Origin of the sequence: Enterococcus sp. DIV0970a, assembly GCF_051711265.1 — a bacterium.
Lineage (GTDB): Bacteria > Bacillota > Bacilli > Lactobacillales > Enterococcaceae > Enterococcus_D > Enterococcus_D casseliflavus.
The window spans coordinates 807,399-865,069 of sequence record NZ_JBIOMF010000001.1 but is presented as its reverse complement, the minus strand read 5'-3'; the positions used below and the strand labels follow the sequence as shown (position 1 = coordinate 865,069).

Here is a 57,671-nt window from a genome sequence, read left to right as displayed (position 1 = left end):
CTCATAGATGGAAGCTTGCCCAAAGGCATTGGTACCGATTGTCAATTCTCCAGTACTACTGCCTTTGTCGTTTTGCGGGATCAAACCGTTCAAACATTTTCCTAATGTACTTTTGCCAGAACCGCTGGCACCGACGATCAGGACTTTTTCTCCTTCATAGATCGTTAGATCGATGTTTTTCAAGGTCGGTTCCGCTTGTGCATCATATTGGAAAGAAAAATTCGTAAATTGAATGATTTTTTGTTTCATTTTTAGCCTTCACACATTTCTTTGGTTAGGATTCCTTACTCAAGCTGCCTTTTTTGGTTTTGGTTTGGGCATAGGCTTTTAGCAGGATCACTCCGATTATCCCAGTTACGACTGCATTGGTCAATCCCGCAATGACTCCTTGCGTAAAGACTTTGTTCGCTGGTTCGCCATAGATCAAAATATCCCCGATCGGGGCAATGATCACCCAGACGACCAAATTTGCGATCGTTTCACCGATCAAGAAGGTCCGAATTTCTTTAGCGCCAAAGGTTCCTTGCTGGATTGGAATCCAACGAGTCAAAAGTCCAAAGAACACCCCTAAGATCCCAGAGGCGGCGATCCAAGACCACCATGGACCATAAGTCGTTAAATCTCCTAGAGCATGACCGATAAAACCTGCTAAACCAGCCACGATCGGACCGTAGACAACGCCTAATAGCGCCAAGAAAGGATAGGCTGTGGCGATATCTGTATTTGGGAAACCCGTCGGAATCGTGACGAAACGTTTTAAGACGAAAAAGACCGCAGCACCGATACCGATTGCAACAATGTGTTTTACTGTAAATTTTGATTGATTCATTTTTCATTTCTCCTTTTTTTAAGGGTAATTTTCCAATTCGTGCCAGTCCCTATTTTATAGGTTTCAGCAAATGAAGCCAAGTTGAGCCCTAAACCGATATTCAGCAAGGAATTGACATATAAGACGGGTTCTTGTTCTGCCACTTGCGCAAAGGAGCGTCCGAAACGCACTTCTTCTTGATAACGCAGGGTATCTTGGTAGTAGATACTGACGAGCAGCGACTCATTGTATTGGACCTGCCATTGCTTAAAGAACGTGTGGGGAATATTCGTCCACAACGAACCAAAGCGGATATCGAGAATATCGATCGTCCCTGTGATCGTTTCAGCTGTTTGGCTTGGCTTTTCAATGGCAAAAACTTGGATCGCTTCTTTAGGTTCAGGTGTTCCTAGCTCTTCAAAGCTGATGGCGCCGCTGGCGAGCCGAGCGGCATTATACATATAAACATCCCGACCATGAAACGTATGGCTTTCGGCTGATCCTGCCAAGCGCTCAGTTGCCTCATTGATCACCCGAAGTTCAGCGATTCCGATATAAGTCGCTAAATAGGTCAGGGTGCCGTTATCTGGTGTCAAAACCAACTGCCCGGTCGCCAGCTTGGCAACCACACTTCGTCGATCAGACCCTACGCCAGGATCGACCACTGAAACAAAGACGGTTCCTGCTGGCCAATAGGTGACGCTTTGTAGCAGGCGATAGCTGGCGTCATGAATGTTGTATGGCTCGATCTCATGAGTCAAATCCGCAATGACCAGCTCTGGTGCCACTTGATAGGCTACCCCGTACATCGCATTGACCGCTCCATCTTGCAAACCAAAATCGGTTTGAACCACTAATTTGTGCATTTTCTCTCCTCCCAACAACCTTTCTCCTTTTCAACAAAACCTTCGCATGAAACAGCTGACCCTACAGACACAAAAAAAGCCCTTAGCCAAAGCTAAGGGCATCACCTGCGGTACCACCTTAATCTGTAAAACCTTCACAGGCCTCACCTCATTCAGTACCCGAAAACACTCGGAGACTGTCGCTTGTTAACGGGGCAACCGTATTTTCCTAATTAGTCAGAAAATCCGCTCCAAAGTCATTTTCAAATCATTTGTTGTCGTTCCTTCTCACCTGCTGGAACTCTCTGCTAGACAACGCCCGTGATTCTACTTTCTTTTTCATCGCGTTTGCATTTTGTTTCATTAAAATTATCAAAGCTTGTGCCTTTTGTCAATTCTCTTTTAAGAAAAAATTCAAACAGAAGCCATAATTTGTCAAAAGATTCACGCAATTTCTAAATTTCACTCGAAAATTCTTCATATTTTCTCGGTATGATACCTGTATACCAACAAACAACCCTAACACTTTTTCATTTTTACTCCTTCCCGCCAGTCCCCGCTGGCGGGCTCCTTTTTGCCTTCTGACCGTTTTAGATGGTTTCACTTTTTCTTGGCGATTTCTTCTCAGAATTCTGTTTGATTCGTCAACTTTTTTTCACATTTTCCCGCTATTATAAATACATACCAACAAACAACCCTAACACTTTTTCATTTTTACTCCTTCCCGCCAGTCCCCGCTGGCGGGCTCCTTTTTGCCTTCTGACTGTTCTAGATGGTTTCACTTTTTCTTGGCGATTTCTTCTCGGAATTCTGTTTGATTCGTCAACTTTTTTTCACATTTTCCCGCTATTATAAATGCATACCAACGAACAACCCTAACACTTTTTCATTTTTACTCCTTCCCGCCAGTCCCCGCTGGCGGGCTCCTTTTTGTGAGATTGGACTTGATTTTCTTCCTAGAAAGGATTATCTTTATCTTATGCGGAAGTGGCGGAATGGCAGACGCGCACGCTTCAGGCGCGTGTGAGTTTATCTCGTGTGGGTTCAACTCCCATCTTCCGCATTTAGCAGTTCAGCTTTCTGAACTGCTTTTTTTGTTGCAAAACGCGCATGTTCATCGAATAAACATGCGCGTTTCATTCAACTATTTTTCCCCTTATTCACTAACATAGGCGGTGCGGAAAAAGAAATGCGCACCATAAGCTGGGAATTGGATGTCTTTAACATTTGATTTGATCAAATAATTTGAAGCACTTTGGTAAAGAGGGACTTGCGCAGCATCTTGTTCCAACAAAATTTCTTCTGCCGCTTTGTAATCTTCAAAATATTGATCGGGGTCATTGGCATGAACGGTGCGCGCATCTTCCGTCAACGCCGTATATTCTTCATTGACATAGCCGCCGTAATTAAAGGAAGCGCCGTTTTTGTATAAGATAAAGAACATATCCATGTCACTGCTTCCAGCGATCCAGCCAGAAACGGAAAGCTCATAATCACTATTTGCTCTTGATTGATTTAAGCTGGCACGTGGCTGTTTGTTGATGGAGATCGACAAGCCTGGCAAGTTTTCTTGCAGTTGGCTTTGCAAGTACTCCCCGATTTTTTGACCATTGTCATCATCTGTCACTAATAAACGCAGCGTCGTACTTTCACCAATTTCCGCTTGGGCTTTTTCCCACTCTTCCTTGGCAGCCTCTAAATCATACAGATTATAATCACCGCTATATGCTCGAAAATCTTCGCCAGTATTTGGATTCGCAGCTAAGCCAGTAGGGATCAATCCATTTAAAACTTTCGCTCCATCGTTCAACACATTATCCACGAGACTTTCTTTGTCGATCGCCAACGCGATTGCTTTACGCACATGAACATTTGCTAAGGCATCGTTGGCGGTTTTATTGAAGTCTAAGAAAAAGTTCGCCACATCGTTTTGCGTAACTAGTTCTTCATTGTCCCCGTATTGTTGGACGTAGATCCCGCTGATTTTTTGCAAATCAAGGTCGCCGCTTTCAAACAATTGGATCCCCGTATTTTCTTCTTTGATGGTGGAGCCTTTGATTTCCTCCAATTGAACGACATCAGCATCGTAGTATTGGTCGTTTTTCACTAGCGTCCACTCGTCTCCTGTCTGTTGCCAATCGGTTAAAGCAAAGGGACCAGAATACAACAAATCTTCACTTGTCCGGGCATAGGTCTCGCCTTTTTCTTCAACAAAGGCTTGATTTTGCGGTGCCAACCAGCCGATGGAAATCAAGGATAAAAACGAAGGCTGCGGCTGCTCCAACTGTACGATAAAGGTCGCGTCATCTGGGGTTTCCAGACCAATCGTTTCTACGTCTGCATTGCCTTCACGAATGTCTTTACTATTGACTACATTATCCAACAAATAGGCGTTTGGTCCCATCGTTGCTGGATCAACTAACTTTTTCCACGCATAAGCAAAGTCAGCCGAAGTGATCGCTTCGCCATTGCTCCACTTCGCATCATCTCGCAAAGTAAAGGTATAGGTTTTGCCATCTTCACTGATTTCGACTCCTTCTGCCAAGCCTGGAACTGGTTCACTGTTTTCATCGAAACGGTAGAGCCCTTCGAATAAATGTTGTACGATGGTAAACGTTGCTTTATCCGTCGTTTGGGTCGTATCGAGAGTCGTCAGCTCAGCTGGTAGACTCACCGCAATCGCTTGATTCGGCGCACCGTTAGTTTCAGCCTCTGATCCCTCGGTATTTCCTGTTGTCGTGCAGCCAGAAAGGGTCAACCCAATCACTCCTGCTGCAACCAATAAACGCTTCTTCCAGATCATTTTCATTCTTCCTCCTATGTGATTGCGCAACCAACGCAAGTGTTTTTCATGACAGCAAAAAACGCATTCAACGATAAAAAGAAAAAACCTCATCCCTTTGCTTATCAACTTTGACAAACAAAGGGACGAGATTTTCGTGTTACCACCCTTTTTCGCACCATTCTCACAAATGGCACCTCAACAGTACGCTAAGATACTTGGCACGGTAACGGCTGCTTTCCGTCTGATTTGCGTGAACAAATCAGATCACTCAGAGCTCATCTTCACTTTTTTTCTGCTGCCCTTTCTCACCATCCGGGTTCTCTTCTAACAGATTCCAAAGCTACTCTTCTCTTCATCGTCTTTCTTTTTATCTAAAAAACAGGTAAATGACGTTTTTTTGTCTATTTCATGATTGTTTTAAAGTATACTATTGGTGTTTTTGGAAGTCAACAAGAATTGCGAATATTCAGTTTTTTATGATTTTTCTATCAGAGCTTGTTTTGCGTCTTGCTTGCCTTTCGTCACGTTCTTCTCTAGGATAAGAACTAGATAAGCCTTCTCATTTGTAAAAAGGAGTGTGCCAAAATGAAATTAGCAGAAGCGTTACTTTTAAGACGAGATTTGAACAATCGTCTGTTTCAATTGCGCAACGAAATCTCTAGCAGTGTGTTAGTCCAAGAAGGCGATACCTTGGATCGTAGTATCACAGAATTGTTCAAGGAATACGATGAGATCAATCAACAGTATTCAGAATTAGTCGTAGCCATCAATCGGAAAAATGCGACTGCCTCTTTAGCAGATAGTGCGTTATTGCTGATGGAAGCACTAGAACAGCGAGAACAGCTGCGCCGCAAGCATGCACTGCTTACGCAAGCACTGGATGAAACCAAAGCAGCTCCCCGAATGGGTCGCAACGAAATTCGACTGGTGCGCACGATCGATACAAAAACGCTAACGGAGCAATTGAATACGACCGCCAAACAGCTGCGAGAATTAGATGGAAAGATCCAACAAACCAACTGGCTAGTCGATCTTTAACAAACATGGGTGGGTGTCAAAGGCGAGCACAAAGCAGGTACAGGCTAATATGTACACTATGGAACGTCTGGCAGAGACGTAAACGTAACAACCACTGCTTACGAATCACAATCGTAACAATCACATTGTATTTTTTAGCGACCACGTGCTGATTTGACTGGATGGGAAAAACCCTCTTCTTTTTTTGAGAAGAGGGTTGTTTTTATCGTATCCAGCCGTACGTGGAGCCGGCTCTTTTACTGAGGAACCTGCTGCTTGTTACTCACAGCGGAAGGACGCGCCAGAAACGCTTGCCCTTTCTCACTGCTCCAAAACGCCTTCATCAATGCCGTCAATCCCTCTTTGGTTTGATTGGCACCAAAGAAAGGACTGCCGGGTTCTAACATGATGCCATTAGCTAAAGCACCGATAGGAAAGGGATCAAAGCCGAAGGCAGCAACGATTTCTCCTATCTGATCGAGGGCGGTTTGGTCATCACCAGCAATGGCGATGGCTTTTTTGGCAGTTCCTTGAGCAGCCGTTCTCGTCAGCAAGGATTCCTCTTGGATATCGTGGTACCCCATATGATTGAATCCTTTGACTACTTTACTTTGGGAAAAATAGCGTTGCACACGTTCCGAAGAAGTCTGCTCGATGGATGAGTATTCTGTTTCTTTGCCATCGACTTCCCACCAATAATTCATGGCATCGATCACTAGCTTGCCAGCCAAAGCTTCTGCTGGCAGCTGTTGGTACTTACTCAATGGGATTGCCAAAAGGATCGTTTGGGCTTCTGTCATCACCTCAACGGCATTTTTTGCGATCGCTCCCGGAGCCAACACAGAAACGGACAAGGCGATTTTTTCTGCTGGCTTCGTACTGGCGATCAAGACCCGATAGCCCGCCTGGGCACCAAGATTTGCGAGTGCTAAGCCTAACTTGCCTGCGCCTAAAATACCGATGGTTTTAGGCATTGCTATCACCTGCTGCCAACAATTCTTTCACCCGTGGAATCACTTTGGTTCCATACAATTCAATCGTTTTGAAACGGTCTTTTTGCAGCTGTCCGCCAGTACCGTAAACCAGATCAAAGCGTTCTACACCGACTTGCGGCATCATACGGGCGATTTTTTGCGCCACGGTTTCTGGACTGCCTACATAGTAAGATCCATGTTCGACTTCAAAGTCAAAGCGCTCTTTGCTCATGGCTGGCCAGCCGCGATCAAGACCGATTTTGTCCATGCTCTTTTTGATGTAGTTCCAGCCGATTTCATAGGCTTCTTCGTCGGTGTCGGCGATCACACCATGGGAGTGCATGCCGATTGGCAAAATCGGTTGCCCCAATTGCTGCGCTGCCTTTTTATACAGATCAACATAGGGCGCAAAACGAGCAGGCTCGCCACCGATGATCGCTAACATAACGGGAAACCCATAACGGACGGCACGAATGATCGATTCAGGGGTTCCACCGACACCTACATAGGTATCTAATTGGTGTCCCTCGATTTTTGGAAAAACGTCGGCATTTTTTAAGGATTGCGTGAACTTGCCTTCCCAAGTTAATGGTTTGCCTTTTCTCAGTTCACTAAACATCGCTGTTTTTTCTTCAAATAGTTCTTCATAATCTTGCAAGTCATAGCCGAATAGAGGGAATGATTCAGTAAAAGATCCTCGTCCCAGCATGATTTGTGCACGACCGTTCGACAACGCGTCAACGGTCGCAAACCGTTCGTAGACCCGCACGGGATCATCCGAACTCAAGACAGTTACACCGGTACCTAATTTGATGGTATTGGTAACCATCGCTAAAGCCGCTAGTACCGTATCAGGACTTGAGATCGAATATTCTTCCCGATGGTGCTCCCCTAAGGCAATGACATCGATGCCGACTTCATCGGCTAATTTCCCTTCTGCCACGATATTGCGCAACGATTCGCTATAACTGATCCGTTCTTTCGTTGTATCATCAAAGGCTAGATCGCCAAACGTATCTAACCCAAATTCAAGATTTCTGTGATTGATGGTCATTTTCTTTTCCTCATTTCTCATTACTGATTCTCTGTTCTCACTATAACAAGGAACAAAAAAAGTTGCGAACAATATGCTTACTTTTTGTAAGTTGCCAATTTTAAAGCAAAAAAACACTTTCCCGAACAAAAATTCAGGAAAGTGTTTGGTCTTTAAAGATAGATCCCTTTACTATGGAGATTCACTAAGCATTCTTCCAAGTATGCTTCATCATGTTCTGGATAGATCGGCGTAGTCAAAGGAACAGCTTGAACGGAGGGTTCCAGCGGCAGATTTTTGCCACGATACGCTGGATCGTACCATTCAGGTGCTGGCCGATAGCCTCGATAGGTCATTTCATCCAGCACTAACTGATGGTATTGAAACAATTTATAGGGCGGATGGGTAAAAACGTAATCGACGGTTGCGTGCTTCTTACCCCAGCCTAGCCCCCGTAAGGCTGCTGCTTCACGATGCTGGCCTAACAGCTGCTGCCGAGGCAAAGCAGGTATCAGCGCTTCATGCCATAAGCGCATCGGTTCAGCCTCCTTTATTCTGCGTCCTGGCTGATGAAATTGTCTTGATTTTCAATAACGATCTTGCCGACTGCATGGTGTGTCTCACTCAATGCGTGGGCATCGTAAATTCCTTGTGCCGTCAATGGGAAGGTTGCACCGATGACACTGTTGACTTTTTCTGCTTCGATCAGCTCTGTCAATTCTGCCAATTGTTTGCCGTTGGTTCGTAACCAAATTGCTTTGGCGAAGATGTCTTTTTCTTTTGCCAAGTCTTCGTCTTCAATACTCAAAATTGAGATCAGACGGCCCTTAGGTTTTAAGACAGTGAAACTTTTCTTCTGGGTGTCGCCCCCCATCGTATCAAAGACCAAATCGATGTCTTGCAAGACTTCTTCAAAATCTGTCGTATGGTAATCGATGATCTCATCGGCACCAAGTTTTTGCAATAACTCATGGTTACGAGGACTAGCCGTCGTGATGACGTAAGCGCCAGCTGCTTTTGCTAGTTGGATCGCATAGGTACCAACTCCGCCTGCTCCGGCATGGATCAAGACTTTTTCCCCTTCTTTTAAACGACCGTGTTCAAACAACGCTTGGTAAGCAGTCAAACCAGCTAATGGCACTGCAGCTGCTTCTGCGTAGTTTTGGTTTTCTGGTTTGATCGCTGCTAACTCAGCATCCACGATGGCGTAATCAGCATACGTCCCAAAACGAGTCGTTTCAGGGCGGGCATAGATCGCATCACCAACTTTGAATTCTGTCACGTCAGCACCTATTTCTACGATATCCCCTGCGACATCCCAGCCTAAAATAATTGGGAAGTCCCACGGAAACATTTGTTTTAAATAGCCTTCTCTTAATTTCCAATCGATCGGGTTGATGGATGTTGCGGCAACTTTGACTAATAATTGATTTGGTTTTAATTCTGGTAATTGGACCGTTGCTTCTTTTAATTGGTCTTTTCCACCATAGGCTTCAATAACGACAGCACGTGTTTCCATTGATGCTTCACTCCTTACATTCATTCTTCATCAAAGAGAGGTTCCTGTTTTTCCATCCCTTGATTTCTCACTTCCCTAGCTTAGGCAAAAGGAGGGAATTTGACAAATGATATGTTTGGAAACTGCCCCAGCCACCTGGCCGTTCCTCCTTCAAAGCCTTGAAAGAAACGGGTTTATTTTTTCTTCATTTTTTTATTGCCTTTTCTTTAAAAATCAATTACGCTACTCAAGAAATACGAAATTGTAGAGAAAGAAGGAATTGATGAATTGAAAAGGTTGTGGGTATTTTTTGGCGGTGTGATCGGCATCACCGCGTTGCTGTTTTTAGGTGCTTCGGTGTTAACGAAAGAATCGGGGGCAGCAACGTCGTCCGACAAAAATACAGTGATTATTTACAATTGGGGCGAATATATTGACCCCGAATTGATCAAAACATTCGAAACTGAGACTGGTTACTCAGTGATTTATAATACATTTGACTCCAACGAAGCGATGGAAACGAAAATCAAACAAGGCGGCTCGCGCTATGATTTGGTTTTCCCTAGCGAATCGATCATTCCGAAAATGATCGAAGAAGGACTGTTAGTGCCTTTAGACCATCAGAAATTGACGGGAACGGAAGATCTGTCGCCTTTTTTGATGGATCAAGCCTTTGATCCTGACAATACCTACTCGATCCCCTATTTTTGGGGCACGATCGGAATCATGGCAAATACTGAAGAAGTTGATGTTTCTTCGATCCATGGCTGGAGTGATTTATGGGACCCTGCATTTAAAAATGATGTATTGATGGTGGATGGTGCTCGCGAAACCTTAGGAATCGCGTTACAGACGCTCGGTCTTTCCCAAAATGAAAAAGACCCGACCAAGGTCACCAAAGCCTTGAAGAAGCTGGAAAGTATCCGTCCCAATGTCAAAGCAGTTTTGACCGACGAGATCAAAACCTTGATGATCAACAACGATGCCCCTTTAGGAATCGGATATTCGGGCGATGCCGCTTATGTGATGGCGGAAAATCCTGCCGTCACCTATATCGTTCCCAATGACGGCGGTGCGATTTGGACAGACAATTTTGCGATCCCGAAAACCGTTGGCAATCTTGAGGGAGCCTACGCCTTCATCAATTTTATGCTGCGACCAGAAAATGCCGCACAAAATGCCGAATACGTGGGCTACGCCACGCCGAGTGAAACGGCCAAAGCCATGCTGCCAGTAGAACTGACTGCTGACAAGGCTTTCTACCCTGAGCCAAGTGCGATGGAACAAATGGAACATTATGAATACTTAGGAAAAGAAGCGGTTGAGCTTTATAACGACCTTTTCCTTGAATGGAAGTTGGGATTATAATTGTCACTATTACTAAAATCTGAACACATCTTTGATACCAAAACGAAAACGACTTTTGCGGGCTTTCTCCTGATAGAAGACCAGAAAATCACGGCTGTAGGTCCTCTTTCAGCGCTGCCAACACTTGCTGAAGACACCCAGGTCATTGATCTCAAAGAACAAATGATCATTCCAGGCTTTATTGATGCTCATGTTCATTTTTATCTTTCCGCATTACTCCATCAAGGGGCACTGACCCATCTTACGGGAGTGACAGAAGAAGCCGTTGCCCAGCAAGTGCCCGCCTTGCCCATCACTCATGGATGGAAAATCGGCATCGGCTGGTTCAGCAGTGATTTCGGTCAGCAAGTCTACCCGACGAAAGATTCGATCGACAACTATTGTGCCGACACGCCTGTCATGCTGATTTCAGGTGATGCCCACAGTATTTGGTTGAATAGCCAAGGGATCGCTGCTTTAGGGATCACACCTGAGAACTTACCAGCAGGGATCAGCGGCGAGGCACTGCTTGACGAAAACAGCGGACAATTAAGCGGCTGCTTTTTAGAAGCGATCGCCATTCATTATTTAGCAAAGGTCTTACAGTCTTTCCAAGCACAAAGCCCTGCTGCCTTTCTGACCTATATGAAGCAGCTCAATCAATACGGCATTACGACGATCGGTGATGTTGCCTTGACAGGAGAAAGCTGGGACGATTTGGTCTACCCCACTCTTTATCGGCAAACAGAAGCAGAAGCGACCTTGCGCGCTGTCTTTTATCCAGCCATGCGAGAAGACATCACGCAACTGAAAAAAACTTACCGTACTTATCGCTCCGAAAAAGTACAAATGGGCGGCGTCAAACAATTTTTTGATGGTGTGACGAGTACGCACACGGCTTTTTTAAAAGAGGAATATGAAACACCGTATTTTGCTGGTGATGTCGGGATGCCGTTGATCGATGTTCAACGGATGCGCCGCTTTATTTTACAAGCCAACCAGCAAGACTGGCCGATGCGCATCCATACCATCGGTGATGAAGCGATTCGACAAGCACTCCTCTTTTATCAAGAAAGTGCTGCTGCTCACCCGCTTTCTAAAGGCAAAGCCAATACTTTGGAACACTTGGAAGTGATGGATGCCGCTGATCTGCCACTAGTTCGCCAAGAACAACTGGTACTCTCCGTACAGCCTAGCCATTTATTAGTCGGTTATGAGACCCTCGATGAAGAAGTAGGCCCTCAGCGTGCCAGTCAAATGTTTCCTTTTCAGTCCTTTCTAGAGCAAGGCGCAACCTTGGCTTTTGGGACTGATACGCCAGTCGTGATCGACGTGACTCCTTTAGACTCGCTGTATTATGCGGTTGCTCGGCAGGAAAAAAACGGCCAGCCAGCAGGCGGATTGATGCCACAAGAAAAAATCTCCATCGCCGATGCCCTCTATGCCCACACCGCAGGCGCCGCCAAAGCCTTGAGTCGGCAAGATATCGGTCGATTAGAAGTTGGCTGTTTAGCCGATCTTTGTATTTTGTCCCAAAATATCTTGCCTTTGACTGCCGAAGAATTGCTTCAAACGACTGTTGAAGCGACCGTATTTGATGGGCAATTTGTTTATCGGGGCAACTGATGAAACACTAGATCTTGTGAAAGTACAAGGTCTGGTGTTTTTCTTTGATAAAAAAATACAGAAACAGGTGCTTAGTTTGGACCACTCTCCCTTTTCGTACTTGCCCCTATCCCTTACGATGGATTCCCTGCTTGGCAGCTATGCTTTATCATAGGTTTTCTTTCGGCCATTTTGATTCGCGTGGATTGGTCTATTCGATTGGCGCAGCAAAAGAATAATTAAAGCGGTTGCCAGTTTCTTTATTTGATGGAAATTCAGAAACATGCCTCTTTTTCCTTGGAGTTTTTTTCCTTTTAACAGCAAACATTGGTCTATTCCATCACCCCTTACTTTCTCCTTCAATCGTTTTTTAAACCTTTGAATAAATTCTTAATAAAATAACTAACAAAAAATAAACTTTTACTATATCCCTTGAATGTAAGCGATAAATTTGTTATTATTACCAAGGATAAGGAGGTGTTTATCTATTGTATGCGATTAAAATCTTTCATGGTTATCTAACCGCCGAAGGAAAAAGAACACGGGACAAAACAATTGCATTAACCTATACTTGCAGAGAAGATGCTGAACGTTTCGCAAATAAAATCGGCGGGAGAGTTAAAAAAATTGGCTAACCAACTAGAATAAAAAAGGCTGTCAACCTCAGTAGGTGACTGCCTTTTTTTGTTATCTGATTTCCAGCAAATCAAGCAATACTCCTGACTTTTTACATATGTTTAAGCTCCTTTTCTTGTTGAATCGAGAAGTGAAGCAAGTTAGTTGGTTTTGACGCCTTGAGTCTTTATACTGAAACAAAGGCACCAGCCAATCCAAAAAAAGGAGTGACCCGTCCATGTGCGGCCGATACTTATTTGACCCAACAACTGGCGAATTGTCAGAATATTATCAAGAAGCCGCGGCGAAAGCCCGCAAGCGCCAACAGACTGTCGCTGTCAATGATGTTTTCCCTTCCAATCATGTCGTAACCATCGGTGCAAATCAACAACAACAAGTTGTAGCTGGTGTGACAAGATGGGGCTTTACCGGCTTTAAAAAAGGGCATTTGATGATCAATGCCCGTTCTGAGACCGTTGAAGAAAAACCGACTTTTCGCAAACCTTTCCAAGAGCATCGCTGTGTCTTTCCGATGTCTGGTTTCTATGAATGGAATCATGAAAAGGAAAAGTTTCTCTTTTCGCAAGATCACGTGATTTATGCCGCTGGTTTTTATCGCATCCTTCAAAAAGAGGATCAGATCGAAACCGAATCAATCATTCTAACGACTGCCGCGAACGACTCTGTTGAACCAGTCCATGATCGAATGCCTCTGTTCTTAGAAAAAGAAGCGATTGCTTCTTGGATCAATGACTTGGCTTTTGCTCGCCAACAACTCAAAGCAGAAATGCCCAAGCTGAAAACCCAATTGCTCTCTTCTTAACTGCTTGCTACTTCTTTTTCAGCAGAACAAAAACCGCCAAGTCAGCTTTGATTTGGCGGTTTTTCCTACTTTTGCTTTTTCTTAATAAACGGTGAAGGTTTTGCCAGTCATGATCCCAAAGACTGCTTTTTGATACGCTGCAAAAACGGGTGCGTCACCAACGGGAATAAAGCCTTTGAAAGAATCGGCGAAGGTTTCCCAAGAGCCCACAAGTGCATTGGGACTGACTGCATTGATTCGTACCCCATGACCGATCTCAAAAGCTGCCGATGCCACGAAGGCTTCTAAACCGCCGTTGACCAGTGCTGAAGGCGTGCCCATTGGGATAAATTCGTCTTTGATAATTCCAGAAGTCAGTGTGATACTGCCGCCTTCATTGAGAAAATGCTGGCCAATCAACGCAAGGTTGACTTGTCCTTGCAGCTTCGAAGCCACCGACTGTTGAATATCTGCTGGCGTCAATTCCTCAAAGGGTTTAAACACTGTGCTTCCCGCAGCGGAAACAATGGCATCCACTTTCCCAGTAGCTGCAAATAGCTGGCTGACACTGTCTGCATCCGCAATTTCGACTTGATGATCGCCGCTGCTACGGCTAGCCGTGATCAGCTCCACCTCTGGTAGCTGCTGAAAGCCTTCAACTAAAAGCTGCCCAAGTGTGCCGGTATGTCCAATCAAAAGTAATTTCATTTCCTCGCCTCTTTTTTTGTTTTGTGCTTCGATTCTAACCCAACCAAGCGATTTCGACCATTCATCTGCTTTTCCTGCCTTATTGATCTATTCTTACCCTTCCCCATTTGTTCCCCTACTACCTGCGTAGTGATTGGAATCACCTATCACGAAAGCAATTGACAACTTTCTCATCTTGTTCTAAGATACTACTAATTTCATACACATGCAGTGAGAAGAAGAGTACGATCCCCCCTTTCTTTCAAGAGAGCTCGGAACTGGTGGAAACGAGTAAGGAAGACGATCCGAAGATGACCTTTGAGCATTCGTGTACGAACAATCCCCGACGGAGAAAGCCCGATAGCGCAATGCAGTTTATTTGATGAACTGACTGAGGTTTTTTGTTTCAACAAAAAACAAATGAAGGTGGTACCGCGAAATGATCGTCCTTCCCAAAGAATTGTCTTTGGGAAGGTTTTTTTTATAAAAAAGGAGGAAGAGGTATGAAACGAAGGATTCGATTAGGTATGGGCATTGGTCTGTTGTCCTTGGTCTTATTTACGGGCTGTGGCAACCAAGAAGAAGTGACCGGAAATGCCGAAGAACAGCAGACAGAAATCAGAGTTGGTACGACACCAGGACCTTACAGCGAGCTGTTTCTTCAGGGAATCAAACCGATTTTAGAAGAAGCTGGCTATACCGTGACCGATATTGGCTTTACTGGGGTGTTGGAAGCAGACATTGCACTGAACGATGGCGAAATCGACTTAAACGTGGATCAGCATACCGCCTATTTAGAGAACTTTATAGAAGGAAAAGAACTGACTACTATTGATTGGTGAACCCTTTTTCCGTCTGAATCTTTGTAAAGGAGGTCAAAAATTGAATATTCAACAAATGCGGATCGTGCAAGCGATCGCTGACCATGGAAGTTTTCGTGAAGCAGCCAAACGGCTGTATCTCTCACAGCCAAGTCTTTCCCAAGCCGTGAAAGAGTTGGAAGCAGAATTGGAGGTCCAGCTTTTCGAGCGTACGAATCAAGGTGCCCGCTTGACTGCCGAAGGCTCGGAATTTCTAGACCATGCCCAGCCGATCTTGAGTCAAGTGGCGCAGCTGCAAACGCGTTATTCCAGCAAGCAAGCAGCGAGTCAAACCTTCGCCATCGCAAGCCAGCACTATGATTTCACGGCTGGAATTTTCAGTGAACTGCTACAGGAATTTCCCAACTGCCGCCAGTTTCGCCTATTAGAAACCACGACCTTAAAGGTGATCACGGACGTGCAGCAATATCGAAGTGAATTTGGGGTTCTTTATTTGAATGAGCAAAACCAAGCAGGATTGGAACGACTGTTACAAGGCGCCCAATTGTCCTTCGAAGCGTTGGGACGGTTTCGCCCCCATGTCTTTTTACGAGCGACTCATCCCTTGACAGAAAAAAAGCAGCTTTCCTTAAAGGATCTTGCGCCTTATCCGCAAGTACGCTTTTTGCAAGAAGATGAACGCTATTCGTTCTTTTCCGAGGATTTGATCGACTTTGCTCAAAGCCCTCAAGTGGTGCATGTCAGCGATCGAGGCACAATGGTCCAGCTATTACAGCAGACGGATCTTTATGGAACCGGCTCGGGGATCGTTGCCCAACCAGAACGCCAAGGCTTGGCTTTTCTTCCTTTGATCGACGCGTCCGAGGGTGAGATCATCCTCATTAAAAAGAACGATCGCCCATTATCAGTGATCGGCGAGCGTTTCTTAACAAAATTACGACAACACCTTGCCGCTTTTCCTACTGATATATAAGCGAAGGCCTCCTCTTCCTACTCCCCATAGATGATTGGCTGCACCTTCGCATTATATAAAAAATCCTTGAGCCACTTCCCATGCAGGAGGCTCAAGGATTTTCTTTTACGGTTACTGTTGTCGGCAATCACCGCTGATTACAGCTGCTCTGCCTGCATTTGATACATTTGCTGATAGATTCCTTGCCCTTGGACAAGACTCGCATGGGTTCCCCGTTCCACGATCTTCCCTTGGTCTAGGACCAAGATTTGATCGGCTTGTTTGATCGTTGACAAACGGTGAGCGATCATGAAGGTCGTCCGTCCTTTTTGCAAGACGGTCATCGCCTTTTGAATGATGGACTCTGTTTCAGTGTCCACATGGCTCGTCGCTTCATCCAGAATCAAGATTTTTGGATCAAACACCAGCGCACGGGCGAAACTGATCAGCTGGCGTTCTCCACTAGAAAACTCATTGCCTTTTTCAACGACTGGATGATGGATGCCTTTTTCGTAGCGGCTCAAAAGGTAGTCAGCGCCGACTTGCTTCAAGGCATCGATAATCATCGCTTCGGTGATCGTTGGATCGTTCATCCCGATGTTGCTGGCGATCGTTCCAGTAAATAGATAGGGATCTTGCATGACGATCGCCATTGAATCTCTTAAACTATGACGATCATAATCAGCGATCACTTGTCCATCCACAACGATTTTTCCCTGCTGCGGATCATAAAAACGGAACAACAGGTTCAAAATACTCGATTTTCCAGAACCAGTATGACCAACTAAAGCAATGGTCTCTCCTGCGGCAACGTCAAAGTTGATATCGTGCAAGATCGCTTGCTCAGGGTCGTAGCCAAAGGTCACTTGTTGGAAAGAAACATCGCCATTCGTAACAGTCAGCTGCTCACTTTGTTGTTTTTCAACCGGCTGATCAGCAAACTCAAAGACCCGCTGTCCAGCAGCTAATGATTGCTGCACATTGGTGATGGTTTGGACAAGCCCTTCGATGGGATCATACAGGCGGTTGATGTAATCAATAAAGGCATACAGCAAGCCTGCTGAGATCGCCAAGCGACCATCAAGGAAAAAGGCGGCCAAGGTCGTGATCAAAATCAAGATCGTTGAATTTCGCAACAAGTTGCCTAATCCCCAAGCGATACTTGAATCGAGCAAGAGGTATTTACGTCCAGTTTTGAACCATTTCTCTACTGTTTCATTAAATTCTTTCTGCAACTGATTTTCTCGTTGGAAGGCTTGGATGATCGCCATTCCTTGGACAAATTCATTCAACTGCCCACTGATTTGTGAGATGTATTCCCGCATTGCTAAATTGTAACGGGAGGCATATTTGGTATAAAAATGCTGCCAGATTCCTAAAATCGGGATCAAAATCAGCATCGCTGCTCCTAAGGTGCGGTTCAAAAGAAACAATGCAATAAACGCCCCAATGATTTGGATGATGTTGCTTAACAAATTACTGATCACGATCACGTAGAAATTCGACCGCAAGACTTCAGTGTCATTCGTGATTCGTGCGACGACTTTACCTGCTGGGATCTGGTCAAAGTAAGAAACCGGTAATTTGTGCATATGGTCAAAAAGCTGATCCCGCATTTTTTTGACGATACTGTTGGACATTTTTCGCAATTGCAGCAAGCTGATATAACGAAAGAGGGAACCAATCAAATTGACCAGCAAATACCCAGCGAGTAATTGGATCAAAAGCATCGTGTCTAAATTGCTACTGTTAACCGCCGGTGTCATCACTCGGTCGATCAGCTGCTTGGCAATCAGTGGGGAAGTCAGTTCGAGCGCTGCAGCCAGCAACAGCAAGATCGCACCCACGATAAATTGTTTTTTATAATAGCTCAAATACGTGAGCAAACGTTTAATCGTTGAGAACACTCGTATCGTCCTCCTTTAACTGTTGATGATAATACTGCTCTTGGTACCAGCCTGGCGTTTCGATCAACTCCTGATGGGTACCACGTTGTGTGATCCGACCGTCTTCTAAGACGATGATTTGATCCGCTTCGGTGATGGCGGACAATCGATGGGTCACGATGATGGAGGTCGGTGCCTGCTTCATCGTTTTCAAATTCGTGATGATGGCTTGTTCCGTTTTGGCATCAACTGCCGAAAGGGCATCATCCAGTAAGAGGACTTCACTGTTTCGTAAAAACGCCCGTGCTAAGGACAAGCGTTGTTTTTGTCCACCAGAAAGGGAAACTCCTTTCTCACCGACGACCGTTTCGAGCCCTTCTGGCATACGCTTGATGTCTTCGCTAAAGCAAGCAGCTTCCAGTGCTTCCCACAATACTTCTTCGGAAGCGTCTGGTTGCCCGAATAACAAGTTCTCGCGAATCGTTCGTGAAAACAAGGTATGTTCTTGCGGTACTTCTGCAAAGTGGTTGCGCACTGCTGTTGTTTGATAGGCCGTCAACGGCTGCTCGTTGATCAAGGGGACTTGATCAGAGTATGGATAGCGGTGACCGAATTGTCTTAGCAGCGTCGTTTTTCCGCTGCCGGTCTTCCCAACGATCCCTAAGACTTCTCCACGAGTGATCGTCAAATCCAGTCCTTCTAACACATAACGAGCTGCTTGCGGGTATTGGAAATGGTATGCTTCAAAACGGATCGTATTGATGGCTTGCAGGTCGGCTTCGCCTGGCGTTTCTAATTCATCCCCCGTCTGCAGCACTTCATTGATCCGACGCCAGGATGCGGCACCTTGCTGCATCACATTCACAAGATCTCCTGCTGAGATCATCGGCCAAACGACCATAGTCAAGTACACTTGGAAAGAGACCATCGCACCGATGGTGATCGTTTGGTTGGCAACAAGAAACGCCCCCACACCAAAGCTCATCACGAAACTGATCGCTAAGATGATGGTAATCAGCGGCCCAAAACGGGAATCGATCTCAGAAACGATATTGTTTTTCGCTCGTGTTTCCAGTGTTTTCTTTTGAAACTGTTCCGTGGTGGCTCCTTCTAGTCCATAAGCTCGGACGACCCGAATGCCATCAATGATCTCCAGCACTTCACTGTTCATCTCAGAAACAGAATTCTGCGCTTCCGTAAACGCCTTATCGACTTGCGAGCCCCATTTGAAAATGTAATAGGCTAAAAGCGGCATTGGAATCAAGGCAATCAAGGTCAGTAGCCAAGAAACCGTCCCAGCCATCATCGCTACGATAAAACTTAGATACAAACTAGTATTTAAGAAAACCATCAGTCCATACCCAATGGTCATCCCCATCACTTGGACATCGTCACTGGAACGAGTCATTAAATCACCTGTTCGGAAACGATGGTAAAACGGCGCCCCCATTTTGAGAAAGTGGCTCATCAATTGTTCCCGTAATTGTTTTTGCAGATCGTAGGAACCAATAAATAAATTAAACGTCCAAACAAATTCCGCCAAATATCCTAACAAGATAGCTCCCGCGAAGAGGCTCACATATTGGATCAGTACGGAGTAATCAAAATTATCTTGAATCAACGCATCGATGAACAAGCGCAGAATATAGATCGGTGCGACATACATCGCACTAGCGATCACCATAAAGACGAATACAAAGGTATAGCGCACCTTATGTTCTTTAAAATACGTTGTTAATTGTTTTAATACATACTTCATGTTTTATCCCTCACATTCTAAAAAAGTACACAAAAAAGCTCTGTCCCTTCGGAAAAAGGACAGAGCATAAACGTCGTTATTATAGACATTATCTGTACACTAATGGTTACCGAATGAGGGATTCACTTTATTCAATTTGGTTGTTTTTTTATCAAATACTTTTTGCATCGTAATCCCTCCTTCTCTTTTTATTTTTGCTGACTACACCTAACACTTTACAGATAAGTTTCTGAGAATGCAACAATTTTTATTAATTTTTTTTCAAAAAGATTGACTTTTCTAAAAAGGCGTTTCTCAATTTCTCGTTTTTTACAACTATTTTTTGAAAACGAATTCTCGGTTTATCCTAAGCGTTGCAAGGAATTTGGCAAAATAAAAAAACAGATGCCCCTCACTTCAACAAGCGTTGTTTGGTCAGCACACTTGGTTGAAAAAAAGTTCCTCTGTTTTCTTACTTCCTGTTTATTCTGAGACAGATGCTAGGCGATAGGATACTGTTCGTCCAAAAGGAAACACTTGCACTCCTTGCAAACGATCTGTTTTCAAATACGCTACCGCTCCTTGATATAACGGCAAGACGGCTGTATCTTCAACGATCAATTGTTTCTCGAGTTCTTTCAATAAGTCCCAACGGGCAACTGGATCGTTTGCTAAAGTCGTCCGTGCTTCTTGTAACCCTTGGTCATACCTTTCACTAGCATACCCAGAGGTATTCAAGCCACCTGTCGAATCATAAAATTCTAAGAAGTTGATCGGGTCCGCGTAATCTGGTGTCCAAGTCCCGAAGACGAGATCAAATTCACCTTGGGATTGCAAGTCCAAGCGGTTTTGTAAAGGAATCGACTTGGCATCGATGGTTAATCCAGGCAAATTGGTTTCTAACTGTCCTTGGACAAATTCGATGGTTTTCTTGGCTGCTGCTGTATCTGCTGACAACAGTTCCAAAGTGATCTCGTCTTGTCCCAACTCTTCTTTGGCTTGTGCCCAAAGCGCTTGTGCGGCTGTTAGATCATACGGCAGTAAATCGCCATTTTCTTCACGAAAATCTTGGTCTGTTTCAGGATCTTTGGCAAAGTTGCTTGGCACAAAGCCGTTTAATGCAGTGGACCCATCACCTAAGATATTTTCAGCAAATGCCTCTTTGTCAATAGCTTGTAAAATCGCCTGACGTACCTTGACATTGCCTGTGACTTCTCGTTTTTGGTTGGCACTTAAATACCCCACCAGCGCCTTTGGCACATAGTTGGCTTGAGCTGAGTTTTGGTATTGCTGTGCGTACGTATCCGTTAAGGTGGTGTAGTCCAGTTCTCCTGTTTCAAAAAGGCTGACACCAGTTGCCGTTTCCTTCACTACTTGCACGTCGATCTTGGTCAATTGGACATTCTCAGCATCCCAATAATCAGGATTTTTCGTTAACGTCCATGATTCATTGGTTCCGTTCCACCCTTCGATCAAGAATGGGCCGTTGCCAACAAAATTTTCCGCTGATAACCCATAATCGGCACCTTTTTCTTCAGCAAACGCTTGGTTTTTTGGCATAAAAGGTGTCCCGACCAGAATCTGATCCAAATACGAGATTGGACTTGCCAATGTCAGCTCTAACGTCTGCTGGTCCAATGCTTTGGCACCTAACTCACTGACCTCAGCATCTCCTTGACGTACTTGACTGCCATTTTTCAACACATCCATTTGATTGCTGCTGCTAGAACCGTTCTCTGGATTGGCAACATATTGAAAGGCGTAGACAAAATCATCCGCTGTAACAGGATCGCCATTGCTCCATGTTGCATCACGAATGGTGAAGGTATAAACCAGTCCATCTTCTGATACCGTAGGCTCTTCAGCGGCCATCGCAAGCTCAGGATCCCCCTCTTGATCCAGACGGTATAACCCTTCTGCCACTTGTCCGATCATATCGGAACTGTTGACATCCGTGTATTGCCCGCTATCAAGGGTCGATAAGGCGCCCGCGGTTGACACTTGAATCTCTTGCGCAACAGCGCCTTGCTCCTCTTGCTGTCCAGAATCCGTCGTGGGACTCGTGGTACTGCAGGCACTTAAAACCAATACTGTGAAAGCAGTGATACCAATCATTTTCTTTTTCATTTTTCTCCTCCTTGCGTGACCCTCTTTCTTACAACACATCAACGACATACTTGAAAACCGCTTGTTCTTGTAAAAGCGCATCATAGGCAAAGTCTGGATGCCATTGAACCGCCAACAAGCGCTGATCCACGTGTTCAATGCCTTCAATGATGCCATCAGGACTCCAAGCTGTCTTTTGCAATGGACGAGCCAATCGATCCACCGCTTGATGATGAAAGGAATTGACCTTTGTTTTTTGACCGTATACACGAGCCAACATGCTTTTTTCAGCCGTCGCGATGGCATGGGTCGGCACTTCTTTCGGAATCGGCGCCTGCATATGAATGATCTCACTGAAGGTACTGATGTCTTGCTGCAGCGTGCCCCCAAAGGCCACGTTGACCAGCTGCATCCCCCGACAAACCGCAAAAATTGGTTTCTTTTGCAGCAGCGCTTCATCGATCAGCGCCAGTTCAAACTCATCCCGTGCCAAAAAGCCGCTTCCAGTTGCCTGATGGGCCTCCTGCCCATAAAACTTGGGTGAAACATCTTGTCCACCAGCTAACACCAGTTTATCGATCTGTGAAACATAGTCCTTGGCTATAGCTGGTTCACTGATTGGCAAGAGCAATGGCAGTCCGCCCGCTTGCTGGATCGCTCGCACATACCCTAATGGTGTGTAGGCGATCGGCAAATGATGCAGCACATCGCCAGCATCTTGCACTTCATTCGCAGCGATCCCTATAATTGGTTTGCCCATCGACATCCCTCCCTGATTAACGAATTTTTCAGAAAAAAGCGGCATCTAGCAGTTGAACAAGGCAAGCGCCACTTTTTCCCTCAAGATATGTTTCAACTATTCTAAACCAATCGGCACTTTTTGTGAAACACTATTTTCACTTTCGCGATCATTTATTACAATCACCATTCTATTCAACCGCCTCTTTGATTCGCAATAAAGAACACCGCTAGTCAGATATAGTTGAATTTTGCCAATGCTTTCTCTACGTAAAAAAACATGCGAGAAGCCGTGGCTTTCCGCATGTTTCGTCATTAAAATAATCGATTGTCTTTTAAAAACTCCAGCATCTGTGTTTTTAGGGGATCTTTTTCATTGCGGATCGACTTTGTTTGCGTCGTTTCATCAAGTGTCGATGGTCGCTTTTTAGGAAAAGGCGTCGCTGGTTCTTCTGCTAACTCTAAAATTTGAAAGGTATCCACCACCACTTCTGCCGCACAAAATCTTTGCCCTTCTGCTGTTTCATACGGACAGCCTTGCAAGTGTCCGTTGATTTTGATACTTGCTCCTTTTTGAGTATACCGTAAAAAGGTCTCTGCCTGTTTCCCATGAACGACACAAGCAAACCATTCATGATGCACTTCTTCACTGTTTTGCCATTGAGATACAATGACAAGATCAAAACGTACGCCCTGATCGTCCGCCGCATCAAACGCTTCTTTACTAGGCATCGCTGCGATTTTCCCAGTAAGAACCACTTTATTCATTGCCACGCTGCATCCTCGCTTTTCTCTCATTTCTTGAGTGATCTAAACTTATGCGACCTATTCTACCATATTCCAAAAAACAAGCAATCAAAGGGCGAATGGCTTAAGAAATGCTTTGAAAAAAATGAACCAACTCAAAGAATTCGTCTGCTCCTGTCAAAAAGCTGCGATTTTTTGACGGAAAAATTCTCTTTGCTCCACACAGCAAAAAAACAGTTGGTTCAATACCCCTATGAACCAACCGTCTTCTGCAAATCTTTATTTAGCAAAGGAATCTTGACTACCATAGCGATCAAAATGGAGGGTTTCGCTTTCGAGATAATCGATGATCGCTTTGGGGATCAGGACCCCTTCTTGCTGAGCTTTTTCAAAGTGTATTTGGCTGATCTCTCCAGGATAGTAGACTTGTGATTGCCCTTTTACTGGCGAGATTGCATGCAGCTCAGTCACCATCTGATCGACGCTTTGCTTGAAGGTTTCGGTGTCCGTAAAACGAGACGGATCGATCACAAGAAGAAATTGTCCTAAGCGACGTTTTTCCGTCAAATCCGCATACATGGAGGTGACCTGTTTACCAAAAGCCAAGCCCAACATCGAGCCAGCTAAAATATCCACCATCATCATCAAGCCATATCCTTTGGCACCAGCGATTGGCAATAATCCTTGGACTGCATAGGGGTCGGTGGTAGGCAAGCCTTGCTCGTCTACGGCCCAAGTATCGGGGATCTGCTGCTTCTTCGAGCGAGCGTCCAAAATTTTGCCCCACGCTTGAACCGTTGTCGCCATATCAAAAACCACCGGCGGATGATTGGCTCGTGGTGCTGCAAACGCGATTGGATTGGTGCCAAAATAGTTTTCGGTCCCACCAAAAGGCACCGCCATCGGATCCGATTGACACATGGCGATCGCCACTAAGTCGGCTTCAGCAGCCTGTTTGACGTAATACGCCATCGTCCCGCTATGGCTGGTCTGCTCGATTCCTACTGCAGCGATCCCTGCTTCTTTCGCCAGATGAATGGCGATCGCAATCGCTTCGTTGCACACATAATGCCCCATGCCGTTATCTCCGTGAAAAATTCCAGTAGCGGCGCCTGTTTTTTCAAAAGACATGTTTGGTTCTAGCGTGATGCCGCCTTTTACTAAGCGCTCGGCATAGTAGTCCATCCGCACGGCACCATGAGAATGGATCCCGCACGCATCCGCAAAGGTCAAATGCGCCGCTGTTTCACTGGCAGCGGCTTCTGGCAAACCAGCAGCCAAGAGTTTCTTTTTCATCAATGCTTCTAATTCCAGCAGAGATCGTCTGCTCATTTCTTCCATCTTTTCTCCTCCTTAGAAAAAGAGAAGCACGCTTGGCAACGGCTTCTCTTATTGATTAAACACGCGATGATCGAGTTCATCAGCAGACTTAGCGATCAAAAGCGCTGAATAGACGTCTGAGTTCACGTTCAAGATCGTCCGCAGCATACCAACAAACCATTCGACACCAGCAAATAGCGCAATGCTTTCGATTGGTAAACCGAGCTGGGGAACAATGATTGCCAAGGAAACTAACCCCGCTCCGGGAACAACTGCATTGGCTAAAGAAACGAAAGTCGCAGTTACAGCTACCGTCACCATTTGGATCCCGTCAAAGTTGATTTGATACATTTGGGCGATCGTCATGACTGTAATCGCCATATGCATCGCTGACCCATTGCTGTTCAAAGACATCCCTAACGGCAATACCAAATTGGTGATGCGGCTACTGAGTCCTAATTTATTCTGGGATTCTTCCATAGCGATCGGCAGCGTGATGGCAGAGGAGGTTGTCGCCAATGCCATGACCGACATATTTTTCATATTTTTGATCAATCGTAACGGATTGATCCGACAATACACGGTCAACAAGACTAGCCACAGCCCAAGGAACGTGACGGTGGCTAGACCGTAGACGAGCAAATAGCTGCCTAATGGCAAAATGATCTGCAAGCCCAGGGAGCTGATCGTTGAAGCGATCAAAGCAAAAATACCGATTGGTGCCACGATCATCACGTAACGAATGATGGCAATGACGACCTCATTCAGATCCACGATCAGCCCATAAAGAGCTGACTCAGGTTTCTTTTGCACAAAGCGATTGAGGGCAACACCAAAAAATAACCCAAAAACGATGATTTGAATAATTGACCCTTTACTCAACGCATCGAAAATATTCGTGGGAATAAAGTTGATCACTGTCTCTGATATAGAAATTTCTTGTGCTTGCAGAGGTTCGCCGGCAGCTTGTGAAAAGTCGATCCCTTTGCCTGGAGCAAAGAAGAGCGCCATCAGCACGCCCCATGCAGCAGCGAATAAGGAGGAAATCCCAAAGACAGCGATCGTTTTTCCACCCAAACGAGTGAGTTCTTTCGGGGCAATCCCCCCAACTGCTTGAATGATTTGGCCAACGATCAATAATGGGATCGCCATTTGCATCAGACGCAAGAAAAGATCGCCCAAAATTTTTAGGAACGAAGCGGCTTGCCCAAAGAACAAACCGCAAAGAATCCCTAGAAGAACGGCAATAACGATCTGCGTCACCATCGGTAGTTTTTTTGCTTTCACTTTGATCCCCTCTTTATTTTCGAAGTATGGTTCCTGTATGCTGATCCAGTTCAGCTAACTTTTCGATTGAGGTAATAATCGCGGTTCTGGCTGCATCTTCTTCGACAAAATCAATCGCAGCTTCTATTTTTGGCAACATACTACCCGCTGCAAAATGGCCTTCCTCGATGTAGCCCTTGGCTTGTGCCACACTGATTTCCCCTAAGGCTTGCTGATTCGGCTGGTTGTAATTGATGTAGATATTGTCGACACCAGTCAAAATGATCAGGCGATCGGCCTGCACGTCTTTTGCTAAGACACTAGCGGTAAAGTCCTTGTCGTTGACGGCTTCCACGCCAGTAAACCCATTGTCGTTGCGAACGACAGGTACGCCACCACCACCGGCGCAAATCGTGATCACACCAGCATCGACCAATGTTTTGATGGCTTCTTTTTCAACGATTTCTTGCGGTTTCGGGGATGGAACCACTTTCCGGTAACCACGCCCAGCATCTTCTTGATATACCCCGCCATTGGCTGCCATCGCAGCATTGGCTTCCTCTTCACTATAAAAAGGTCCGACTGGTTTGGAAGGTTTCTCAAAGGATGGATCTGCTGGATCGACACGAACTTGGGTGACTAATGAGATCACCGAAGGATGTGCTTGACGTGTGGCAAACTCATTGATCAAGGCATTTTGCAGCCAATAACCGATACTTCCTTGGGTCATCGCCACGCAGCTGTCTAATTTCAATTGGGGATTTTTTTCACTTTCCCCTGCTTTTTGCTGCAACAGTAAGTTGCCGACTTGTGGTCCATTGCCGTGACAAACAATGACTTTTTCCCCTTTTTCGACAAAATCGGCAATATAACGTGCTGCTTGCGCAACAACTGCTTTTTGTCCTTCATCACTAGGGTCTTTATCTAAAATAGCATTGCCGCCTAACGCGATCACATTCAAACTCATTTTATGCTCTCCTTCTGATTTTCCTTTGCTAATACGGCAAAAACACCTAATCCGATCAGCAGTAATAGACAAGACAGGTAAAACCCGACCTGCATCGATCCTAAAGAATCGGCTAAAAAGCCAGTAACATAAGGTGCTAAGATCGACCCCGACATCCCGATAAAATTATAGGCACTCAAGGTCGTTCCTAAGGCGCCTTTTGGTGCGTTTTTCGTCACAAAGGTCACGACGATTGGATCAAGCGCCAGCTTGCCAGTCAATCCATACAAAATCAAAACAGTGATCAATAAGGTACGATCCGTTACAAAGGCAATGGCAAATACGGAAAGGGTCGCCAATGGGACCAATAAATAGACTAATTTTTTCGTTGCGCCTGTTTTATCATTCAATCGAGCAAAAATCAACGCACCTGGAATTGATGCCCATGGGACTAAGGAAGCAATAAAGCCGACACTCGCCCCTTCAAAGCCACGCTCGGCAATCAAGAATTGCGGCAGCCAAGTAATGATCACAAAGTTTGCATAAATGCTGGTAAAGCATAGAACAAAGGCTGCCACGAGATTGCGGTTTGAAAAAATCTGCTTCAAGGAAATCTTTTCTTTCGGCCCTTCTTCTTTTATTTCTTGTCCTTCATCTTCTGGACGAATCACTTTTTCTTTCAAAACAAAATAGAACAAGACACCGACGATCAAGGTCGGAATTGCCATTAGGAAGAAGGGTTGGCTCCAATGGCCCCCGTTATCCAAGACTAATTTACTAGAAAGCAAGTACCCACCAGACGTTCCAAACGCCATCCCACTGTTGATAATGGCATTTCCGACGGTTCGTTTGTTGTCGGGAATCGCTTCGGTAGACAATGCGTATTGCGGACCGTAATAGGCACCTTGACCAATCCCTGCAATGGCACGAATCACTAAAAACAAAACAAAGCTTGTGGCTAGCCCACTGAAGTACGTAGTCACCGCCAATAAAACAAAGCCTAGAGCGATCACTAATTTGCGACCGATTTTGTCGCCGATGATCCCAAAAGGAATTTGCGCAACGGCATAAGTCAAAAAGAAAATACTATTGGCAAGTCCTAGTTGTGTGTTACTTAAATTGAATTCTTCACCGATCACACCCATGATTGGATTGAAGATCGTCCGTGTGGCGTACATTAAAATCCAGCCGACAAAGAAAATAGCAACGACTTTTTTCCAGTAAGAATTGCTTACTTTGACCGCATCTTTCTGGTTACTGATTTCCATGATTTCTCCCCTTTTCTATTCTTTTTCCTCAAGTGACAATGACTCCAACGCTAACAACAACCCAAAGCTAAGATCTTTGCCTGACGAATGACCGATGGACATCAGCTGCTGCACGTCGTTTTCCAGCACCTGTGGGTTTTTGCTTTTTACGTCTTGGAATAATTGCAGCATTACCGAATTGACATACCCTTGACTGGCACTTTGAATATATGCAAGGCTGACATCCGTCGTAGACAGCGGTTTTGCCAATGCTTGCGCTAACGTTTCGGCTTCTGGCTGCTGCAAGGCATAGAGCATCGCTTGATAGGCAACGAGAAGATCATCGCCGCTAGGTGTCAATCCTTTGCCGCGACCAATCAGGTGGTCAATGATTGGTTCCCAATCTGAGACAGACTGCCGCAATTCCGCAAACACTGCTTGGGTTTTCTCATCTTCTGGCAACCCAATCTTGGTTTCTAGTTCTTGTTGAAGCAGTATTTCTTTCAAAAGCTGCAATTCCGCAGAGGTGAAGGATAACTCCTTCACCTGCAGCGAAACCAATTCTTTCTCCTCTAATGAAAGAGAAAATGTTCCTTTTGTGCTGTAAAAGGTCAGACCATGCTCTCGGACTTGCACGCGATTGCCGACTTCGATCAAAGGTAGGACTTGTTCAAACAATGCATCGGGTAAAAAGACGCCGAAGCCAGTTAAATAGTTGCGATAGTTGTTGATATTGACCAGCTGCTGCCCGATCATCACATTGAATGAACGATCAAACACGCTATGCACCCGACCGGTACGACCGAATCGTTGCAGTGGGTCTAGATAATCACTGATTTTGATTTTCTCAGTCAACTTCGATCCCCAGATCCTTCGCATAAGCCGTCAAGGCATTTTCAAAACAGCCTAACGGTGCACGCACCGTGCCTGCGCCGACTTGACCGACACCTGCTTCTTTATGGGCAATCCCAGTATTAATGATTGGGGTGATGCCTGTTTCAACGACTTTACGGATGTCGATCCCCAAACAAGTCCCTTGGAAGTCCCATGTTGGGATCGAGAAGGTCGGATTATGACCGAAACAGATTTTTGCCATTTCGTTGGAAGTTTCCAGCGCATCTTCAAAGCCACCAGCGCCGACAAAGCGTGTTACCCCTGGTGCGGCTACCATCGCCATTGCTCCGACACCGACGGTTTCAGTAATGGCACTGTCCCCAATATCAGGATTGCCATCTGCTTCGGTAAACCCAGTAAAGTACAAACCTTTCGGCGTATTGACTGGTGCAGTATGCCATTGGTCTTCTGTTTGGGCGACACGAACCCCAAAGTTAACACCGTTTCTCGTCATGGTGGTCACGATCGTTCCTTTGGCATCGACACGGGCACCGTCAACGATGGCTTTCCCGGTTGCCATCATGATATTCAAGAAGAACTGATCGGTATCTGCTAAGAACTTGATCACTTCATATTTTTGCTTTTCATCGATCTCTGTTTGGATGATCAACGGCGCGATCTCTTTCAAAAAGTTCAATGATGCTGCAATATTTCGTTGATGGAATTCATCCCCCATTGTGATCGACCGGGCAATCAATACATTCAAGTTGATGCCTTCTTCTGTTAATTGTAATGCCTTGGCAATGGTTGGTCCTAAGACGTCTTTGATCCAATCCAAACGATCGATGACTTCTTGTGAATAGGCACCAAATCGTAAGACTTTACCGATCCCTTCGTTCAAAATACAGTAGGCTTTGTTGCCGACAAGGCGGTTTTCAACCACAAAGACAGGCATATTCCCAGAAGTGATTCCCCCCATTGGTCCAACTGCCTGGACATGGTGACATGGCATAAAGCGGACTTCCCCACTTTCGAGTAAGCGTCGGGCTTCGTCTTCATCCTTCGCCCAGCGTTCAAACAAGGCAGCGCCGATACAAGACCCTTGCATCGGTCCCGTCATTTCCGACCATTGGATCGGCGGTCCTGCATGCAGCAAGGTTTTCTGGCTTTCGTTTAATTCAGCAATCACTGATTTAGCTGGAACGACATCAATCAAGAATGGTTGGGCATTTTTGATTTTATCCGTCACTGCTTGGTTTTCAGCTGTGATTTTTTCGTCAAATTCTTCTAACGCGTCTAAAATACGGATCATTTTCTTGTTGCCGTTGGCACGAGGACGCCAGTTAAATTGTTCTGTTTTCCCGCCATATTGCAGGATCGATTCATTGAAGCTTTGCAAGCCAACATTGATGATCCGTGGTTTGGTGGTCAACAGCTCCATCACTTTCTCGCTAACTGTCGGCACCTCAACTTTGCTACCAGTATAATCATTGACCGCTTTGTCTGCTTCAGAAAGAGTCGCCCCTTTTAAGGCGAGGGCTAATTGCACTGCTTGAGCATTGCTTGGTGCCACATAGACGCCAGTTGCTTTCAAACGGTTGACTGCTTCTTGATAGTTTTGCGGATCTTTTTCAGTTCCGCAGACGGTAGCAACAAAGTATAGCGCGCGATCAGCTGCTTGGGCTGTTTGCTGTGCAGCTTCGATGGCTGGTAACAGTGCACCTACCATATCTGCATGTGCGCCGTAACCTAACACCACATCAAATAAAATGACCCCGGTTTGCTCATCTTGCGCATAGTCTTCGATTTTTTTGATGCGCACTTCAGGATCGATCATTGGGTGCGGTTTGCCTTGGGTATAGATATCATCACCAAGGTCGATCACATCATAGCCGTGGGAATGCAAGATATAGCCTTCTTGTTTTACAAGGCCTTCTAGATTCAAGGCTTCGGAGATCAGCATTCCTGCTTCGGCAGCTAATGTACCGCCAGAATAAAGACCTTTGACCACTTTGTCTTCAGCGAGTTTGGGCACATCTGGGGTTGCCACGCGTTCAAAATAGTTCGCTTTGACGGGTTCTTCATTGGCAAGATCAACAGCGATGCGCGCTGTTTCTTCCAGAGTATGTGCCAAATAGACTTTTCCTTCATGGGCTTCTGGTTTTTCTCCTAAGAAAATCGCTACCACTGGTTTGCTGATACTTTGCAGCAATTGAACGACTTCATCCCGCACTTCTTTTGCAGGTGGTTTCGAGATCACGCAAATCACATCTGTCGGTTCATGATTTTCTAAAGCAACGATGGCATCTTTGACAGTGATCGCCCCAACTTTTTCGCTTAAGTCACGTCCGCCGGTCCCGATGGCATGAACGACACCACCGCCTAATCGGTCAATGATCGTCGTCACTTCTTGAATCCCCGTACCAGAGGCACCAACGACGCCGATATTTCCTGGTGCCACGACATTCGTGAAGGCAATCGGAATGCTGGAAATAATACCGGTCCCACAGTCAGGCCCCATCATCAATAAACCTTTTTCATGAGCCAGCTTTTTCAAACGAACTTCATCTTCGATAGCAACATTGTCCGTAAACGAGAAAACATGCAAGTCATTTTTCAAGGCTTTTTCCATCTCGGCTGCGCCATATTCCCCAGGAATACTAAATAATGCAACATTGGCATCCGGCATTGCGCTCAAGGCTTCTTGCCATGAAGCCGCCGCTGGCGTTTCTTTGCCTTGATCTTTTGCTGAAAGATCAGCTAAAAATGAATCGATCGCTGGCATTACTTGATCCATGATCTGTTCGTTTTGGCTATCGACTACGATCATCATATCGTTGGGTGAAGCCCCTTCAGCCTCTTCAGAAAGCAAGCCAGTGTTATTTAATATGTCTTTGTTTGCATCCGTCCCCATCATGATTTGACTCATTTCGACATCGCCTAGATCATTGATCGTATTCGTCAGCAGCATTAAGTTAATGGAATCTTGGTAGTTATTCTTTAAGATTACTGTGTGCAGCATTTGTTCTCCTCCTTTTCTTATACTCTCATTCTAACGAGCCTTGTTTGCGTTTTCATTGGATAAAGTTCTAAAAAAATGCTATACTTTTTATCCAAAAGAGAAAAAAGGAGCATTTTATGAAATTAAAAGAATTGGTTGAACTGCCGCTTTTTGAAAAAAGTAAAGTACTGACTGGCTCCATTGGTTTAACAAATTCCGTTGGTTCCGTCATGGTGCTGGAAGCGATGGACATTGAGAAGTGGAGCAAAGCCCATCAATTGATTTTGACTTCTTTTTATGCCTTCAAAGACCAATCCCCTGAGGAACTGCGTGTTTTTTTTGAAAAAATGCAGCAAATCGGTGTCAGCGGTTTAGTGATCAAAGTGGATCGCTTGATCCCTATGATCCCAGATTGGGTGATTGAGCTTAGCTTTGCTTATCAGATCCCTTTGATCAAAGTGCAGCAAGAAGTCAGCTATGAAGCCATCATGCTAGCGGTTTACGAACCATTGCTGAATCACCAAACCCAGCTGCTGCGTACCTATTACGAAGTTCGCCAGCGCTTCATGAAAGTTGAGCGCAACCACTCTTCTTTCGATCAGATCATGCAGGAGTTCTATCAATTGATCGAAAAGCCTTGTTCGTTGCGCATCCCCCATTTAGATGTGCATGTGTCCGTCGGTCAATCCTTTAAGAATTTCGTGGTGACCAAACAAGAACCCATGAAAACCATCGAGTTTACCAAGAACCACTACGAATATTTGGAATTATTTTCTCATGAGAACAATCAATATGTGACTGCCATAAAAGTAGAGATCATCAATCCTTACAATGATCTGTGTACCTTGATCGTTTATCAGAAAGATTCGCAGATCCCTGAGGCAAAAGTCATGATCATTGAAAATGTGATCGACGTCATTTATGAACGCCTCCAAATGGAGTATTTGTTGAAGAAAGAACGCTACAATCGCATGAACAATCTTGCCGATGCAATCTTACAAAACACTCCTAGTAATTTGGCTGAGCTGGATCTTTTGTTAGAAGAAGCGCAACTGGATCGCTACGATTTCTACCAAGGCATTGCCTTTGCTTCCAACAGCTTCAAAGATAAGGAGCGTAAGTCCGTCGTTTTGCACAAGCTACGGGCGTTGAAAACACCCCACGTCTTTTTTGAACACCACAATTATTTGGTGATCCTCTATAATTTCCAATCGATCGCCCATCAGGTGACGAAACAGATGCTGCAGACACATTTTGATGATGCCCTGTTAGCCGATGAACATGGCTGCTTGGTGGTCAGCGAAGTCTTGCGCAAGGAACAGATCAAAGAGATCCTGCCAGAGTGTTTGGATGCGATCCGCTTCAATCGGCAGTTTTATTTGGCGCCGATCATTGCCTATAGCGACTTAGGTATCTTTAGTTCCTTTATCAAGGAGAACCAACTGGAAAAGCTGCAGCAAAGCATTCCCCCGAAGCTGTATCAACTCTCGGAAGAAAATGAAGAGCTGTTCAAAACGCTGTATACCTTTTTTATCACGAATCGCAATTACAAAAATACGGCTGAAACCTTGTTTCTTCATGCCAAAACGATTCGTTATCGGCTAAGCAAAATCGAACAGCTACTAGAGATCGATCTGACAAGTCCGATCCAATTAGTCAATTACGAGATCGGCACCTATTTATTAGAGCTTCAGAAAAGGAGTCAAGCAAAATGAAAAAAGAATGGCAATTGACCACCGGTGCTTCGGTGTCCCTTTATCCTGCTTCGGAGAAATACGTGATTTACTTTCACGGCGGCGGTTTTGTTTATGGGACCCGTCAAGACATTCCCGCATCACTGATCGCACTATTTCAAGAGCAGCAATACAGCGTCCTCACAGTCGATTATTTACTGGCGCCCAATTCCTCGTTAGCGGAGATTTTGGCGCTGAACTGGCAAAATTTTCAAGAATTGCAAGCAACTGTGCTTAAAGATAACCCGTTTTGTTTGTGCGGACGCTCAGCTGGCGGTTATTTGATGCTGGCGCTGACCCAGCAATTACTGAAGGAACAACAGAGATTGCCTGAAAAACTGGTCAATTTTTATGGGTATACCGATCTTTCTTTTATTGAAAACAAACGAGTCTTGCAGCAGCCGCTCTTAAGCAAAGAGCAAGTCCCTTCTTTGGATCAAACCGAGATCGTTTGGGATGATCCGCAGTTTCAGCGCTATTTGCCTTATGTTTATTGGGTTCAACAGCAAGAACTCACCACGATCTATGGTCTAACAGCTGAAGCTCTTTCTGACTATGCCATTGATCCTGAGCTGCTTGCTCAATTTCCTCCAATTTTCAGCAGTGCCAGCAGTACCGATGAGGAAGTTCCTTTTCGTTACAGCAAAGGCTTGAAGAAAGTGCCTAAAAGCAAATTTGTCCCTGTCTATGATTTGCCCCACGACTTTTTGAAAAACGTCGAGGAGCCGCAAGTCCAAATGGTGTTTCAGCAGCTCGCCCGTTGGCTCAAACAATAATTTGATACAAGTAAAGTGAAAATAATGTTTTTTTATTTCGACGAGTACACAGAAAAACTCTGATTGCCTTCGCTTCCTCCTTATCTCAAAAAACGTGCGGTTTAATGAAACTCTTTTAATAAAAAAGGCTTGATACAGGCTCAATTCAAGAGAGAATGCTATACTAAAGGGGAGTATGTTATAGGAAAGAAGGATGAGGTTTTATGCATTTTGTCGGGATTTTGTGTTTGATCCTAATCACGACGACCCTCTTCTCGCATCTGGCGAGGCGGATGGGCGTTCCTGCTGTTATCGGGCAGTTGTTAGCAGGGGTTTTATTAGGAGGCGCAGGACTCAATTGGGTCCATCCAGATATTCTGGTTCATGATTTTTCAGAGATTGGTGTTATTTTGCTGATGTTTTTAGCGGGACTGGAAAGTGATATTTCTTTATTGAAACGCTATTTTCGTCCTGGGATGCTCGTTGCCCTTTTGGGGATCGTGTTCCCAATGCTCTTCGGGTATGCCACGGGGGTCGGTTTTCAAAGCAGTCCCACAGAAGCGTTCTTTTTCGGGATCGTATTAGCTGCCACCTCAGTCAGTATTTCTGTCGAAGTATTGAAAGAGTTGAATGTGGTGAATACGAAAGAAGGGTCGACGATTCTTGGTGCTTCCGTCGTGGATGATATTTTGGTCGTGTTGGTTTTGAGTCTTAGCCTTTCCTTTTTAGGCGGCGAAAGCAGCCAAGCAACACCACTGCCGGTCACCTTATTGGTAGAATTGATTTATTTTGTGTTGATTTTTCTATTAGTGAAATGGATCGCTCCGTTCTTATTGGCACTTGCAGAAAAGCTATTTGCAAATTCCGCGGTGATCATCATGTCACTGATCATCTGCTTAGGAATGGCGTATCTTGCTGACCTCGTTGGGTTAAGCTCTGTCATTGGTGCCTTCTTCGCAGGGATCGCTGTCAGTCAAACGAAGGTTCGTGAGGAAGTGGAACACAGTGTCGAAGCATTAGGTTACGCCGTCTTCATTCCGGTGTTCTTTGTCAGCGTTGGCTTAGAAGTTGATTTTTCCCGCTTAAATGAGCAATTATTCTTTATTCTTGCCTTTACCGTGGTCGCGATCTTGACCAAACTGGTCGGCGGCTATGTCGGGGCGAAAATCGCGAAATTCTCGAACAACAGTGCTTGGATGGTGGGAGCTGGAATGATTTCCCGAGGTGAAATGGCATTGATCATTTTGCAGATTGGTCAACAAAACCAATTGATTTCGTCCGCATTGTATTCCCCTTTGGTGATCGTTGTCTTGTTGAGTACCTTGATCTCTCCCCTGATCTTAAAATACTTTACGAAAAAGATTTATTAAGCGATGTAGCAACAGCTAGGCGATACCGATGATTGCGAAAAAAACAGCACGGGTTTTGTAGTGACCGCTCAACGGCCGATTGTTGATCGAACGTTGGGCGGTCGCTTCCTTTCCCGCGCTGTTTTTCTTTATACAGGTATAAAAGCGACAATGCTGCTAGTTACTGGAAACCAATGTTAATTTTCCATGATCGATTTGATACACATCATCCGCGACGGCATCGATAAACGCTTGATCGTGAGATGTGAACAAAACCATGCCTCGATAGCTGCGAATCAATTGTTCCAAGACGGTGATTGTCGGCAGATCAATAAAGTTCGTCGGTTCATCAAGAATCAAAACATTGGCAGGTTGAGTAAAGATGCGTGCGAGCTCGACCCGTGTCGCTTCTCCGCCGCTTAGCACATTGACTGGCTTCATCACGTCAATCTGGCTAAATCCCAGATTGTGTAAAATACTGCGGACCAGTGGTTCCTGATAGTCTGTTTGAGCCATCAATTCCGTCAAAAGCGGTGTGGTGCTGTTTTTTCGATAGCCCATTTGCTCGTAGACCGCAAAGACGATTTTCGGTGATACATAGATTCCCTCTCCGCCTGCGATGATTTCTTTTAGTAAAGTCGACTTTCCCGAACCGTTCGGACCCACGATAGCGATTTTCTTCCCGGCAGCAAACTGGAAACTGCTGCTGTCTAGCAAACGTTTCGCCCCTCTTTGAATGGTTACTTGCTCCCCACGAATCGGTCGTTTATTATGCAGCTCCACTGCAGGGACTACTGGAAAACGAATCACCTGCTGCCGGGCGACGCCCTTCACTTCTTCCAACTGATCCAAGCGGCTTTCCATGGCTTTGACTGTTTTTTGCAATGACTTTTGCACCGTGTCTTTTTGTTTTGATGACGACAAACGGTCTGGTCGGATGTTCTGCTGTCGCTTTTTTTCAGAAATACGACTGCTCTTGATCGCTTGTTCTTTTTTCTTTTGGATTGCTTGGGTCAACTGCTGTTTTTGTTGCTGATACTGCGCAGCCTCCCAGGCAATACGCTGTGCCGCTTGCTCTTTTTGCTGTCGGTAACTGTCATAATTGCCAGCATACTCGGTGACTTTTCCTTGATCGACTTCCCAGATTTTCGTTGCCAGCTGATTCAATAGATACCGATCATGACTGACCACGATCAGGGTGCCATAATAATACTGCAATTCCTCAATCAAGACTTGAATTCCTTGCTGGTCCAAATGGGTCGTTGGCTCATCGAGCAATAGTCCTAACTGATAGGAAGATAACGTTTGTGCCAACCGGTATTTGGTCTCCTCCCCGCCGCTTAGTGTCGCCAATTCATTTGTTGGGATCGAAAAACGACCGAACAGCGCCCAGTCAAGGGCCTCCGTCTTTTCAGTCACCTCAGCGATTTGCGGAAAATAGTGAAACGAATTTTCTTTTTGAATCGTTCCTGAATCAGGATCGATGACTCCCGCAATCAATTTCAGCAAGGTAGACTTGCCTTGCCCGTTTGCTCCCACGATCCCGATACGATCCGTTTGATAGGTGCTCAGTTCTTCAATGTTCAGTACTTCTTTGGACCCATAATTTTTGATTAGATTGTTTATTTTTACACTTAATTGTTCCATCAGTCTGTCCTTCCCGTCTAGGAAAACGCAAGCACAAAAAAAGGGCATAGCCTACCGCTATACCCTGATTTTAATAAGAAATTGGAAAAAAGAGGACACTCATCCCTTGAAATCACGATTGCCTAGACTTTTGAAATAGATTTAAATTAGCTATTCAAAAGGTCAATCCACAATTTCATCGATGCTGTCATGTTTTTTCCTCCTCTTTTTGTCGTAGTTGTCTGTTGAATGACGAGCGGAAAATCAGCCGCTACTGGTTACCGTTTACGGTATTTCAGGAAGCTTCTTTCGTCTATCAACGAATCAATCGTAACACGTTTTCAAAAAAGAGTAAAGTTTCATCACAAGAATGATTGGTCTTATACGCCATCGGTGATTTTTTCTGCTAATTTGACCGAGGCTTTTTCACCATTGAAGACTGCATGATCCAGTTCTCCTTCATCATGAGCAACGATCAACGCCACCGTGACGTCAGGGTCAACATTCAAGATGGTCCGAAACATCCCAGAAAACCAATCGATCCCAGCCAGTAAGGCGATGCTTTCATTAGGCAGTCCTAACATAGGTAAAACCGTAGCCAGTGTGACTAATCCGCCGCCTGGAACGACGATCGTTCCCAAGCATGCCAACGAGGACAACAAGACCACTTGCAAAAGATCCCCCCAGCTCAATTGGATCTGGTACGCCTGAGCAACGGTTACGATTGCCAGGGCTAAAAATAAGGAGAGCCCATTGCTATTTAAGGTCATGCCCAGAGGCATCACGAGCTTATTGATTCGATCACTGATCCCAAATCGTTCTTTGCCATCTTCGATTTGAAACGGCAATGAAACAGCAGAAGAGGTAGTCGTAAAGGAAACCACCGAGAGGCGCCACATGTTCTTTATCAAACGAAACAAGGAAACTTTGCAATAGAGTGACGTCAAGAGAAACCAAAGAAACAAAAAGAGCAAAGATGCTGCTGCTAACGTCAATAAAAAACTGGCTAACATTCCCAACACACGAATACCGGTATCTTCTACTAAGGAAGCAACAAGGCCGAAAATCCCGATCGGCGCCAACTTCATGATCATGCTGACCATTTTTATCAAAATATTATTAAAACTGCTGATCATATCTAGAAACAGCTGATTCTTTTTTTCATGCTTGATCAAGCTCAAGGCAAGGCCAAAGAAGAGCGAAAAAATAATCACTTGGATCATATTCTGCTCCACCATGGCTTGAATAATGTTCAGTGGAACAAAGTTTAAGATGACTTCTTCCATGCTGCTGGTACTTAATGCGGTTTCTGTACTTTGCAGCAGCGACTGATCAAGGCCGGCGCCAGGCTTGAAGATCAAGGCGAACAAGAGACCGAAAATAGCGGCGACGAGGGTCGATCCAGTAAACCAGAGGAAGACTTTCCCGCCGATCCCACCTAATTCTTTTGGATCAAGTCCCCCCACCGCTTCAATCACCGAGCCCATGACCAGCACGACCACAGACATTTGAATCAGTCGCAAGAAGAAGTCCCCGACTAGCTGCATTTGATCACCTAACCCGGGAAAGGAAACGCCCCAAAAAATCCCCAATACCGTTGCAATCATGATTTGGTTGGTCAAACTGATTTTTAAGGATCGTTTTTTCATCTGTTTTGCCTCACTTTTCTACTTGGCTGTTTTCTTAGAGTTTACAGTCAAGAATAAGAATGTACCACCGATCAACAAAATAATTGCGATATAAAAGCCCATTACTTTTGACCCTGTTGCATCCGAGATCGATCCGGTCAATGTTGGTGCGATAACGGAAGACATCATGCCGAAAAAGTTGAAGACCCCTAATGTCGTACCAACCCCAACTTTGGGTGCATTTTCCCCTAGCCAAGAAATGATGATTGGTTCAACCGCTAATTTCCCAAGGAACCCGTACAAGATCAACGCGATCATTAAGAAGGTCGAATTTGTCGCTTGCACCGTTACTAATAACATCAACGCCGCCAACACTTCTAAAATAACGATAAAAGTTACTTTTTTGTGCATGTATTTGTCTGCCAAGCGGCTAAAGAACAATGCCCCAGGAATGGAAGCAAATGCTACCAATGAAGAAGAGAAGCCGATCGCGACTCCTTGGAAACCTCGTTCTGTTCCTAAGAAGTTTGGTAGCCAAGTAACCGTCATATAGTAGGCATAACACGTCGCAAAATATAACACATAAGTAAAGAGCATCCGCAGTGAGAACAAGGTCGAAAGGGAAACTTTTTCTTTCGGCTGATCCGTTGTTTCTTCTTCAGCTGCTGCTTGGCTCTCCAAGAAAGCCACGTCTTCTTTGTTGCTGCGGATCACCAATGCAAAAGCGATCGTCATACAAACGATCAAGAAAGCGGATAAATACATCATTGTTTGCCAAGGCATGTTCATCTGAATAACGATAAAGCTTGATAAGATCATCCCAAACCCTGAACCAACGGCAGAACCACTATTGACGATCGCTGTTGAGAAGCTCTTCTTTTCTTTCGGAATGTTCTGTGAGGTCAAAGAATACGCTGAGCCGTAAAATGACCCACAGCCGATCCCTGCTAAAAAGCTACCGGTATAGATCATGGAGATTGAAGAGGCTTGTGAAATCAGTAAAGCTGCCAGTGCAAATACCACGAATCCTGGAAGCAGAACTGTTTTCTTCCCAATCTTATCCACCAAAAAGCCGGCAGGAATCTGCATGATTACATAGCCGAAAAAGTAAAAGCTGGCAATCGATCCTAATGCTGTATCAGAAATATTGCCGCCAAGTGACTCATTGATTTGCGGATAGACTGGCGATAATGCAGCGCGATAAATCCAGATAGTGACCCAGCCTGAACACATTAAGATAATAATTTGTTTCCAGTAGGCAAGCCCACCACGTTCTTTATTGATTTCCATTTTTTTCCCTCCATCAGTTACACAAGTAAAGTTTGTGAAGCACGCCAACGAAAGCGCTTTAAGATAGTCTTAGTGTACGTTTTTTTGCCGACAATTGCATTTGTCATTTTTCACAAAGCGCTTTCAGTCGTTGTGCATTTGTGCTAAAAATTTACGTCGTTTTTTGGTAGTAATTTAACGCAGCGATGAGCGCTTTGCCAGCAGAAATTGGTGCTTGCTGGTACAATAGTGCCCCTTCTAACGCGGCTAGGACATGTAAAATATTTTCTTTGCGGCTGCTGTAGCCCATATTTCCAATCCGCCAGATTTTTCCTTTTAGATCACCAAATGAACTAGAAATCTCTACACCAAAGGAGTGAAGCATCTCTTCTCGGACAGCTTCGCCATCAACACCTTCTGGAATAAAGATAGGGGTAACTGTCGGCATTTTGGTTGCTTTTTCGCCATAAATCGACAGCCCCATTGCCTCCAGTCCAGCGACCAACGCGCCTTCATTCGTCAAATGACGTTGATAGGCTGCATCAAGGCCTTCGTTTAGCAGCATCCGTAATCCTTCATGAAGCGCATAGATCATACTCGTCGCTTCTGTGTGATGGTTGATTCGCTCTGTGTTCCAGTAGCGTTGCAGTTGACTCAAATCCAGGTAATTGCTCATAATGTGCCGTTTGTTTCGATCCGTTTTACTCAAGCCTAATTCTTTTTGGTAACGAGCATTAAGGACGGCTTCGACTCGCTCGTTGTAGGTCACTAATGAAAGACCAGACGGCACACTTAAACACTTCTGTGTACCGGCAATCGCTAAATCGACACACCAATCATCGACTGACAGGGCCACGCCACCATAAGTCGCCACCATGTCAACGACAAAGAAAATATCTTTTGCGCGACAATACTGCCCGATTTCTGCTAACGGCTGCATTTGCCCATTGGCGGTTTCCCCGTGGACCATCGCCACGATCTTGGGTTGAAATGCGTCGATTTCTTTGATGACCTCTGCGGGTGCAAAAGGAGCCGTCCACTCTTTTTCTACATATTTGACTTGTGCTTGAGCACGTTCACAGATTTCTCCCAGTAAGAAAGCAAAGCGCCCATAGGCTGGGATCAAGACTTTGTCCCCTGGTTCGATCAAAGCGATCAGCGCCGCTTCTAAACCAGCTCGGGAAGTCCCGTCAATGGCAAATGCCTCTTTGTTTTTGGTTCCAAACGGTTGTTTGATCATTTCTTTGACCTCATCCATGATCGCCAAAAAATTCGGATCAAACTGCCCCAAAATGCGATTGGTCATTGCTTGTAGAACAGCTGGATGGGCTTCTACAGGCCCAGGTGTCATGATCGTACGTTGTGCGATCGTTAACTCTTTATACATCTTTTTCCCTCATTTCTCTTTTTGATTTCACTGTCCAACGCCTTGTCAACGTTTCCAAGTTTGTTGTACAATAAAGCTAAAAAAGGACATGTTTTTGTTTATTTTGTTCAATTCCAAAAGGAGTTTCTCTATGAAGTTAGTTGCTGAATTGCTTGCTATACCTCGCTTTTCCAATTTGCGTTTATTGACAGATCCCCTGACTGCGGAAATTCCCGTCGATAGTATCGAAATCACCGAGACCCCCGATATCGCCCACTATATTCCTGAGCATACCTTTATCTTAAGCACGGCGATGGTTTATAAAGATAATCAAGGAGCGCTTCTAGAGCTGATCGATTCTCTCGTAGCCAAAAATGCCGCCGGATTAGGCATCAAGATCGGTCGTTTTTTGGATGTCATCGATCCTGAAGTCATCGCCTATGCCGATAGCTTGGGTTTCCCCATCGTAGAAGTACCTGCCACGATGCCGCTGGGTCGTTTGATGCACCAGCTTTTGAATTTGCTATGGAACACCAAAACCGAGCAGCTGAGTTATGCGTTAGACATTCAAAAACGGTTCTCTGCTTCCTTGATGAAGGATGTCAGCATCGCTCGCTTTATCGCTGATTTTGGCCAAATGGTCAATACACCGATCATTTTGTTGAATCCTTTTAAACAAGTGATTGCCCACTCCAAGCATTTCACCCGCATGTCAAAACCCGCGGAGTACTACATCCATCAATTAGGACAAACGAAAGGGGTTTTTACTGGTGAAAAAAGCGGGGCGATCCCTATCAAAGATCTTCATGAAAAAACGTCACAAATTTCTTATTATGCTATTGAAACCTCCACTTATTTCCCCCATTATTTAGTCATTTTGAATCCTGAGGCGATTCCTTATCCTGTCTCGGATTTTGCGCTGGAACAAGCAGCCTTGGTCTTGTCGTTTATGCTTTACAAGAACCAAAAAGTGCAAGAATCTTTTGAAGATTTAAAAAGTGACTTTTTAACACGGATGATCGAATACCAGCAATCCACCAAGCAAGAACAAAAGGATTGGTTAGATCTCGGAAAGACTTACGGGTTAGTCAAAGCCCGCCATTATCGTGTCATCTATGGTGCCTGCGAACCAACCAAAGAAACCAAAGGCAAAGACAAATACTTAAAAGAAGAAAGTGACTTGGTTTATCAGTGGTTTAGTGAACAACTGCCTTATCGCATCAAAGATGTTTGTCTCTTTCGCTTAAAGGGCAGCAATCACTTTGCGATTTTCGTGCAGCACAAGTGTGATGCCTTAGAAGACCATTTGATCGAGACCGCCAATGCTTTGACCAATCGGTTGCCATTTCGAATGGCCTTTGGGGTAGGGAGTGTCTGTGAAAGTATCAATGATTTAGCCAGCTCCTACATCGAAGCAAAGACTGCGTATGAAGAACGAAGAGGCCAACATGATTCGTCCATCGTCTCTTTCTACCATCAACGGGGAATGCGGAGTCTATTTGAAAAAATGAGTCCTGAAGATATCCATTATTTCTGCCGTACGATTCTTAAAGAATTGGCGTTTCCGCAAGAAGATGCCACCATCGAATTGCGGAAAACCTTACGGGCTTACTTGGATTATCAATGTGAGATCACCCGCACCGCCAAAGCCTTGTTCGTTCATCGCAACACGATCAAATACCGCATCGAACAGTGTCAAAAGCTACTAGGAAAAAACGTGCATGATCCTAGCATCAGCCTGGATCTGCGTTTAGCCCTTGAGCTGTCCGAAGAAGGCGACTAATAGGCGAATCAAGCAGTTGGATCGCTGGTGTTACCCAGCGATCCTTGTGCCTGCTTCACCTAACAATGCTAAGTCCGCTTCTTCCAATGAGCAGATGATTGCTGTCTTTCCTTGTTTGGCAAACGCAATCGCCGCTTCCATTTTCGGCCCCATACTGCCTTCTGCAAAATGCCCCGCATCAAAATATGCTTGCGCTTCACTTACGGATAAGCCCGTTAATTTTTCTTGCTCCGGTGTTCCATAATTGATATAAACGTTGTTGACGTCGGTCAGCATCATAAATACATCGGCATCCACTTGTTCTGCCAGTTTTTTCCCAGTTCGATCTTTATCGATGACTGCTTCGATCCCTTTCAAGCCTTCCGCTTGTTTTACGACTGGAATCCCACCGCCGCCACCAGCGATCACGATGGTATTTTGATTCAATAAATGAACCATTGATTCCACGCCGTGGATCGTCACAGGTTGTGGAGATGGCACGACGCGACGGTACCCACGTCCAGCATCTTCTTCCATCACCCAATGTTTTTCCTCAGCCATCGTTTTTGCTTCTTCTTCTGAATAGAACAAACCGATTGGTTTCGTTGGCTTTTCAAACGCGGGATCATCCGCTGCCACTTCCACTTGGGTCAATAAGGTCACGACATTGCTGGTCAGTTCTTCTTGCTCGATTTTATTTTTGATGCTTTGCTCCATTAAATAACCGATAAAGCCTTGTGACTCTGCATTGCAGACATCTAGTGGAAAAGGCGGCACGACTTCTTTGGCTTCTTCATTTTGTCGTAAAATATTGCCGACTTGCGGACCATTGCCGTGCGTCACGACGATTTGATGGTCAAGCTTCTCGATTTTAGCGATCTGTTCCGCACTTAACTGGATATTTGCAAGCTGTGTCTCAACGGTCGCTGGTTGATTCGGTTTTAAAATTGCATTGCCCCCTAGAGCGATGACCACTCGTTTTGCCATATGAATTCCTCATTTCTATTGTTTTGAAATTGATCGATACTGCGAGCAAACCCTGCCAAAAAGTCAGCCCCCGAGGTATGACCGATCGCTAGTATCTCTTTGATTACTTGGGAAAAAGAGCCTGAATCGGTACACCTGGTCAAGGATAACGCCGATTGATTGAATGCGCCTGTCAGTGCATGAAGAAGATAGTGTTTACTGACGTCAGTCGTCAAATCATTGACTGTCAACAGCCTTCTTTGTAGATAAGCCACCAAGCGGGTATCTTCTTGCCCCATCACTCGGCGAGCCAGTAAATGACCAACTAGCATATCATCTCCTGTGGGGGTCAATCCGACACCCCGTCCGACTAAATAAGCGACTGCTTGCCGTTGTTCCTTAAATGAAGGCGTGCATAGCTGATCGATTGCGTCATAAAACGGATGATTGCTGCGGATGGTTGCTGAAACAGCTTCTTGAATCCCCGTCTTTTCCGTGACGTTTTGAAGGATTGACCAAAACAGTTCTCGATCAAATGGGACTGTGCCAGCCGGAACGGTCGTTGTAAATTTGGCTGCCTTTTGAAAAGACAGACGATGATGCGGAAAATGGACCACCCGTTGCTGAACCAAAAGAGTGGTACCAGCAACTAAGCCTGTCGCCAACGCTGCATAATCGTCGGCAGCTAAAATCATCCCTTTGGGCACGCGAGCCGCTTGTTTGGAGACACAGATCAGCTGATCCTGACGAGGATCTTGTAGATTGAAACTATGCTGAAACACACTGTGAACGATCCAGTTGCCATTGATAAATGCGGGTTCAAATAAAGCTTGGTCGATCCATTTTGCCTGTATCATCGCTCGATTGCTCCTTTTTCACGTTTTCAGTCCCTGATTTATTCTTCAAATCCTAATTTTTTTGCATAAGCCAAGACAGCTTTTTCAAAGCAATCCATTGGTGGTGTCACTGTCCCGGCACCAATTTGTCCTCGTCCAGCTTGTTTGTTGGCGATCCCTGTATTGATCATCGGTAAGATCCCTGTTTCCACGACTTTACGAGCATCGATCCCTAAACAGATCCCTTTGAAGTCCCATGTAGGAACGGGAAAATTCGGATTGGTATCAATGGAGATCTCTAACATCTCATTGCTGGTTTTCAACGCATCGTGAAATCCACCAGAACCAACGAAGCGTGTCACAGCCGGGGCAGCAATCATTGCCATTCCCCCAACACCAAAGGTTTCCGTAATGGCACTGTCGCCCATATCTGGAGAGGCATCTTCTTCACTGAATCCTGAGAAATACAGCCCTTTTGGTGTATTGACAGGACCAGTAAACCACTCATCTCCCATGCCAGAAATACGGATACCGAATTCATGCCCGTTGCGACACATTGCGGTCACAACCGTGCCTTCTTCAATCGTCCGGGCGCCATCAAGCACCGCTTTTGAAGAAGCCATCATGATATTCAAGAAAAACTGATCCGTGTCTGCTAAAAACTGAATGACTTCTGGTTTTTCTTTTTCAAATCCTTCCAGAGTAACGATCGCTGGTGCTACTTCTTTTAAGAACGCCAACGAAGCAGCGATATTCCGTTGATGGAACTCATCCCCCATGGCGATTGCTTTTGCGACTAAAACATTGATGTTCAAGCCATCGGGTTTTGTTTGTAGTGCAGCACTTAAAACTGGTGCTAACGTATTTTTCATCCAATGCAAGCGATCAATGACTTCTTGAGAATAGGCGCCAAAACGTAAAACTGCCCCGATCCCTTCGTTCATCGTACAATATGCTCGGTTGCCATCGGTTTTGTTTTCCACCACGAGCACTGGCATATTGGCAGAGGTGATGCCCCCCATTGGGCCAACCGCTTGCACGTGGTGACAAGGAATCAGTTGAACTTCCCCAGATGCTAATAAATGACGTACCTCTTCTTCCGTTTCGCCCCAGCCTTCAAAAAGCCCCGCACCAACACAAGCACCTTGAATCGGATCAATCATCTGATCGTAGCGGATCGGTGGTCCTGCATGCAATAGGACTTTTCCTTCACCTAACTCTGGAATGACACTGACTGCTGGAACGACATCCAGCAAAAAAGGCGAACCGGCAACGATTTTGGCAATAACGGCTTGGTTTGCTTCTTCAATAGTTTCGTACACGATAACTTCCTCCTACTCTGATAGTGACACTTGTGCTAAGAAACGTAAGGCTTTTTGTAACGTTACGTTTCCACCAGCAATTGGCTGCCAGTCATATTGAACGACTTGACCGTGATGCGCCTGGATCGCTTCCGCAAAGCTACGCAATCCTACATTGATGAACGCGTCATTCGCTAACAATTCGCGGCTCTTTTCAGATGGCTCTGGCAACGCATCGGCAGTTGTCACTGCTTTTGGCAACAGCTTACGACTAATTGGTGAAAAAGGGTGACCGAGCATTGCTAAAGCTTGTTTGACTGCTTGGGCATTGCTTTGACACAAAATCACGCCAGCTGCGGTTAAAATCTCTGCTTGCTCGTTGCTGTCTTGGGGATCTAAATCAGTTCCGACGATCGTAGCGATCACCGCTAACTCCCGGCCAGCTGCTTGTGCTGCTTCCTTCAACGATTTGATGGTCGGTGCCAATTCACTCGCCATATCTTGATGAGAGCCGTACCCTAAAACGATATCTAACAAAATCACTGCCGTTTCAGGATCTTCTCCCGCTTGTTTCAACAGTTCGATCCGCTTTGTTGGGTCGATCATCGGATGGGGCTTGCCTTGCGTATAGATGTCATCACCTAAATCGATGATCTCATGGCCAGCTGCTTTTAAGATGTACCCTTCCTGATGGGCATCTTCTTGTTCTAGATTTAATCCTGCTTTGACTAGCATCGCTGCTTCGTACGCCAATGTTCCGCCAGAATAGTAAGCTTTGATTTTTTGCTGTTCAGGTCCAAAAGCGGCAGCTGCCGTTTCCTCTTTTACTGGCTCTAATCCAATCTGTTCTTGACGTAGCAGCTGCACGGCTAATTGTGCCGCTTCTTCCAGCGTGTAGGCTCGGTAAAGATTTTCTTCGTGATCCGTTGGTTCTTCCCCAAGAAAAATCGTGACTGCAGGTTTTGTTCCTCTTCTTAATAATGCCAATACTTCATCTCGGACACGTGGTGCAGGTGGTTTGGAGATCACCACGATCACCTCCGTATCAGGATCATGTTCCAAGGCAAGAATGCTGTCTTTCATGGTGATCCCACCGACTTCTTCTTTGAGATCTCGTCCACCGGTTCCGATGGCTTGTGTCACACCGGCACCCAATTTATGAATGATGGTGGTGACTTCTTGGATGCCCGTACCCGAAGCGCCGACAACACCGATTTTCCCTTTACGGACGGCATTCGTGAAGGCTACTGGTATCCCATTGAGAATCCCTGTGCCACAATCTGGTCCCATTAAAAGAAGTCCTTGTTCATGAGCCATTTTCTTTAGTCGAACTTCCTCTTCCAATGAAACATTATCACTGAAACAAAAAACATGTTTGCCTGCTGCTAATGCGGTTTCAATTTCTGGTGCTGCCATAGTACCAGGAATCGATAAGACAGCGACCTTCGCATCTTTTCCAAGATCTAAGGCTTTTTCCCAAGTTTTGACGCTTTGGGTTTCTTCTCCTGCGCTATTGCTTTGGTCCGATAAGAAGGCATCGATTTCTGACAGGACTGTTTCGATGATTTCTTCCTCTTCAATGTCTAAAACGAGCACCATATCGTTGGATGTCGCATTGTTCATCTCCTCGGTATAAAGACCACCTGTCTTGAAGATATCCTTATTGGCAGGTGTACCCATCATGACCGAAGCGTTGTTGATCCCTTCGATCGTCAGTAAACGATTGGTCAAAAGCATTAAAACAATGGAATCTTGGTAATTGTTTTTTTGAATAATAGTGTGTAACATGGGTCTCCTCACTTTCCTGTTCCTGTCTGTGCAAAGGCATCTGACCCAGAATACTGGTCAAAATGAACCGTGTCGCTAATGAGATAGCGATAAATGTTCTTTTCGATAGGAATGCCTTCTGCCATATATTTTTCATAGGTTAGTTGATTGATCTCGCCTGGATAATAGACTTGCTGGAACTGTTCAGCAGCCGGTATGGCGTGTAGCTCTTCGATCATCGTTTCGACTGACTCTTTAAATGTCTCTAAATCTGTAAAGCGTTGCGGATCGATCAGCAAAATAAACTGCCCTAAGTCGCGACCTTTCGTCAGATCGTTGTACATAGAGGAAACATGCTTGCCAAAAGGCAGCCCAAGGAGCATTCCAGACAAGATATCCACCACCATCATCAACCCAAAGCCTTTTGGTCCTGAGATTGGCAATAACCCATGAACATGATGCGGATTTGTCGTTGGCTTGCCATGGGCATCAACGGCCCATGTTGCTGGAATCTCTTTATCTTTGGAACGAGCATCTAAAATTTTGCCCCACGCTTGGACCGTCGTTGCCATATCAAAAACCACCGGCGCACCATGCTTTCGCGGTGCCGCAAAGGCAATCGGATTGGTACCAAAATAATTTTCTTTGCCGCCAAAAGGAACCACCATTGAATCCGATTGGCACATAGATAATGCAATCAAGTCAGCTTCTGCAGCTTTTTTGACATAATAGGATAGCGCACCACTATGACTCGTTTTCCGTACACCAACCGCCGCGATCCCAGAACGTTTGGCCATCTCAATGGCATACTTTGTCGCTTCTAATACGACGACCTGCCCTGCGCCATTTTGACCGTGAACGATCCCGCTGCTCGGCCCAGTCTCTTCAAACGTGATCTGTGGAGTGCGATTCATCCCACCTTTAGCGATCCGCTCTGCGTAATAGTCTACCCGCACAGCCCCGTGAGAGTGGATCCCGCTGGCATCGGCAAAGACCAAATGCTCTGCAACGATGGCTGCGTGCTCTTCAGACAAACCAGCAGCCGCTAATTTGTTTTGGATCAATTGCTGTAACTCTTGTGACTGTACAATAACCGTTTCTTCCATCTTCTAAACTCCTTTAAATTTCCGGATCGCGGTTGCAATCTTTGGAATAAATATAGGTCAATGGTTCGTCACGACCAACACCATAGGCCGCTTGCTGTACATAGGCACTCATGAAAATGTAGTCGCCTTTTTCCACTGGGAACCACTCATTGTCTAAGTTGTACATCCCTTTGCCTGACAATAAGTACGCCCCATGTTCTTGGTAGTGGGTCTCAATGTAGCCATGACTTGCCCCTGGTTCAAAGGAAAGGATATGGATATTCATGTCAAAGCCCAACTCTTTCGGTAAGAAATCCCAAAGTAGGACGTCTGGCATCCCTTCGTATTGGATCGGTGTCAACTCTGAAAGATTCCCCACTACTTTGTAAGCTTGGTGATTTTCAAGCGGTTGGTAACGTTTCTTATACAAGAACACTTCTGTCGCTTCTTCTTGGAGATTTTTCATATACAGTTTTTCTCCAGCAGGCAGATAGATATAGCCTCCGTCCGTCAATGTATGGGTTTCTTTGCCATCACTTACTTCCAGTTTGCCCGAGATGACATACAAGAAACTCTCGATCTCTGGACCGCCGAAGCCCAATTGGTTGGCGCCATCTTTTTTGAATGAAATGATGTAATCGACAAAAGACGCCCCTAATTTTGGTGTGCCGAGTATCGAACATTCACAGTTTTCGAAGCCTGGAATGACATTATTCACTAGCCCGTCATGCGGCAAGATCGCAAAATTATTTTTTCTAATGACTGCTCGTGATTGCAGCAATCCATCTAAATAGCCCGTATTATTATTTTTATATCCCATGTGTGTTCCTGCTTTCTATTCTTTGTATGCTAGCTCGTAAAGGGAAGCTGCTAAAACTTCAACCCCAGCTACTAAATCTTCGATAGTCGTTGCTTCGGCTGGGTTGTGGCTAATCCCATCAATACTTGGTACAAACAGCATCGCAGTTGGAAAATGTGGTGCAATGATTTGGGAATCATGCCCCGCCCCACTATGCATGACTTTGTAACGTTTGCCGGTTTGCTTCACCGCTTGTTCCACCGTGGCAACGATCGTATCGTCCATCGGCACAGGGCGTTCATCCATCCATAGATCCATCTCCACTGTCAGGTCGTGCTCTTTGGCGATCGCTTGAATGATTTGTTCTGCTTCAGCAGTAAAGGCATCCAATAGCTGCCCATCGGTATGGCGACAATCCATCGTAAACAACACTTCACCAGGAACCACGTTGACCGTATTCGGTTTTGGCTCAACTTTACCGAATGTCACTACTAATGGATCCCCAAGCTCTAAGCCACGGTCGATCACTGCGGCACACATTTTGGCAAAACCATACACAGCATCTTGGCGATAGCCCATCGGTGTGGTTCCTGCATGATTGGCTTGTCCTTTTAAGACAAAGGTGTAGCGCTTTTGACCAGCGATACTATTGACGACACCGATCTGCAAATTTTCTTTTTCTAAAACACTGCCTTGTTCGATATGGATTTCCACGAAGGCTTTGATGTCTGATCGAACCGGTTCTTGTGGGTCGCGAAAATCAAAGCCTTGGCGTTGCATCTCTGCCACGAAGCGATTGCCTTCAAAATCTGCGATCGCTTCAACATCGGCTTTTTTGGCCTCTCCGACAAAGTTTTTACTTCCCCAAAAAACGGTTGGAAAACGACTGCCTTCTTCTTCTGCCATTGAGATGACTTCCAAGGAGCGTAAAGGTTGCCCATAGGTCTCTTTTAAATACTTGATCGCTAAAGCAGCAGCAACGACCCCGTATTGACCGTCTAATGTGCCACCGTTAACGACGGTATCGATATGTGACCCTGAAAGAATCGTTTCTTCTGGATACTGGCTGCCTTCCATTCTGCCGAAGAGATTGCCGACTGCATCATAGGACGTCGTTAAGCCAGTTTCTTTTAATTGTTTTTCTACAAATGATTGCGCTTCTTTCCATGAATCGGTATAAAGCAGTCTAGTCATTCCTCCAGTTGGATCACTCCCAATCTGAGATAGTGCATCGATCATTGCCGCTACTTCTTTTTTCAACTCCATTGTTCTGCCTCCTTTGATTTATACGGTTATTGTAAGCGTGTTACTGAAGGACATCATTGTTCACTTTCGACAAAACCGTTTCTATTTTTAGTCATAACGCTGTTTTTTAAACCGCTTCCTTCTCCTATACTCTTCCTTATACTATCGAAGAAAAGAAAGGAAGAAAACAATGGTTTATCCTAAAAATGCCTTTGCGCAAACAGAAAAAATCCAATTTGACACCTACGGCACTTTGCCGTTAGAAGTGACGATCCTAAAAGCGGCGCAGCCTCGGATCAGCCTTTTGTATTTTCATGGTGGTGGCTTCCTCTATGGTCAGCGAGAAGACCTTCCGCAGGATTATGTCCACCAATTGCTGGCTGCCGGTGTTAGCCTTTACCTGTTCGATTATCCACTGGCTCCCGAAGTAGCGCTACACGATATCTACCTTCATACAAAAAAGGCAGTGGAATGGTTTTTGGCAGAAGGCTGGCACTTCAGCGGCGTTGGTGCAAATGAGTACATTCTATTCGGTCGCTCCGCCGGCGGTTTTTTAGCGACCTTACTGACCGCACGCACAAAGCATCCGGAGCAAAAAGGCTTGATCCGATTTTACGGATACCAAGAGTTGTTTTATAAAGAATTTTTGCAGCCGGCACGCTTTTACACGCAATTTCCGAAAGTCCCGCCACTCGACGCCGAAACTATGATCGAAAGCCAACCAATCACCCACGGCACGTTAGAAAAACGATTCCCTTTGTACCTTTCCGCCCGTCAATATGGCAACTGGCAGCGTTATTTAGGCAATCGGGAACAGCTGGCAGCCTTGGCGATTCCTGCTGCCGCTTACCAAGACTTTCCTCCTTGCTTTGTCGTTCATTGCAAAAAAGATCCAGATGTTCCCTTCAGCGCATCCGAAGCTTTCGCTGCACAGGTCCCCCATGCCAAAACACTTTGGCTCGACTTAGATCAGCATGACTTTGATCGGACACCAAATGCGAGCGCTGATGAGTGCTATCGAGAGATGATTGGATGGCTGACTAACCAATTCTGAAACTCTCAGCTCTTGATAGGTGATGATTTTGAAGCGATCGGTACGCTGTGATCTTGCGTACAGCAAAAAAGTGACCATTAGAGAACCAACTCTAATGATCACTTTTTTTGATTTGATTACTAGTATATGGGCACAACGATTTCTTCAAAAATCTAACGCTTTGCCTCGCAATTTTACTGAAATCTTCAGAATAAAACAGCGAGATGATCTTCTCAAAAGAAAGGATCATCACGCTGTTAAAATAGCAACTGATCAGCAGATCGTTGTTAAGGGAAACTTGCAGAAGTATCTTTCATTTCTTCGATCTCGTACCTTTAACAAGATTACATCAACGAACGATAAAGCTCAATAATTTCTTCTAAAGTCGTATCCCGCGGGTTGCCTGGTGTGCAGACATCGTTCAAGGCATCTTTGGCGATGGCTGGGATATCTTCTTCTTTGACGCCTAATTCAGAAATGGTCGCTGGAATACCCACATCTTTGCTTAACTGATCGATTGCTTGGCAAGCAGCATCGCGGACGTCTTCAAGTGACATCGTATCTGCCCCTTCAATGCCTAAAACGATCGCGATCTCACGGTATTTTTCACCCGTAAAGTCTTTGTTGTATTTCATGATGGTTGGCAACAAGGACGCGCACGCTACTCCGTGAGGAATGTTGTACCAAGCGGACAATGGATGGGCCATGCCGTGGACTAAGCCCAAGCCGACGTTTGAAAAGCCCATACCGGCAATGTATTGTCCTAACGCCATCGCTTCTCGTCCTGCTTGATCGCCATTCACGGAATCTCTCAATGAGCGTCCGATGATCTCAATTGCTTTGATGTGCAGCATATCAGTCATTTCCCAAGCGCCTTTGGTAATGAAGCCTTCGATGGCGTGGGTCATGGCATCCATTCCCGTTGCGGCTGCCAAGCTCTTAGGCATCCCCAACATCATATCGCTGTCCACAAAGGCTACCAGAGGAATATCGTGAGGATCTACACAAACGAATTTCCGATGATTTTCTTCATCTGTAATCACATAGTTGATCGTTACTTCGGCTGCAGTCCCAGAAGTTGTCGGTACCGCTAAAATCGGCAAGCATGGATGTTTCGTGTCTGCCACGCCTTCCAAACTAATCACATCGGAAAATTCAGGATTCGTAGCAATGATCGCGATCGCTTTTGCCGTATCGATCGGTGAACCACCGCCAATCGCAATGATACAATCGGCTTGGGCTTCTTTGACAAACGCTAAGCCGTCTTTGACATTTTGGATCGTTGGGTTCGGCACGATCCCATCATATAACGCATAATCGACACCTGCTTCTTCCAATAATTTCGTCACTTTGGTCGCAACTTCAAATTTCACCAAATCTTTGTCGGTGATCACTGCCGCTTTTTTAAACCCTCGTGCCTTGAATTCGGTCGGTACGTTCTCGATCGCTCCTTTTCCAAAATACGATGTCTCATTCAAAATCATTCTATTTGCCATTCTTCCTACCTCCGTTTGTTTGTTTATTCACAATATATTTTAAATAGAAAAAACTGAAAGCCTTTTCTATTCTTCTACCATTGATTATACCTCAAGATAGCCTGCTCGGGGAGTGACTTTGAAAGCGTCAGCCAATTTTTTCAGATTTTCATCTGTAATGGTTTGTAAAATTGGGCCTTGCGCTTTGACATAGGTGTACACTTCCGCAGCTTTCTCTGCCGTTTCAATCAAGCCAAAGACTTCGTCCATATCTTTGCCAGCACCATAGATGCCATGTTGCGGCCAAAGAACCAAACGGGTCTCTTTCATTTTAGCAGCCGTTGCTTCGCCGATCTCGTTCGTTCCTGGAACCATCCAAGGAATGATGGAAACACCTTCTGGGAAGACCACCAAGCACTCCGTACACATTTGCCACAAGGTCCGCGTGAAACTGCGTTCATCCAACTCATGGGTAAAACTCATGGCTAAAAGATGCGATGCGTGGTTATGCATGATGATTCGGTTTTCTGGATCGACCGACAAGCGAGCGATATGACTCATGAAATGACTTGGCAGTTCACTCGTTGGCACCGCACCATTTTCCAAGCCCCAAAGCAATTCCAATGTTTGCCCATCTTCTTTGACTCGAATCACACCAAGGTTTTCCGCTGGATGTGCCGCTACATTTTTAAAGTATTTTCCTGAACCTGTCACGATAAAGTACTTGCCAGCTAGTGCCGTGGCATCAAAAATCATGGGAATTTCCCGCAAGACGCTTTGCGGATCGATGAAAGGCAAGATCTCTTCTTCTGTTAATAAGTAAGAAATATTGCCGCCGTTGCGCTCATCCCACCCTAAACGGTAAAGGTTTGCTGTCGTTTCCATCATTTCTTGTACAAAATTCGCTTGTAAAATATCAATCTTTTTCATCGTTCTCCTACTTTCTGGCTTTTAAGACGGTTTCTTCATAGGCTTTCACTTCTGATAGCCAATCCAGACCTGCTGGTACCCCTTGGCTTTCACAGAAGTAATTCCAAACATCTGCATACGGATAGTCTTTTAATTCTTCCGTCATGGCTAAACGAGTGGTGAAATCACCTGACAATTCGATTGCTTTTAGTTCTTCGATCGGTTCTAGCATCGCTTTTAGCAACGCTTTTTGAGTATTGCGCGTCCCGATCACCCACGCAGCGACCCGATTGATCGTCGCATCAAAGAAATCTAACCCAATGTTGGTTTTTGGCAATAAGTCATTGCGAACCAATTCGCGACCAATCTCTTGCAATTCATCATCCATGATCACGACATGATCACTATCCCAGCGTACAGGACGGCTGACATGCAGCATAATGCCTTTGCTAAATAGTGCCAATGAAGACAATTTATTGGAGATCACTTCGGTTGGATGGAAATGTCCAGCATCCAAACAAATCAATTTATCGCGCGTCAAGCCATAGCCCATATAAAATTCATGAGAGCCGACGGTGTAGGCTTCGGCACCAAGACCAAACAACTTGCTTTCCACGGCATCTACCGTGTATTCCGCTGGCAATTCTTCAGCAAAAATCTCATCTAATGCTGTCATCAAGCGTTCCCGTGGTGTAAAACGATCGATTGGGTTGTCTTTGTAGCCATCTGGCACCCAGAAATTATTGACACAGACTTGCCCAGTTTCTTTCCCCATATAAGCAGCGATTTGACGAGAACGTTTGCCGTGTTCGATCCAGAACTGACGAACTTCTTCATCTGGTGAAGCAAGGGTAAAGCCATCTTTGAACATGGGATGTGAGAAAAAGGTTGGATTGAAGTCTAAACCTAAGCCTTGTTCTTTCGCCCAAGCAACCCATTTTTCAAAATGCTTCGGCTCCAATTCATTTAGATCCACTGCTTCCTCGGTGTCTAAATAGATGGCGTGAAGGTTCAATTTGTGTTTTCCAGGAATCAAAGAGTAGGCTTTTTCTAAATCTTGGCGCAACTCCTCTGGGGTATGGGCAGCACCAGGATAATTCCCCGTTACAGAGATCCCACCAGATAATGCTTCATCACTCAAAAATCCTTGGACATCGTCCCCTTGCCAAACATGCATCGAGATTTTCACATCGGCTAATTTTTTCAAAACCGCATCCGTGTCGACGCCTAATTTGGCATATGCTGTCTTAGCTTCTTCATAACGCTGTTGAATCGTTGTCATTTTTTCCTACTCCTTTTATAAAACGTTGATAGTTGCTTAAAATCTTGTGATCAAAAGACTGTGGTTCATGAACACTGCAAGGAAATGAGTGTTTGACCGCGCGGCGTGCTTCAGCCAGCGACGTGAAGATGCCAGCACTCATCATCTGCATTAAAAGATTACCGATCGCCGTTGCTTCACTTGGGCCAGCTTCGATCGTCAGCTGCGCAGCATCAGCCGTCAGTTGATTTAAAAAGCGATTATTGGAACCGCCCCCCACGATATGCAGTTTTTGCAGCTTGTTCGTCGTACCTGTCAGCTGTTCCAGCTTTTGCAATTCACTGGCATAGCAAAGCGCTAAGTTATCATACACACAGCGAGCCAGTTCCCCTGCGGTTTCTGGAACTTTCTGCTGGGTTTCTCGACAATACGCTTGCAGTTCAGTAATCATGTTTTCTGGATTCAAAAAACGAGGATCATTGACATCGACAAACTGTTGAAAAGCAGGCGTTGCTTGCGCCAATTCCGCCAATTCTGCATAGGAATACTGATAGTCTTGCTGCCGAGCCACTTCTTGGATCAGCCACATGCCCATAATATTTTTTAAAAAGCGAATCGTGTTGTGGGCACCCCATTCGTTCGTATAATTTTCATCGAAGGCGGCAAGGGAAACATTGGGTACTTTGGTTTCGATCCCCAGCAATGACCAAGTCCCGCTGCTGATGTAGCCCCAATCTGCCCCCTCTCCAGGTGTACCGATGATCGCTGATGCCGTATCATGACTAGCGACAGTGACAAAGGTCGCTTGTGGCAAATCATAGGCTGGAAACTTCTGTGTTTGCAGTGCGCCTAAAACCGTTCCTGCATCAACCAATGGTGGGAATAGTCCTTCTGTTACACCGATCTCAGCTAACAATTCTGCATCCCATGTTTGGGTGTTGGCATTTAGAAGCTGCATCGTCGAAGCATTGGTTTTTTCCGTGACCATCTTACCAGTAAAAACGTAGCCCAAGTAGTCTGGAATCAACAGCAGCTTGTCGGCTTTTTGCAGCAGTTGCGCTTCTTCTGCGGCTAACTGAAAAATCGTGTTGAAGGGCTGCAGCTGAATGCCTGTTTTCTCATACAGTTTTTGCAAAGAATAGCGCTGACCAAAAGCTGCGATCGCATCATTGGTGCGACTATCTCGATAAGCGACTGGGTCGCCTAAACGTTCGCCTGCTTGATCGATCAAACAGTAATCCACTGCCCAGGTGTCGATTCCGACGAAGCAGTCATGGATACCTGCTTGTTTCACTTTTTGCAGTCCTACTAAAATCTCTTGGATCAAATAATCGATCGCCCAACGGTCAAAGCCTTCATGAGGACGAAAGCCGTTTTTAAAGCGATGGATCTCTTCTAAAGTGATCTGCTCATTTTCCCAACGGCTCAGCATCAGACGACCGCTTGATGCACCGATATCGATTGCGATAAATGTGTTCACTGGTCTCCACCTTTCATTATCTTGTTAAAAAATAAATCGATTACAATTCATTGATTCATTCTTGTTGCCTCAATTTTAGCTTGACAATCAACGAGTTTCATCACACAATTTTGATAAAGACTTGCACAATCTTGGTAAAAAGGAGGATCCGATGGATTACTGGGAAAAAGCCAACCACTCATGGTCAACTGATTCACTGCGTTACATCAATACTTCAACCCAAAAGCAGCGTGAACTTTTTTATTACATTCAAGAAATCGGCTATTTCAAAGCCAGCAAACCTTACTTTACAGAACGAGAGAACCTGCCTTCTTATTTGATCAAGTATACATTGTCCGGCTGCGGTGAATTGCGCTACAAAGGAAAAAGCTATCAATTGAAAGCAGGTGATGTGTTTTTTATCGACTG

The 57,671-nt window shown here is 45.2% G+C and carries 48 protein-coding genes, 1 tRNA gene and 2 other annotated features (2 of these 51 cut by a window edge); of the genes, 14 read left to right on the top strand and 35 right to left on the bottom strand.

What is annotated here, in order from left to right; genetic code table 11:
- The 3 genes in view from IGK14_RS04035 to IGK14_RS04025 are tightly spaced (at most 25 nt apart) and all read right to left on the bottom strand, a layout consistent with a single transcriptional unit that may run on beyond the window.
- Positions 1-249, bottom strand: partial view of an ABC transporter ATP-binding protein gene (locus IGK14_RS04035; protein ID WP_010747702.1) — the start only. It extends 1,461 nt beyond the left edge of the window; only the first 249 of its 1,710 coding nucleotides appear in the window; the start codon lies at positions 247-249; its stop codon lies off the left edge, out of view.
- Between the two features lie 25 nt (positions 250-274).
- On the bottom strand, positions 275-829 hold the full coding sequence (locus IGK14_RS04030) for an ECF-type riboflavin transporter substrate-binding protein (RefSeq protein WP_005225401.1): 555 nt from the start codon (positions 827-829) through the stop codon (positions 275-277).
- A complete protein-coding gene (locus IGK14_RS04025) occupies positions 826-1,674 on the bottom strand; it encodes an SAM hydrolase/SAM-dependent halogenase family protein (protein WP_005225399.1) in 849 nt (282 codons plus the stop codon). The genes IGK14_RS04030 and IGK14_RS04025 overlap by 4 nt, the downstream gene beginning before the upstream one ends.
- Before the next feature lie 91 nt (positions 1,675-1,765).
- Positions 1,766-2,005, bottom strand: a binding site (T-box leader).
- 629 nt (positions 2,006-2,634) lie between these two features.
- Between IGK14_RS04025 and IGK14_RS04020 the strand changes: the two genes are divergently transcribed.
- Positions 2,635-2,716: transfer RNA gene (locus IGK14_RS04020), tRNA-Leu, on the top strand.
- Between the two features lie 93 nt (positions 2,717-2,809).
- Here the strand turns inward: IGK14_RS04020 and IGK14_RS04015 are convergent.
- Positions 2,810-4,462 carry a peptide ABC transporter substrate-binding protein gene (locus IGK14_RS04015; protein ID WP_142437538.1) on the bottom strand — a complete coding sequence of 551 codons (1,653 nt, stop codon included), beginning with the start codon at positions 4,460-4,462 and terminating at the stop codon, positions 2,810-2,812.
- Positions 4,463-5,023: 561 nt separating this feature from the next.
- Between IGK14_RS04015 and IGK14_RS04010 the strand changes: the two genes are divergently transcribed.
- The gene (locus IGK14_RS04010; RefSeq protein ID WP_010747700.1) at positions 5,024-5,476 is read left to right on the top strand and encodes a DIP1984 family protein; all 453 of its coding nucleotides are present in this window, start codon (positions 5,024-5,026) and stop codon (positions 5,474-5,476) included.
- Positions 5,477-5,712: 236 nt separating this feature from the next.
- Here the strand turns inward: IGK14_RS04010 and IGK14_RS04005 are convergent, their stop codons facing one another.
- The 4 genes from IGK14_RS04005 to IGK14_RS03990 form a co-directional block, all read right to left on the bottom strand.
- Positions 5,713-6,429: an NADPH-dependent F420 reductase gene (locus IGK14_RS04005; protein WP_438711634.1), complete on the bottom strand. Its 717-nt coding sequence runs from the start codon at positions 6,427-6,429 to the stop codon at positions 5,713-5,715.
- Complete coding sequence (locus tag IGK14_RS04000; protein ID WP_010747698.1) at positions 6,422-7,483, bottom strand: LLM class flavin-dependent oxidoreductase; 1,062 nt, start codon at positions 7,481-7,483, stop codon at positions 6,422-6,424. The genes IGK14_RS04005 and IGK14_RS04000 overlap by 8 nt, the downstream gene beginning before the upstream one ends.
- Positions 7,484-7,635: 152 nt before the next feature.
- On the bottom strand, positions 7,636-7,998 hold the full coding sequence (locus IGK14_RS03995) for a TIGR02328 family protein (RefSeq protein ID WP_010747697.1): 363 nt from the start codon (positions 7,996-7,998) through the stop codon (positions 7,636-7,638).
- 14 nt (positions 7,999-8,012) lie between these two features.
- Positions 8,013-8,981: an NADP-dependent oxidoreductase gene (locus IGK14_RS03990; RefSeq protein ID WP_010747696.1), complete on the bottom strand. Its 969-nt coding sequence runs from the start codon at positions 8,979-8,981 to the stop codon at positions 8,013-8,015.
- Between the two features lie 267 nt (positions 8,982-9,248).
- Here IGK14_RS03990 and IGK14_RS03985 point away from each other — a divergent pair, with 267 nt between their 5' ends.
- The 4 genes from IGK14_RS03985 to IGK14_RS03970 all read left to right on the top strand — a co-directional run bounded on the left by IGK14_RS03985 (position 9,249) and on the right by IGK14_RS03970 (position 13,350).
- Positions 9,249-10,328 carry an ABC transporter substrate-binding protein gene (locus IGK14_RS03985; protein ID WP_010747695.1) on the top strand — a complete coding sequence of 360 codons (1,080 nt, stop codon included), beginning with the start codon at positions 9,249-9,251 and terminating at the stop codon, positions 10,326-10,328.
- A complete protein-coding gene (locus IGK14_RS03980) occupies positions 10,329-11,933 on the top strand; it encodes an amidohydrolase (RefSeq protein ID WP_010747694.1) in 1,605 nt (534 codons plus the stop codon).
- 467 nt (positions 11,934-12,400) lie between these two features.
- Positions 12,401-12,547 (top strand): hypothetical protein, encoded by a 147-nt coding sequence (locus IGK14_RS03975; protein ID WP_005234527.1) that lies wholly within the window; start codon positions 12,401-12,403, stop codon positions 12,545-12,547.
- A 218-nt stretch (positions 12,548-12,765) separates the two neighbouring features.
- Entirely contained in the window at positions 12,766-13,350 is a 585-nt protein-coding gene (locus IGK14_RS03970; RefSeq protein WP_005225388.1) for an SOS response-associated peptidase, read from the top strand.
- A gap of 81 nt (positions 13,351-13,431) precedes the next feature.
- Here the strand turns inward: IGK14_RS03970 and IGK14_RS03965 are convergent, their stop codons facing one another.
- Positions 13,432-14,037, bottom strand: a complete 606-nt coding sequence (locus tag IGK14_RS03965; protein ID WP_010747693.1) for a short chain dehydrogenase — start codon at positions 14,035-14,037, stop codon at positions 13,432-13,434.
- 201 nt (positions 14,038-14,238) lie between these two features.
- Positions 14,239-14,470 (top strand) — a binding site (T-box leader).
- 49 nt (positions 14,471-14,519) lie between these two features.
- Between IGK14_RS03965 and IGK14_RS03960 the strand changes: the two genes are divergently transcribed.
- The gene (locus IGK14_RS03960; protein WP_249850491.1) at positions 14,520-14,858 is read left to right on the top strand and encodes a MetQ/NlpA family ABC transporter substrate-binding protein; all 339 of its coding nucleotides are present in this window, start codon (positions 14,520-14,522) and stop codon (positions 14,856-14,858) included.
- 40 nt (positions 14,859-14,898) lie between these two features.
- A complete protein-coding gene (locus IGK14_RS03955) occupies positions 14,899-15,810 on the top strand; it encodes a LysR family transcriptional regulator (RefSeq protein ID WP_060791749.1) in 912 nt (303 codons plus the stop codon).
- A 137-nt stretch (positions 15,811-15,947) separates the two neighbouring features.
- Here IGK14_RS03955 and IGK14_RS03950 read toward each other — a convergent pair whose 3' ends face one another.
- The 11 genes from IGK14_RS03950 to fdrA (IGK14_RS03900) all read right to left on the bottom strand — a co-directional run bounded on the left by IGK14_RS03950 (position 15,948) and on the right by fdrA (IGK14_RS03900) (position 31,639).
- On the bottom strand, positions 15,948-17,696 hold the full coding sequence (locus IGK14_RS03950; RefSeq protein ID WP_060791748.1) for an ABC transporter ATP-binding protein: 1,749 nt from the start codon (positions 17,694-17,696) through the stop codon (positions 15,948-15,950).
- Complete coding sequence (locus IGK14_RS03945; RefSeq protein WP_010747689.1) at positions 17,680-19,434, bottom strand: ABC transporter ATP-binding protein; 1,755 nt, start codon at positions 19,432-19,434, stop codon at positions 17,680-17,682. Before IGK14_RS03945 ends, IGK14_RS03950 begins: the two co-directional genes overlap by 17 nt.
- A 462-nt stretch (positions 19,435-19,896) precedes the next feature.
- Positions 19,897-21,540: a peptide ABC transporter substrate-binding protein gene (locus tag IGK14_RS03940; RefSeq protein WP_010747688.1), complete on the bottom strand. Its 1,644-nt coding sequence runs from the start codon at positions 21,538-21,540 to the stop codon at positions 19,897-19,899.
- A 28-nt stretch (positions 21,541-21,568) separates the two neighbouring features.
- Entirely contained in the window at positions 21,569-22,279 is a 711-nt protein-coding gene (locus tag IGK14_RS03935) for a gamma-glutamyl-gamma-aminobutyrate hydrolase family protein (protein ID WP_010747687.1), read from the bottom strand.
- A 293-nt stretch (positions 22,280-22,572) separates the two neighbouring features.
- Positions 22,573-23,055: a single-stranded DNA-binding protein gene (gene ssb, locus IGK14_RS03930; RefSeq protein ID WP_034695396.1), complete on the bottom strand. Its 483-nt coding sequence runs from the start codon at positions 23,053-23,055 to the stop codon at positions 22,573-22,575.
- Between the two features lie 228 nt (positions 23,056-23,283).
- Positions 23,284-24,345, bottom strand: coding sequence for an ureidoglycolate dehydrogenase (gene allD / locus IGK14_RS03925; RefSeq protein ID WP_010747684.1), 1,062 nt, complete (start codon positions 24,343-24,345; stop codon positions 23,284-23,286).
- 48 nt (positions 24,346-24,393) lie between these two features.
- On the bottom strand, positions 24,394-25,611 hold the full coding sequence (locus tag IGK14_RS03920; protein ID WP_010747683.1) for a dicarboxylate/amino acid:cation symporter: 1,218 nt from the start codon (positions 25,609-25,611) through the stop codon (positions 24,394-24,396).
- Between the two features lie 13 nt (positions 25,612-25,624).
- A complete protein-coding gene (gene arcC, locus IGK14_RS03915; RefSeq protein ID WP_008379201.1) occupies positions 25,625-26,557 on the bottom strand; it encodes a carbamate kinase in 933 nt (310 codons plus the stop codon).
- Entirely contained in the window at positions 26,554-27,804 is a 1,251-nt protein-coding gene (locus IGK14_RS03910) for an MFS transporter (protein WP_005225376.1), read from the bottom strand. The genes arcC (IGK14_RS03915) and IGK14_RS03910 overlap by 4 nt, the downstream gene beginning before the upstream one ends.
- Positions 27,805-27,819: 15 nt before the next feature.
- Positions 27,820-28,662: a DUF2877 domain-containing protein gene (locus tag IGK14_RS03905; RefSeq protein ID WP_438711627.1), complete on the bottom strand. Its 843-nt coding sequence runs from the start codon at positions 28,660-28,662 to the stop codon at positions 27,820-27,822.
- A complete protein-coding gene (gene fdrA / locus IGK14_RS03900) occupies positions 28,631-31,639 on the bottom strand; it encodes a DUF1116 domain-containing protein (RefSeq protein WP_142437535.1) in 3,009 nt (1,002 codons plus the stop codon). Before fdrA (IGK14_RS03900) ends, IGK14_RS03905 begins: the two co-directional genes overlap by 32 nt.
- Before the next feature lie 116 nt (positions 31,640-31,755).
- Here fdrA (IGK14_RS03900) and IGK14_RS03895 point away from each other — a divergent pair, with 116 nt between their 5' ends.
- The 3 genes from IGK14_RS03895 to IGK14_RS03885 all read left to right on the top strand — a co-directional run bounded on the left by IGK14_RS03895 (position 31,756) and on the right by IGK14_RS03885 (position 35,476).
- On the top strand, positions 31,756-33,333 hold the full coding sequence (locus IGK14_RS03895; RefSeq protein WP_005225373.1) for a PucR family transcriptional regulator: 1,578 nt from the start codon (positions 31,756-31,758) through the stop codon (positions 33,331-33,333).
- On the top strand, positions 33,330-34,127 hold the full coding sequence (locus IGK14_RS03890; RefSeq protein WP_121262033.1) for an alpha/beta hydrolase: 798 nt from the start codon (positions 33,330-33,332) through the stop codon (positions 34,125-34,127). Before IGK14_RS03895 ends, IGK14_RS03890 begins: the two co-directional genes overlap by 4 nt.
- Before the next feature lie 203 nt (positions 34,128-34,330).
- Positions 34,331-35,476, top strand: coding sequence for a cation:proton antiporter (locus IGK14_RS03885; RefSeq protein ID WP_060791741.1), 1,146 nt, complete (start codon positions 34,331-34,333; stop codon positions 35,474-35,476).
- Between the two features lie 156 nt (positions 35,477-35,632).
- Here IGK14_RS03885 and abc-f read toward each other — a convergent pair whose 3' ends face one another.
- From abc-f to IGK14_RS03865, 4 genes are all read right to left on the bottom strand, one after another.
- Entirely contained in the window at positions 35,633-37,102 is a 1,470-nt protein-coding gene (gene abc-f, locus IGK14_RS03880) for a ribosomal protection-like ABC-F family protein (protein WP_121262035.1), read from the bottom strand.
- A gap of 359 nt (positions 37,103-37,461) precedes the next feature.
- A complete protein-coding gene (locus IGK14_RS03875) occupies positions 37,462-38,730 on the bottom strand; it encodes a dicarboxylate/amino acid:cation symporter (protein WP_121262037.1) in 1,269 nt (422 codons plus the stop codon).
- Between the two features lie 18 nt (positions 38,731-38,748).
- Positions 38,749-39,999, bottom strand: a complete 1,251-nt coding sequence (locus IGK14_RS03870) for an MFS transporter (protein WP_005225368.1) — start codon at positions 39,997-39,999, stop codon at positions 38,749-38,751.
- A gap of 151 nt (positions 40,000-40,150) precedes the next feature.
- Entirely contained in the window at positions 40,151-41,365 is a 1,215-nt protein-coding gene (locus IGK14_RS03865; RefSeq protein WP_081116824.1) for a pyridoxal-phosphate-dependent aminotransferase family protein, read from the bottom strand.
- A 130-nt stretch (positions 41,366-41,495) separates the two neighbouring features.
- Between IGK14_RS03865 and IGK14_RS03860 the strand changes: the two genes are divergently transcribed.
- Positions 41,496-43,127 (top strand): PucR family transcriptional regulator, encoded by a 1,632-nt coding sequence (locus tag IGK14_RS03860; protein WP_060791737.1) that lies wholly within the window; start codon positions 41,496-41,498, stop codon positions 43,125-43,127.
- 30 nt (positions 43,128-43,157) lie between these two features.
- Here the strand turns inward: IGK14_RS03860 and arcC (IGK14_RS03855) are convergent, their stop codons facing one another.
- From arcC (IGK14_RS03855) to allC, 7 genes are read right to left on the bottom strand one after another with little or no spacing between them, the layout of a single operon-like run.
- Complete coding sequence (gene arcC / locus IGK14_RS03855; RefSeq protein ID WP_061053108.1) at positions 43,158-44,093, bottom strand: carbamate kinase; 936 nt, start codon at positions 44,091-44,093, stop codon at positions 43,158-43,160.
- Complete coding sequence (locus IGK14_RS03850) at positions 44,066-44,929, bottom strand: DUF2877 domain-containing protein (RefSeq protein WP_081116825.1); 864 nt, start codon at positions 44,927-44,929, stop codon at positions 44,066-44,068. The genes arcC (IGK14_RS03855) and IGK14_RS03850 overlap by 28 nt, the downstream gene beginning before the upstream one ends.
- 38 nt (positions 44,930-44,967) lie before the next feature.
- Complete coding sequence (locus IGK14_RS03845) at positions 44,968-46,230, bottom strand: DUF1116 domain-containing protein (protein ID WP_081116826.1); 1,263 nt, start codon at positions 46,228-46,230, stop codon at positions 44,968-44,970.
- 12 nt (positions 46,231-46,242) lie between these two features.
- The gene (gene fdrA, locus IGK14_RS03840; RefSeq protein WP_074932374.1) at positions 46,243-47,997 is read right to left on the bottom strand and encodes an acyl-CoA synthetase FdrA; all 1,755 of its coding nucleotides are present in this window, start codon (positions 47,995-47,997) and stop codon (positions 46,243-46,245) included.
- An 8-nt stretch (positions 47,998-48,005) separates the two neighbouring features.
- Positions 48,006-49,082 (bottom strand): ureidoglycolate dehydrogenase, encoded by a 1,077-nt coding sequence (gene allD / locus IGK14_RS03835; RefSeq protein WP_081116827.1) that lies wholly within the window; start codon positions 49,080-49,082, stop codon positions 48,006-48,008.
- 13 nt (positions 49,083-49,095) lie between these two features.
- Positions 49,096-49,881, bottom strand: a complete 786-nt coding sequence (gene allE, locus IGK14_RS03830; protein ID WP_081116828.1) for a (S)-ureidoglycine aminohydrolase — start codon at positions 49,879-49,881, stop codon at positions 49,096-49,098.
- Between the two features lie 15 nt (positions 49,882-49,896).
- Positions 49,897-51,126 carry an allantoate deiminase gene (allC, locus tag IGK14_RS03825; RefSeq protein ID WP_081116829.1) on the bottom strand — a complete coding sequence of 410 codons (1,230 nt, stop codon included), beginning with the start codon at positions 51,124-51,126 and terminating at the stop codon, positions 49,897-49,899.
- Positions 51,127-51,295: 169 nt separating this feature from the next.
- On the opposite strand from allC, the gene IGK14_RS03820 reads away from it, so the two are divergent.
- Positions 51,296-52,159 carry an alpha/beta hydrolase gene (locus IGK14_RS03820; protein WP_081116830.1) on the top strand — a complete coding sequence of 288 codons (864 nt, stop codon included), beginning with the start codon at positions 51,296-51,298 and terminating at the stop codon, positions 52,157-52,159.
- A 323-nt stretch (positions 52,160-52,482) separates the two neighbouring features.
- Here IGK14_RS03820 and fucO read toward each other — a convergent pair whose 3' ends face one another.
- From fucO to rhaB, 4 genes are all read right to left on the bottom strand, one after another.
- The gene (fucO, locus tag IGK14_RS03815; protein WP_438711619.1) at positions 52,483-53,634 is read right to left on the bottom strand and encodes a lactaldehyde reductase; all 1,152 of its coding nucleotides are present in this window, start codon (positions 53,632-53,634) and stop codon (positions 52,483-52,485) included.
- Positions 53,635-53,718: 84 nt separating this feature from the next.
- Complete coding sequence (gene rhaD / locus IGK14_RS03810) at positions 53,719-54,543, bottom strand: rhamnulose-1-phosphate aldolase (RefSeq protein WP_005234418.1); 825 nt, start codon at positions 54,541-54,543, stop codon at positions 53,719-53,721.
- Between the two features lie 7 nt (positions 54,544-54,550).
- Complete coding sequence (gene rhaA, locus IGK14_RS03805; RefSeq protein ID WP_438711617.1) at positions 54,551-55,804, bottom strand: L-rhamnose isomerase; 1,254 nt, start codon at positions 55,802-55,804, stop codon at positions 54,551-54,553.
- Positions 55,779-57,263 carry a rhamnulokinase gene (rhaB, locus tag IGK14_RS03800; RefSeq protein WP_081116833.1) on the bottom strand — a complete coding sequence of 495 codons (1,485 nt, stop codon included), beginning with the start codon at positions 57,261-57,263 and terminating at the stop codon, positions 55,779-55,781. The genes rhaA and rhaB overlap by 26 nt, the downstream gene beginning before the upstream one ends.
- A 151-nt stretch (positions 57,264-57,414) precedes the next feature.
- On the opposite strand from rhaB, the gene IGK14_RS03795 reads away from it, so the two are divergent.
- On the top strand, positions 57,415-57,671 hold the beginning of the coding sequence (locus IGK14_RS03795) for an AraC family transcriptional regulator (protein WP_060791726.1). It continues 625 nt past the right edge of the window; only the first 257 of its 882 coding nucleotides appear in the window; it begins with the start codon at positions 57,415-57,417; its stop codon lies off the right edge, out of view.

Bases quoted from the DNA above. Each gene is read 5' to 3' on its own strand.
- IGK14_RS04030 (WP_005225401.1), bottom strand. From the start codon at position 829: ATGAATCAATCAAAATTTACAGTAAAACACATTGTTGCAATCGGTATC.
- IGK14_RS04025 (WP_005225399.1), bottom strand. From the start codon at position 1,674: ATGCACAAATTAGTGGTTCAAACCGATTTTGGTTTGCAAGATGGAGCG.
- IGK14_RS04015 (WP_142437538.1), bottom strand. From the start codon at position 4,462: ATGAAAATGATCTGGAAGAAGCGTTTATTGGTTGCAGCAGGAGTGATT.
- IGK14_RS04010 (WP_010747700.1), top strand. From the start codon at position 5,024: ATGAAATTAGCAGAAGCGTTACTTTTAAGACGAGATTTGAACAATCGT.
- IGK14_RS04005 (WP_438711634.1), bottom strand. From the start codon at position 6,429: ATGCCTAAAACCATCGGTATTTTAGGCGCAGGCAAGTTAGGCTTAGCA.
- IGK14_RS04000 (WP_010747698.1), bottom strand. From the start codon at position 7,483: ATGACCATCAATCACAGAAATCTTGAATTTGGGTTAGATACGTTTGGC.
- IGK14_RS03995 (WP_010747697.1), bottom strand. From the start codon at position 7,998: ATGCGCTTATGGCATGAAGCGCTGATACCTGCTTTGCCTCGGCAGCAG.
- IGK14_RS03990 (WP_010747696.1), bottom strand. From the start codon at position 8,981: ATGGAAACACGTGCTGTCGTTATTGAAGCCTATGGTGGAAAAGACCAA.
- IGK14_RS03970 (WP_005225388.1), top strand. From the start codon at position 12,766: ATGTGCGGCCGATACTTATTTGACCCAACAACTGGCGAATTGTCAGAA.
- IGK14_RS03965 (WP_010747693.1), bottom strand. From the start codon at position 14,037: ATGAAATTACTTTTGATTGGACATACCGGCACACTTGGGCAGCTTTTA.
- IGK14_RS03960 (WP_249850491.1), top strand. From the start codon at position 14,520: ATGAAACGAAGGATTCGATTAGGTATGGGCATTGGTCTGTTGTCCTTG.
- IGK14_RS03945 (WP_010747689.1), bottom strand. From the start codon at position 19,434: ATGAAGTATGTATTAAAACAATTAACAACGTATTTTAAAGAACATAAG.
- IGK14_RS03940 (WP_010747688.1), bottom strand. From the start codon at position 21,540: ATGAAAAAGAAAATGATTGGTATCACTGCTTTCACAGTATTGGTTTTA.
- IGK14_RS03935 (WP_010747687.1), bottom strand. From the start codon at position 22,279: ATGGGCAAACCAATTATAGGGATCGCTGCGAATGAAGTGCAAGATGCT.
- ssb (WP_034695396.1), bottom strand. From the start codon at position 23,055: ATGAGAGAAAAGCGAGGATGCAGCGTGGCAATGAATAAAGTGGTTCTT.
- allD (WP_010747684.1), bottom strand. From the start codon at position 24,345: ATGGAAGAAATGAGCAGACGATCTCTGCTGGAATTAGAAGCATTGATG.
- arcC (WP_008379201.1), bottom strand. From the start codon at position 26,557: ATGAGTTTGAATGTGATCGCGTTAGGCGGCAATGCTATTTTAGATAAA.
- IGK14_RS03910 (WP_005225376.1), bottom strand. From the start codon at position 27,804: ATGGAAATCAGTAACCAGAAAGATGCGGTCAAAGTAAGCAATTCTTAC.
- IGK14_RS03905 (WP_438711627.1), bottom strand. From the start codon at position 28,662: ATGCGAAGGATCTGGGGATCGAAGTTGACTGAGAAAATCAAAATCAGT.
- fdrA (WP_142437535.1), bottom strand. From the start codon at position 31,639: ATGCTGCACACAGTAATCTTAAAGAATAACTACCAAGATTCCATTAAC.
- IGK14_RS03895 (WP_005225373.1), top strand. From the start codon at position 31,756: ATGAAATTAAAAGAATTGGTTGAACTGCCGCTTTTTGAAAAAAGTAAA.
- IGK14_RS03890 (WP_121262033.1), top strand. From the start codon at position 33,330: ATGAAAAAAGAATGGCAATTGACCACCGGTGCTTCGGTGTCCCTTTAT.
- IGK14_RS03885 (WP_060791741.1), top strand. From the start codon at position 34,331: ATGCATTTTGTCGGGATTTTGTGTTTGATCCTAATCACGACGACCCTC.
- abc-f (WP_121262035.1), bottom strand. From the start codon at position 37,102: ATGGAACAATTAAGTGTAAAAATAAACAATCTAATCAAAAATTATGGG.
- IGK14_RS03875 (WP_121262037.1), bottom strand. From the start codon at position 38,730: ATGAAAAAACGATCCTTAAAAATCAGTTTGACCAACCAAATCATGATT.
- IGK14_RS03870 (WP_005225368.1), bottom strand. From the start codon at position 39,999: ATGGAAATCAATAAAGAACGTGGTGGGCTTGCCTACTGGAAACAAATT.
- IGK14_RS03865 (WP_081116824.1), bottom strand. From the start codon at position 41,365: ATGTATAAAGAGTTAACGATCGCACAACGTACGATCATGACACCTGGG.
- IGK14_RS03860 (WP_060791737.1), top strand. From the start codon at position 41,496: ATGAAGTTAGTTGCTGAATTGCTTGCTATACCTCGCTTTTCCAATTTG.
- arcC (WP_061053108.1), bottom strand. From the start codon at position 44,093: ATGGCAAAACGAGTGGTCATCGCTCTAGGGGGCAATGCAATTTTAAAA.
- IGK14_RS03850 (WP_081116825.1), bottom strand. From the start codon at position 44,929: ATGATACAGGCAAAATGGATCGACCAAGCTTTATTTGAACCCGCATTT.
- fdrA (WP_074932374.1), bottom strand. From the start codon at position 47,997: ATGTTACACACTATTATTCAAAAAAACAATTACCAAGATTCCATTGTT.
- allD (WP_081116827.1), bottom strand. From the start codon at position 49,082: ATGGAAGAAACGGTTATTGTACAGTCACAAGAGTTACAGCAATTGATC.
- allE (WP_081116828.1), bottom strand. From the start codon at position 49,881: ATGGGATATAAAAATAATAATACGGGCTATTTAGATGGATTGCTGCAA.
- allC (WP_081116829.1), bottom strand. From the start codon at position 51,126: ATGGAGTTGAAAAAAGAAGTAGCGGCAATGATCGATGCACTATCTCAG.
- IGK14_RS03820 (WP_081116830.1), top strand. From the start codon at position 51,296: ATGGTTTATCCTAAAAATGCCTTTGCGCAAACAGAAAAAATCCAATTT.
- fucO (WP_438711619.1), bottom strand. From the start codon at position 53,634: ATGGCAAATAGAATGATTTTGAATGAGACATCGTATTTTGGAAAAGGA.
- rhaD (WP_005234418.1), bottom strand. From the start codon at position 54,543: ATGAAAAAGATTGATATTTTACAAGCGAATTTTGTACAAGAAATGATG.
- rhaA (WP_438711617.1), bottom strand. From the start codon at position 55,804: ATGACAACGATTCAACAGCGTTATGAAGAAGCTAAGACAGCATATGCC.